Source organism: Streptomyces sp. NPDC037242, from assembly GCF_055604165.1.
In genome coordinates this window covers 120,704-176,437 of sequence record NZ_JBVJUY010000007.1, presented here as the reverse complement: position 1 = coordinate 176,437, position 55,734 = coordinate 120,704, and the positions used below count along the sequence as shown (strand labels likewise).

Genomic DNA, 55,734 nt, shown 5'->3' with positions numbered 1-55,734 from the left:
ACTCGAAGCATTCGTCCCGCTGATCCCCCGCATCGACCTGACCGACCAGGCCGCCTCTCGCAAGTACTACACCGACCTGGCCGGCGCCCGGACGGCGCCGGACGTCGCCGGGCTGGAGATCGAGGACCACACCGTGCCCGCCGAACCGGACGTGCCCGTACGGGTCTACCGCCCGCGCCAGGCACAGGGCGCCGTCATCTGGCTGCACGGCGGCGGGTTCGTCATGGGCGACCTGGACACCGAGCACGTCTGGGCCGCCGGGCTCGCCGAAGGCGCCGGCGCGGTGGTGATCTCGGTGGGCTACCGCCTGGCGCCCGAGCACCGGTTCCCGGCCGCGCTGGACGACGTCTACGCCGTACTGGACTGGGCGGCCGGGCACGCGGCCGAACTCGGCATCGACCCCGAGCGGATAGCGGTCGGGGGCCACAGCGCCGGCGCGGGGCTCGCGGCCGCGGTGGCGCTCCGCGCCCGTGACCAGCAGGGGCCGGCGATCCGCTTCCAGCTGCTCAACGAGCCCGAGCTCGACGACCGCCAAGAGACCTGGTCCGCCCGGAACTTCACCGACACCCCGTGGTCGAACCGCGACCTGGTCACCGCGTCGTGGCAGCACTACCTGGGTTCCGGACCCGCCACGCCGTACGCCGCCCCGGCGCGGGCCACCGACCTGTCGGGCCTGCCCCCGGCCTACATCGCGACCGCGGAGTTCGACCCGAACCGCGACGAGGACATCACCTACGCGCTGCGGCTGCTGCAGGCGGGGGTGTCGGTCGAACTCCACCAGTGGCCAGGCACCTTCCACGGGTCGCAGGCGATCCAGTCCGCCGAGATCTCCCAGCGGCAGGTCACCGAACTCGGCGCCGCTCTGCGCCGCGCCCTGCGCGACTGAGGAACGACAGGACCGACGAGGACGGGGAGAGCGATGACCACCACCGAGGTTGCCCACGCGAGGGAGCGGCCCGCACGGGCTGCCGGGCTGCTGCGACCGTACTACTGGAGTTTCGCCGCCGTTGTGATCTTGCAGGTGATCGGTGCCGTGGCGGGTCTGGCGCCGCTCGTGGCGGTCGTCGAACTGGGGCGCACCCTGCTGTCGCCCGGCCCGGTCGATCGGGACCACGTCTGGACGGTCGTGATCGCGGGTGCGGCCGGGCTGTTCGTCCGGCTGCTGTTCACGGCCGCGTCGTCCGGCATCGGGCACGTCCTCGACGGCCGGGTGCAGCTGGCGCTGCGCCGCCAACTGGCCGCGCGGCTGGGGCTCGTACCGATCGGCTGGTTCTCCCGGCGCCGGACCGGCGAGCTGGCCAAGGTGGTCGGGGAGGACGTGGGTGCGGTGCACCCGTTCATCGCGCACACCCCCGGTGAGCTCGTCTCCGCCTTCGTGGTCCCGCTGGTGTCGCTGGTCTACCTGTTCGGCATCGACTGGCGGCTGACGCTGATCACGCTCGTACCGGTGGTGCTGGCGGTCGCGCTGGTTCCGCTGATGATGACTCCGACCCGGCTGCGCGAACAGGAGGAGTTCGACACGGCCATGGGGCGGATCTCGAACTCCGTGGTCGAGTTCGTGCAGGGAATCGCGGTGGTCAAGGCCTTCGGCGGATCCGGGCGCGCCCACGGCAGGTTCCTGACGGCGGCGGACGATTTCGTCGCGACCTTCCACCGGTGGGTGCACGGCATCTCCAGGATCGCCGCGGGGATGCAACTGGTGCTCTCACCACCGTTCGTCCTGCTGGTCGTACTGATCGGCGGCGCGGCTCTGATCACGAACGGCGACCTGCCCCCGGCCGACCTGCTGCCCTTCCTGCTGCTCGGGCTGGGTCTGACCGCTCCGGTGGCGGCCCTCGGCCACGGCTTCGACGAGATGCAGGCCGCGGGGCGCGCGGTCGGTCGGATCCATGACGTGCTCGACGTACCGCCCCTGCCGGAGCCCGCGCACCCCGCCGCACCCCGGGGCCACCGGGTGGAACTGCGTGACGTCCGGTTCGGGTACGAAGCCGGGCACGAGGTGCTGCGGGGGATCGACCTGGCGCTCGAACCGGGGACGGTCACCGCGGTCGTCGGGCCGTCGGGCAGCGGAAAGTCCACGCTGGTCCGGCTGTTGCCGCGGTTCTTCGATCCGGACCACGGATCTGTCGTCCTCGGCGGGGTCGATCTGCGCGAGCTCGCCGGCGCCGAGCTCCACCGGATGGTCTCCTTCGTCTTCCAGGACGTCCGTCTGCTGCGCGCGTCGGTCGCGGACAACATCGCGCTGGCCGTGCCGCACGCCGACCTCGACGACGTCGTCCGCGCCGCCCGGCTGGCGAACGTCCACGACCGGATCCTCGAACTTCCCCGTGGATACGACTCGGTGATCGGTGAGGACGCCGGTCTGTCGGGTGGCGAGGCACAGCGGATCTCCATCGCGCGCGCCCTGCTCGCCGACGCACCCGTCCTGGTGCTCGACGAGGCGACCGCCTTCGCCGACCCGCACACCGAACAGGCGGTGCGCCGGACCCTGGCGTCGCTGGCCGGCGACCGGACCGTGCTGGTCATCGCCCACCGCCTGGAAACGATCGCCGACGCCGACACCGTCGTGGTGCTGGAGGACGGGGCGATCGTCGAGCGCGGCACTCCCGCCGAACTGCTGGCGCACGACGGCCGGTTCGCCGCGTTCTGGCATTCCCACCGATCGGTGACCGCCGATGGGGCCGAGGCGGCCGAGGCCTACGGCGGCACACCGCGAGGAGACGAGCCCCGATGATCCGAATGCTCCTGCGCGTACTGGGACGCGAGTACGCCCGGCCGCTGCGCCGCGCCGTGGCCCTGATGACGGCGACCGCGGTCGCCGAGGGACTGTCCTACGCACTGCTGGTTCCCGTGCTGCACGCGCTGTTCGGCAGCACGCCCGAGGACGCCTGGCCCTGGCTGATCGCGTTCGGGGTCGTGATCGCGCTCTACGCGGCGCTGCGCTACAGCAGCGATCTGTCCGGGTTCCGCGTCGGGACCGCGCTGTTGCGCGGCATGTACCACCGGCTCGGCGACCATCTGGCCCGACTGCCCATCGGCTGGTACGGAGCGGGCCGCCTCGGGGAGGTGTCCGTGCTGGCCAGCCGCGGCGTGCTGCAGGCGATGGGCGTGATCGCGCATCTGCTGGCGCCGTTCATCTCCGCCACCGTGACGCCCCTGGTGATCGTCGCCGTGATGCTCGCCTTCAACTGGCAGCTCGGACTGGCCGCGTTGATCGCCGTACCGGTCGTGGTGGCGATCCAGGTCCGGACGGGACGCTCGACGGCCGCCGCCGACGCGGAGCGCGCCGAGCGCGACGAGGAGGCCACCGGGCGGGTCGTCGAGTACGTCCAGGCCCAGCCGGTGCTGCGGGCCGGCGGCCGGACCGCCGAGCGCTTCGGGCTGCTCGACGACTCGCTGCGGGACATCGAGCGGGCCTCCCGCCGCTCCACCCTGTCGGCGCTGCCCGGCGCGGTGGGCCTGACGCTCGCGGTGCAGGCGGCGTTCACGGCGCTGCTGGTCCTGGGCGCCCGCCTGGCGCTCGACGGGGACATCGGGGTGGCCGAGGTCCTGACGGTCCTGGTGCTGGCCGCCCGCTGTGCGGATCCGCTGCTGTCCCTGTCCGACATCGGCGGCAGGCTGCGCGGCGCGCGGTCCGTGCTGGCGAAGCTCGACACGGTCCTGCGCACCGAGCCGCTGCCGGAACCCGCCGAGCCGGTGCGGCCGGTGGGCCACGGCCTGGAGTTCGAGTCCGTCAGCTTCCGGCACGGGGACCGCACGGTGTTCGCCGGCGCCTCGTTCTCCGTACCGCAGGGGCAGCGGCTCGCCGTGGTCGGACCGTCGGGTGCGGGCAAGAGCACACTGCTGCAACTGCTCGCACGCTTCTACGACGTGGACGCGGGCGCGGTGCGCGTGGGTGGCGTGGACGTGCGGGCGATCGACACGGAGGTGCTGATGTCGCAGATCGCCATCGTCTTCCAGGAGGTCCATCTCTTCGACGGCACCATCGAGGAGAACGTGCGTCTCGGCCGTCCCGACGCCGACGAGGCCGAGGTACGGGCGGCAGCGACGGCGGCGGGGCTGGACGAGGTGATCGGACGGCTGCCCGGCGGCTGGGCGACGGATGTCGGCGAGGGCGGCGCACTGCTGTCGGGCGGTGAGCGCCAGCGCGTCTCGATCGCGCGAGCGCTGCTGAAGGACGCGCCCGTCGTATTGCTCGACGAGGTGACCTCCGCGCTGGACCCGGTGAACGAGGCGGCGGTCCACGAGGGCATCGAGCGCCTGATGGCGGGCCGGACCGTGGTGATGGTGGCGCATCGGCTGCGGACCGTCCGGCGGGCCGATCGCATCGTCTTCCTGGACGGCGGCCGGATCGTGGAGGAAGGCGACCACGACGAACTGCTGCGCCGCGGTGGCCGCTACGCCGACTTCTGGCAGGCCTCCATGACGCCGGCCGCGCGTGAATGAACCGGTAGGCCCTCGCCGGCCGCCGCCCCACGCAGCGGCCGACGAGGCTTCCGGTCCCGCGGTCCCGGTCCCGGTCCGCTAGGGAGTGGTGTTGTCGGTGACCGTGCCGTCCGTACCGGACACGGTCACCGAGTGCCGGACGCCGTCCGGTCCCAGGACGACGGCCCGCCAGGCGCTGCCGCCGCCCTCCTGGGCGACCACGCGCATGCTCTCGACCTTGCCGCCCGGCACCGCCGCGGCGGCCTTGTCGGCCGCGGCGCCGATCGCCAGCGACGGGAGCGGTGCAGGGGCCTTCTTCGGGGACCCCGGCCGGCCATCGCCGTCGTCGAGCCCCTTGAGGCCGTCGAGACCGTCGCGCACCTTCGGACCGTCGTGCCGGCCCTGGCCGCCGCCCGGCCGGCCGCCGTGGCGCTCGCCCTCACCGACGGGACCCCACTTGCCGCCGCCCTCGTGGTCGGCCTCGAACCACGCGAGGCGCGGGCCCCGGTCCACCCGCCCGTGGTGGTGCTCGGCGACGGCGACGGCCGCCGCCCCGCCGCCCACGATCACCACGGCCGCGCCCAGCACCGCCCACCGGGCTCCCCTGCTCCGGGGCACCAGGCGGTCCAGGGCGGCGCGCCCCCGGCCCCCGCCCTTCGGGGCGTCCTCCGGCTGAGGGGACTGCGGGGGCCGCTCGGGCCGCTCGGGCTGCTCAAGCGGCGGGAAAGCATCAGACATACCGGCACTCCTCAGGACACCGGGCACTCACTGCACCCGGCTGGTTCCCGAGCATGCTGAGCCGATCCTGAAGCCCACCTGAAGCTTCCTGAAGACCCCTTCAGCCGCCTGTCGTCCGCGCCTGAGACCCTGTCGGCATGCGCGTACTGGTGGTGGAGGACGAACGGCGGCTGGCGGTGGCCCTCCAGCGGGGGCTCCAGTCGGAGGGTTTCTCCGTGGACGTGGCCCATGACGGGCCGCAGGGCCTGTGGATGGCCACGGAGCACGACTACGACCTGATCGTGCTCGACATCATGCTGCCCGGCCTGAACGGCTACCGGGTGTGCGCGAAACTGCGCGCGGCCGGCAACGAGTCGGGAATCCTCATGCTCACCGCCAAGGACGGCGAGTACGACGAGGCGGAGGCCCTGGACACCGGCGCCGACGACTTCCTGTCCAAGCCGTTCTCCTACCTCGTCCTGGTCGCCCGGCTCCGCGCGCTGGGCCGCCGTACGGGCCGCCGGCGCCCCCAGGTGATGCAGTTCGGCGACCTGCTGATCGACCCCGCCCGGCACTCCTGTTCCCGCGGCGGTACGGAGATCCGGCTCACCGCCCGGGAGTTCGCGGTCCTGGAGTACCTGGCCCGGCGCGCGGGCGAGGTGGTGTCCAAACGGGACATCCTGGCGCAGGTCTGGGACAGCGCCTTCGACGGCGACCCCAATGTCGTGGAGGTCCACGTCAGCGCCGTACGCCGCAAGATCGACGCGCCGTACGGGCGATCCGCGCTGGAGACCGTACGCGGCGCGGGGTACCGGCTGGCGGCCGACGGTGGCTGAGCGACGACCCCTGTTCCGACCGGGCCCGCACCGGCCGGGCCCGCTGAGCCCGCTGAGCCGGCTGCGGCCACCGTGGCAGCTCCGGCAGCTCCGCCGGCTGTGGCCCACCACGGTCCGGGCTCAGGCCACCGCGGGCGCCTGCGCGGTGGTGGCCGTGGCCCTGGCGTTCGCCTCGTTCGCGCTGCTCGGGATGCTCTCGGCCGATCTGCGGCGCAACGCGGAGAACGACGCCCGCCGCCAGGCCGAGACGGTGGCCCAGCTCGCCGCGGCCGGGCGGCTCGACCGCGCACGGCCCGCGGCCCGCGGGGTCGACTTCGTCCAGGTCGTGGACGCCGACGGCAGGGTCCTCTTCGCCAGCCCGAACCTGGCGGGCCTTCCCCCGTTCCCCAGGGCCCGCGCCGCGGGACCGGGCACCAGCGTCCACACCTGGAAGGTCCGCCCGCTCGGGAACGAGCAGCGCCAGCGGGTCGTACGGGTCGTCACGGACACCCCGGAGGGCATGGCCACCGTCTACGCGGGGGCCTCCCTGCGCGACGCGGACGCCGCCGCCGACAGCACGACCGCCGCGCTCGCGATCGGCGTACCCCTGCTGCTGGCCACCGTCGCGCTCGTCACCTGGCGGGTCACCGGCCGCGCGTTGAGGCCGGTCGAGGAGATCCGCGCCGAGGTCGCCGGGATCTCCGACCGCGACCTGCACCGCCGGGTGCCGGTACCGGCCACCCGCGACGAGGTCGCCCGCCTGGCGGAGACCATGAACGCCACGCTGGACCGGCTGGAGGCCTCCGGTGTCCGCCAGCGGCAGTTCATCGCGGACGCCTCCCACGAGCTGCGCAGCCCCATCACGGTCCTGCGCACGCAGTTGGAGGTGGCCCTGGCCGTCCGGGATCCGCAGCTGTGGCCCGAGCTGATCAGCGGTGCGCTGGAGGACATCGAGCGGCTCCAGCAGCTCTCCTCCGACCTGCTGCTGCTCGCGCGCATCGACGCCGCCCAGCCCGTGGCGGCCGTCCGCCTGGTCCTGACCGACCTCGTGCGGGACACGGTGGGCGCCCGGCTCGGCGACCGCGTGCCCGTACGCACCGACCTGGCGGCCGGCGTAGCGGTGTCCGGGAGCGAGCTGTGGCTCGGCCGGGTCGTCACGAACCTGCTCGACAACGCCCAGCGGTTCGCGGACCGGGAGATCCGCGTCGTGCTGCGCACCGGCGGTGGGGCGCACGCGCGGAGCGCCGTACTGGAGGTCACCGACGACGGGCCCGGTGTCCCGCCGGATGACCGGGAGCGGATCTTCGCGCGGTTCACGCGCCTCGACGACGCCCGCAGCCGCGACCACGGTGGGGCCGGACTGGGGCTCGCCATCGCCCGTGACCTGACCGCCCACCACGGCGGCACCCTGACCGCCGAGGACTCCCCGCGCGGGGCCCGCTTCGTCGTCCGGCTGCCGCTGTCAGCCCCGACGGGCGATCACGGGAGCGGTCACGGGAGCGGTCACGGGAGCGATGACCGGAGCGATCACCGGAAGTCGAGCATGTAGAAGACCTTGTCGTAGCGGCGTTCGCCGACGGCGACGAAGTCGGGCAGCCGCCCGTACTCGGTGAAGCCCAGCGACCGGTAGAGGTGCAGGGCTCCGCTGTTGTCGCCGCGGGCGTCCAGGGTCAGCACCTCGACACCGGCCCGGCGGGCGTCGGCGATCAGAGCGGCGGTCAGCGCGCGTCCGACACCGTGACCGTGCACCGCGGCGTCCACCGCGAGCTTCTCCAGATCGGCGTGCGGCCGATGGGTCGGCCGTGCGTAGCGCAGCCAGTACCCGAACCCGACGAGCCGATCGCCGAGGTACGCGGCACGCAGCGCCCCGTCCCCCGCGCGCACGGCGGCGACGACGCGGCCGAGGAGTTCCTCCACCGCATCGCGCGAAGGCGGTTCGACCCAGCCCAGCGCGGCCCCGTCCCGGACCAGGTCCCCCAGGATCCGGTGGGCCGTCTCCACGAACCGGCCTCCCGGTTCGGGATCGGAGGCCGGCTCCCTCACGTGGAGGACGACAGGTTCACCGGTCCCGCTGCTGATCATGGCCGTGTTCATGACCAGCAGCCTAAGGCGCATCCGGGGCGGCAAGTGGGCGATCGCGGGGGCGGGCGCGGGCGGCGCGGCGGCGTGTCGGGGGAGGTCGGGGGCCGGCTGCGCCACGGTGGGAGTTGTCGCCCCGACCCGAGCGAGAGGTCCGCCATGACCGCCGAAGGCCCTTTGCACACCAACCGACGCACGCTGCTGCTGGCCGTCGGAAGCACCGCGATCACCGCGTTGGCATCCGCCTGCGCCGCACGGCAGCCCGGAACGGAGGCGGCGGGCCGGGCTCCCGCCGTGCAGGCCGCCGCCACGGGCAAGCCGTCCGGTCCGGCGCCCGCGTGCGTACTCACGCCCGAGACCGGGGACGGCCCCTACTACACCCCCAAGAGCCAGATCCGGTCCGACGTCGTGGAGGACCGCGAGGGAGTTCCGCTGCGGCTGGACCTGAGCGTCGTCCGGGTCTCGCAGGGCTGCAAGCCGATGGCGAAGGTCGCCGTGGACGTCTGGCAGGCCGACGCCTCCGGCATCTACTCGCAGAACGGCGCCTCGTACCTGCGCGGCACCCAGACCACCGACGAGGACGGCCGCGTGGTGTTCCACACCATCGTGCCCGGCTGGTACGCGCACATCGCCCCGCACGTGCACTTCAAGGTGCGCCCCGACGGGCGCGGCGAGGTCGCCTCCCAGCTGTTCCTACCCGAGGAACTGCTCAACAAGGTCTACGCGGGCGAGCCGTACTCCCGGCGCAAGGCGCCCGCCCACCCCAACACCCGCGACGACCGGTACGCGGCCACGGGGCCCCGGATGACGCTGAGCCCCGTCGCGGAGGGGACCGGCTACCGGGCCTCGTTCGTGATCGGCATCTCCTGAGCGGACGCGGGCCGGTGGGGACTCTCCGTGGGCGAACGCCCCTTCAGCGGCGGCGGGTCAGGGCGGCCGGGGCGCCGGCCGACTGGGCCCCTTCCGATTCGAGCGTCAGCCGGTCCGGTTCCGCCATGGTCAGGACGTAGAGGTTGCCCTTGGGGCAGTCGATCGCGGCCGCGCGGTCGGTCGGGTGGCTGGTCGCTGCCGCGAGGACCACCGTGTCCTGCCGGATCTGCCTCAGCTCCAGGGCCTCCGTGCACCCCAGGTTCCGCCCGGTGGCGACCTCCTTGAGGTCGCTGACCTGCCGACCCACGAGCTCGCCCACGGCCCCGGAGTGCAGGGTGACGGTGACGGAGAACTCGCCAGTTTTGGCCCGGGTGATGCCGTCCGCGTCCGGTGTCCCGGGCCCGACGGCGGTCCACGTACCGGCCCACGACTCCGGCAGCGAGACCTCGCCGCGGCCACCGCCGTCGCCGTCCCAGGGAAGCCTGATCGGGAGCGCGGCGGCCGCCGCGAGCACGGCGGCGCCGGCCGCCGCGCCCAGCAACCGGGGCCGGCGCAACGCCCATACGCCCCGCCACCCGGAGTTCACGGTGGACGGCGGCGCGGTGCCGCCAGCCGTGTACGGGTGCACCGCCGCCGCGGAGGCGGGCGGCGTGGGCGGGGGAACCGGCAACGGGCCGAACTCCCCGGGCGCGGCGACGGGCGGCCGTGGTTCGGTGAGCAGCCGCCGCAGTTCCGCCTCCCGGCGGGTGACCTCGGCCGCCAGGGCGGGCCCCGCCGCCCCGCTCCAGTCCTCCCCCTCGGCGGCCCCGAGCCGCGCGCGCACTTCCTCGGCGGTCGGACGCCGCTGCGGGTCCTTCGCCAGGCACTCCCGCACCAGCGGGAGAAGCGACTGCGGCACGCCGTCGAGCAGAGGCTCGTCGTGGACGATCCGGTACAGGAGGGCCGGGAGTTCCTGCTCCTCGCCGTGCGCCAGGAACGGGCTTCGGCCGGTCGCCGCGTACACGAGGGCCGCGGCCAGCGAGAACACGTCCGCCGGCGCCGCGGCGACGGCGCCGGTCGCCTGCTCCGGCGCGAGGTAGCCGGGCGTGCCGATGACCGCGCCGGTCTGGGTGTGGCGCGGGTCGTGCACGGCGCGGGCGATGCCGAAGTCGATGAGGAAGGGCCGCTCGGCGCCCAGCAGTACGTTCGCCGGTTTGATGTCGCGGTGCACGACTCCCGCCGCCCGTACGGTGACGAGCGCGGCCGACAGCTCGCGGGCCAGGCACCGTACGGCGGGCTCCGCGAGCGGCCCGTTGCGGCGCACCCAGTCGCCCAGGGACGGTGCGGCGATGTACTCCGTGGCCAGCCACTGCGCGGGCTCCCCCGGCGGGCTGAAGTCCACCACCGAGACCGTCCACGCGCAGCGCACGCGGTCGTTGGCGCGTATCTCCCGGGTGAACCGTTCGGCGAAGCCCGGCTGCCGGCTCAGGTCCCGGTGCACGGTCTTGAGGGCCAACGGCCTGCCGGACGCCGTCCGGGCCAGGAACACCTCGCCCATTCCGCCCTCGCCGAGCCGCGCCAGGAGTCGGTACCCCCCGATCTCCGGCGGGTCACCAGGCCGCAAAGACTCCACCAACTCACCCCGCCCTCGACGCCGTTGCCGAGCAGCAGTGTACGGACCGCCCGGCGGGCCGCCTGCGACACCGTCCCGGTCCTCACCGGCCGGGTGGTCGGCCGCCTCGGGTCAGCGCGGCGTCGGCCGCGTCGAGGATGTTGCGGAAGGTGCGGGTGATGACCGGCTTCGCCAGGCGCCGGGTCAGGAAGGCGCCGATCAGGGGGACGGGGATCTCGGCGCGGGTCGTCCAGTCGACCCGGGTGCCGCCGTCGACCTCGGTGAACGTCATGCGGCCGAACTCGTGCCTGGCCGGCGGCAGACTGCGCTCGACGACGTACTCGGTGGCGTACGGCGGCTCGTACCGGGTGATGGTCTCCCGGAACCAGCCGATCAGCCACAGGTGGCTGCGCACGGCGCCGACTCCGTAGGGCGCCGATTTGCCGTGCCGGGTCAGGCGGCAGCGCAGGACCAGCGGCGAGCCCGTGTAGTTGGTGGTCGTGGTGAGCCAGGCGAACACGTCCTGGACCGGTGCGTCGATGACGCGTCCGACGGTCATGGTTTCCACGGTCAGTTGCCTCCTCTGTCGAGCGGGAGCACCGTCTCGGCGCGGTGCAGCTTGTCCGGGTTGCGCACGCCGTAGAGGCCGGTGATCCGGCCGTCGTGGATCTCGAACGCGACCAACCAGTCGAGTTCATCGCCGGTGACGAACCGGGCCGCCGGCATGCCGTTGTACGTGGCGTCCTCGATGCGGGTCGCGGGGGTGGTGGTGCGGAGCACGCCGAGGACGAACCGGGCGACCTCGGCGGGGCCGGTGATCGGGCGGCGGGCTGCGACGACCTTGCCGCCGCCGTCGGAGATCTGCACGACATCGGGCGCCAGCAGGTCCATCAGCGTCTGGACTTCGCCGGAGGCCGCGGCGTGCAGGAACCGCTGGACGATCTGCCGGGAGGCGTGGGTGTCGGGCTCGAAGCGGCGGCGCCGCGCATGGACGTGCCTGCGTGCGCGGTGGGCGATCTGGCGGACGGTGGCCTCGGGCCTCCCGACCGAGGCGGCGATCTCGCCGTGGGTGTAGCCGAACACGTCGTGCAGCACGAACACCGCGCGCTCGGTCGGGTTCAGGGTCTCCAGGACGAGCATCATGGCCATCGACACCGACTCGGCCAGGATCACGTCCTCGCTCACCTCGGGAGCGGTGCGGATGGGCTCGGGCAGCCACGTGCCGACGTACTCCTCGCGCCGGGCCCTGAGCGTGCGCAGGTGGTTGAGGGCCTGCCGGGTCACCACGCGGACCAGGTAGGCGCGCGGATGCCCGACGGTGGCCGGATCGACCGCGCTCCACCGCAGGAAGCTCTCCTGCAGTACGTCCTCGGCGTCGGCGGCGCTGCCCAGCATCTCGTAGGCGAGGGTGAACAACAGCGGTCGGTGTTCGGTGAAGACGTCCTCGGCCGTCATGTGCGGCTCCCCTCTTCGGCTGCCCATGGAGACACCGCGCACCGGCGAACCGTGACAGCCCTGCGGTGTGATCCGCTTCACAGGTTCGTCCGGCGCGGATAATGGCACCGGACGAACCCATGCACCGACCCGAGAGACGAAGAACCAGATGACCCTGAAGGAAGGCCAGCGGGTGAAGCTGGCTGCGGACACGAGGCTGACCGAGTTGCTTTCGGTGACGGGGGCGGTCGCCGGAGTCCTGTCTCTGGCGGCGGGCACCGAGGGCACCGTCGAGCGGGTGGTCGAGCACGACGAGCAGAGCCAGGAGGTCCGCGAGTACGTGCGGCTCAAGTCGCTCCTGGACGCCTTCGGCCATGAGATGCCGACCGCGAGCAAGCGGCAGTTGGAGGAAGAGGTCGGATCCCTCGAACCCGCGTGGATCGCCTACCAGGAGCAGCGGCTGCGCGTGACGGTCCGCGTCCGCTTCGACAACGGGTTCCTCCTCGACGACACGCACGAGGACCTCTTCGCTCCCGCGTGACCGGCTCCCCCTGGCGAGGCCGCGGCTACCGGCCGAGCAGGGGCAGCACCTCGATGGAATGGTCCTGCCAGATCAGGCGGGAGGCCTCCTCCGGGTACGCGGTGACGTCCGGCCGGGCGTCGAAGAGCTGTACGAGGCGTTGTCCGGGGTCGTACGCGGGCCAGCCCGGGTCGCCGTGGGTGGCGAAGGCCGTCCACGCGGCGCGCATCCGGGCGGACAGCGCCTCCGCCTCCGGGGAGGGGCCTTCGCCGATCAGCACGGCGGGCTGGCCGCGGTCCAGGTTGCCGAAGACGAGCGGCACGTCGAGGCCGTGGCAGGCGCCGAACGCACCGCCCATGCCGGGGGCGGGCCAGGTCAGCTCGTAGACGTGGGCACGGCCGCCGGCGGCGGTCCGGGCCTGGGCGAGGTGGAAGCTCGGCATGCGGAACAGCCAGTCGGAGTGGACCAGTTCGTACAGCTCCTCCGGGCCCGCGGCCGGAAAGCCGTCGCGGTAGCGGCGCGCGCCGTCCCGGCCGGGGGCGAAGGCGTTCAGGGCGGCCGCGGCCTGCTCCTCTGTGACCTGGCCGAGCAGGCCGTCGAGCGCGGTGAACAGCCGCTGTTCGTCGCGGGTGTGGCCGACGAGGAGCTCCACGTCCCGGGCGGCGCCGTCGGCCAGGGCCTGCCACGGGGTGACGGGCAGCGCGTCACCGTCGACGACCGGCGAGAAGGGGATCGACCGGTGCGCGGCCAGGCCCCAGCGCTCCGCCCACCGGTCCATCTTGGCGCCGACCGCATCACCGGCGGCCGACAGCTTGGCCGGTGCCACCGTGGCCAGGTCGGCCGCCGTGGGCCTCAGCCCCAGCTCGGCGGCGCAGGAACCGGCGATGTCGGCGGCGAGTTCCGGGGCGAAGAACGTACCCTGCGCGCTCTGCGCGACGGCCCGGCCGAAGAGCCCGGCCGCGCGCGGCATCGCCAGCAGTGCGGCGACGGATCCGGCGCCCGCCGACTGGCCGAAGACCGTGACGCGGTCCGGGTCGCCGCCGAAGCCCCGGATGTTGTCGCGCACCCACTCCAGGGCGGCGATCTGGTCCAGCAGGCCCCGGTTGGCGGGAGCTCCCTCGATCTGCCCGAACCCTTCGAGGCCGACACGGTAGTTGAACGTGACCACGACGACGCCGCCCTCCCGGGCGAGGCGGCTGCCGTCGTATTCGGGGAGGCCGGACATGCCGATCGTGTACGCGCCGCCGTGGATCCACACCATCACCGCGAGCCCCGCGCCGGGGCCCGGCTCGGGCGACCAGACGTTGACGGTCAGCCAGTCGTCGCCCGCCGAGTCCTGCGCCAGCGCGTCCATGCCGAAGGCGCCGCCCTGAGGGGGCGGCGGTCCGTACGACACGGCTGACCGCACCCCGTCCCAGGCCCGTACCGGCCGCGGCGCGGCGAACCGCAGCGGGCCGACGGGCGGGTCGGCGAAGGGGATGCCGCGGAAGACCGCCACACCCGCCTCCCGGGTGCCGTGGAGCGCCCCCGCCGCGGTGCGGACCTCGGGACGGGACCCGGACGTGTCGGACGCGGCTTCGGTCGTCACAGCTCCTCCTCAGGGCGGGCAGAGCGCGATCACAGGGTTTCGCGGCCGCCCGGACGCATCGGATCATCGCGCTGCGCCGCGGTGCGCGCCAGCCATTTACGGGCGGCCCGGCCGGAGTTCACGCGGCGCTCTGCTCCGGGCCGGTCCCCGCGAAGCCGTGCCGCAGGTCGGCGGCCTCGACCGCGGCCAGTGCCTGCTCCCACTCGCCGGTGTGCTGTTCCCGGGCCCGGTCCACGAGCCGGTCGAGGGCGCGGGCGGCGCGTTCGGCCCGGTCGAGCTTGGCCGACACCGCATCCTCGATCCACGCGGACACCGAGCCGGCCGGGCTCTCCTTCACCATGGCCTCGATCGCTTCGACCTTGTCGGCGTCGATCGTGATGGTCACCTGCTTCTTCGCCATACCGGCACCATACCGATGCCGTACCCGGGGCACCGGGCCTTTCAGCCGACGAGCGCCAGGGCCGCCGCCACCGTCTCGTGCAGGGTGGCGAGGACCGGTACGCCGTGCCGTCGGGCGACGTGGATGAGGTAGCGGTTGCGCTCCGGGTTCGGGCAGTCCGGCGGGCAGCCGAGCACCGCCTTGCCGGTGCCGACGTCCAGGCCGAACTCGACGTTCGTGGTGAAGCCCGGCATGTGGGCCAGGTCCCGGGGGATCCAGAAGAGGATCGCGTCGGCGCCCGCCCTGGCGTCGGTCTCCCAGTCGACCTGGTCGTCGTAGTCGGCGGCGCGGAAGCCGTCGGGGGACTCCGGGATCAGGACCGTCAGCGGCTGCTTCCCGGTCCACTGCCGGGCCAGGGCGTCGACGGCGGCGGGGCGCCAGGACGGGACCCCGTCGCTACGGGGAGTGGGCCCGGCCAGGAAGACCGACGGGCCGGAGCTCGGGGCGGGCAGGGGCTCGCGCGCCCACACCAGGTTGAGGTTCGGGCTCGTCATCGGCCCCCCTACGGCGCGATCGGGAGCTGGCGCTTGTGCTCCGTGAGGCGGTAGCGGCGGACGATCGTGTCGAAGGCCTGCTCGGCCACCGGCTTGCCCTCCAGGAAGTCGTCGATGTCGTCGTAGGTGACGCCGAGCGCGTCCTCGTCGGCCTTGCCCGGGTCCAGGGTCTCAAGGTCCGCCGTCGGGGTCTTCCAGACCAGCTCGGCGGGGGCGCCCAGGGTGTCGGCGACGGCCCGCACCCGGCGCTTGGTCAGGCCGGTCAGCGGGACCAGGTCGGCCGCGCCGTCGCCGAACTTGGTGAAGAAGCCGGAGACCGCCTCGGCCGCGTGGTCGGTGCCGACGACCAGGCCGTCCTGCGCGCCGGCCACCGCGTACTGGGCGATCATGCGCTGGCGGGCCTTGATGTTGCCCTGCACGAAGTCCTGGTGGTGGGCGTCCCGGAAGACGGTGCCGCCGGCCAGCGCGGCGTCCAGCGCGGCGTCGCTCGCGGGCCTGACGTCGACGGTCAGCACGCGGTCGGCGTTGATGAAGCCGAGGGCGAGCTGGGCGTCCTTCTCGTCGGCCTGGACGCCGTAGGGCAGCCGCATGGCGTAGAAGGTCGCGTCGTGGCCGGCCGCGCGGGCGCGCTCCACGGCGAGCTGGCAGAGCCGGCCGGCGGTGGTCGAGTCCACGCCGCCGCTGATCCCGAGCACCAGGGAGCGCAGGCCGGTGGAGGTGAGCCGCTCGGTGAGGAAGGCCACCCGGCGCTCGATCTCCCGCTGCGCGTCGAAGGTCTCCGACACCTGGAGTTCCCGGGCGATCTCCTGCTGCAGGGCGGTGGACGCCGGCTGGCTCACTGCTGCTCCTCGTGCTCGTTCGCGGCTCGTCGTTGGCGATCCGTCGTTCGCGGTTCATGGTCCGTGGGGCACTGCCCCGCCGACGACCCTAGTCGAAACGACCGGCGCCGAGTCCGTCAGCTCGGAAGCTCGACGGTCACCTGCGGGGCGAGCGCCCGGAGGAAGTCCGCCGCGTCGAACATCGCGCCGGCCGAGGCCAGGCCCGTCGTGCGGGTCCGCCCGGCCAGGATCCGCTGGACGGCCTCCACCACCAGGGGTGCGGTGACCGCGTAGATGTCCTGGCCGCGGGCGGTGGCGCGGCGCTCGACGCCTCCCGCGCGGACCAGGACGTCGACGACGAAGATCTGGTCGGAGCGTCCCGTGGCGTCGACCGGCTCCGGCGCCGGCGTCGCCTCCTCGGCCAGGTCGTGCGCGGCTTCGACGGTCATGTAGGTGCGGACCTCGGGGACGGCCAAGTGGCTGGGCACGGTGACGACATCGGCCATGGTGAACTCCGCGATCACCTGGCGCCGGCCCAGCGGCTCCGGGAAGAGCCAGTCCGTGTGCGAGAGCTCGTCGTCGTGGTACCGCAGCTCACCGTCCGCGAACCGGACCCGGCGGCCCGCGCGGCGCCGGTGGGACACCTCGCCCGCGGCCCGGGTGCCCGCCGTGGGGTGCCAGCTGTTCAGCCCGTACGCGACGTGCACCTCGTCGGCGGCGGTCAGGTCCCCCATCGCCGCGGTCACCAGCAGGTCGCCCAGTCCGCCGTAGAACGCCATCGCCGGCACCACGGGAGTCTGCGTCTTCCTGGCCGCCTCCGCGTAGTCGGCGAACATCGACGCGTTCGCCTCGATCTCCGCCGCCACGTCGAGGTACGGGATCCCCGCGCGCAGGGCTGCCTCGACGACCGGGCCCGCCGTCACCGCGAACGGTCCGGCGCAGTTGATGACGGCCGCCGCCCCCGCGAGGGCCCGGTCCAGTGCCGCCGGGTCGTCCACGGCGGCCGGCCGCACCACCACGTCTGCCCACTCGGCTGTCAGCGCCTCCAACCGCGCCGCGTCGCGGCCGGAGACGATGGTGGCGACACCCCGCCTGCGCAGCTCGGCGACGACGAAGCGACCCGTGTGCCCTGTTGCCCCGTAAACCACTACCGCAGCCGTCGTACTCATTGCTCTCCCCGTTCTCGGTGTTCCGATGTGTCCAGTCTCGCCTCGGACGGGACCCGGCCGTGATGGTCCGGAACGACAACACCCGTACACTTTCGGACATGCCAACTGTCGCCCTGCTGGCCGCCGGTCACCTGCTGCACTTCGAGCTGGCGGTGGCCTACGAGATCTTCGGCAATCCCCCGCGCGAGGCCGCGGAGGGCTGGTACGACGTACGGCTCTGCGGTCCCGGGCCGGTCCGGGTCGGCCCCTTCATGGTCGAGCCCGACCACGGGCTGGAGCACCTGGCCGGCGCCGACACCGTGATCGTGCCCGCGTGCGCCGACATCGACGATCCGCCGCCGCCGGAGGTGATCGACGCCGTACGTGCGGCCCACGAGGCGGGCGCGCGGGTCGCCTCCCTGTGCACCGGGGCCTTCGTGCTCGGCGCCGCGGGCCTGCTGGACGGCCGGCGGGCCACCACCCACTGGGCCCACACCGCGGAACTGAGCGCACGCCATCCGCGGGCCCTGGTCGACCCGGACGTGCTGTACACGGACAACGGCAGCGTGCTCACGGCCGCCGGCAAGGCGGCCGCCGTGGACCTCTGCCTCCACCTGGTGCACCTCGACCACGGCGCGGCCATCGCCAACTCCGTCGCGCGCCGCCTCGTCATGCCGCCGCACCGGGCCGGCGGGCAGGCGCAGTTCGTGGCCACGCCGGTGCAGGTCCGCGGGGAGCACGTACTGTCCCATCTGTTCGCCTGGGTCCAGGAGCGGCTGGACCAGCCGTTGACGGTGACCGACATGGCGCGAAGGGCCAGCACGAGCCCCCGCAATCTGGGTCGGCAGTTCCGGTCGGTGATCGGTCAGACTCCGCTCCAGTGGCTCCTGACCCAGCGCGTACGCCGCGCCCAGGAGTTGCTGGAGACCACCGACGAGAGCATCGAGGCGGTCGCGGTCGCCACGGGCATGGGAACCGCCACGACGCTTCGGCGCCAGTTCAAGCGGACCGTGGGGGTTCCGCCCGACACCTACCGGCGCTCGTTCCGCAGTGCGAATCAATCACAGTTGAGTTAATCCAATCCACGGTTGATTACTGGATGGTTCGCCGCTACCGTCTCCCCCGGAGGGCCGCCCAAGTGGCGGGGCATCCCAGCAGGGGCAGGGGTGTCGATGGGGCGCTGCGCGTTCGCCCGTGACGTGGACCGGGTCCCGTCGCAGCGGCCTTCAACCGTTCATTTCGTGGATCCGAGGGCTGCGCTCCGTGCGGGGCCCTCCTGCACCGGAGGAAGACTCATGGCGATATCCCGTGCCCGCAAGGCACTGTTCACCGGTCTCGTCGGCACCGCGACCGCGCTCACCGCGGTCACCACCCTCGGCGTCGCCTACGCCGGCCCGCAGACCGCCGGCACCGCCACCGCCGGCGAAATGCCCACCGCCATCGAGGACTTCGCCTACCCCGACGCCGCGAAGATCCAGGCCGAGCAGCAGATCATCCTCAAGCGCGGCGACGGCCACATCACCCTCACCACCTGCGAGGGCACCCCCGACATCACCGTCAAGTCCCGCACCGGCCAGAAGCTCTACTGCTTCGACGTCAACGCCCCCAAGGGCTACGTGACCCTGGAGCTCCCCGACGCCTTCGGCATCTGGACCGAAGCCTTCCCCGTCAAGGCCACCATCACCGCCGACGGCACCAACAAGACCGTCATCGACGCCCCCGCCAACGACTACAAGCCCTTCGGCGAAGCAGGCGACACCGGCGAGCGCTCCATCCTCCTCGAACTCCGCGTCGGCTGACCACCTGGCCGACCACCTGGTTGACCACCGGGTTGACCAGGTGGACGACCGCCGGCTCCACGCAGCCCCGTCGCATCGCTGCGCCGTCGCGCACCGAACCTGCTCGTAAGGAAACTCCCCATGTCTGCTCCCCGTCCGCGCACCGCGCGCGCGACCGGTCTGCTGGTCGCGTCCACCGCGGTCGCCGCCGGCCTCATCTCCTCCGGCACCGCCCAGGCCCTGAACGGCCCCGAGGCGCCGGCCGGCCAGCACCCGTACGTCGCGAAGCTGAACCTCGGCGACGAGGCGAACTCCCGCGCCTGCACCGCGACGCTCGTCGACGCGCGCTGGGTGCTGACCGCCGCCTCCTGCCTGGCCGCCAAGCCCGGCGACCCGGTGGCTGCCGGAAAGCCGACCCTGCAGGCCACCGCCACCTTCACCGGCGGGCAGACCCGTGACATCGTCGAGGTCTCGGCCAGTGCCGCCGACCGCGACCTGGTTTTGGCCCGGCTGTCCGCCGCCGTCACCGATGTGACCCCCGTCAAGCGCGCGGCCGGCGCTCCGGCCGCCGGTACGGACGTGGCCTCGGCCGGGTTCGGGCGTACGAAGACCGAGTGGGTTCCCGGCAAGCTGCACACCGGCACCTTCACCACCAACACCACCGACGCCGCGACCCTCGCCATCACCGGCAAGGGCACCGACGTCCTGTGCAAGGGCGACACCGGCGGCCCGCTCCTCAACGCCGCCGGCGAGCTCGTCGGCATCAACAGCCGGTCCTGGCAGGGCGGCTGCCTCGGCACCGACCCGGCCGAGACCCGCACCAGCGGCGTCGCCGCCCGCACCGACAACGTCGGCCAGTGGATCGACCAGGCCGTCGCGCCCCGCAACGGCAGCCAGGTCTCCCTGCTCGCCGGTGGCGGCGGCACCATGTGGTCGCAGTTCGGAGACCTCGGCTACGGCGAGTACGGCACGTCGTGGGGCAAGGTCGACGGCAAGGACGTCTCGCGGGTCAGCACGGTCCGCCACGGTGACATGGTGCGCGCCTACGCCATCGCGGGCGGCCGCGTCTACGCCGAGGACCTCGACCTCGCGAGCGGCAAGTGGTCCGGCTGGGGCGAGGTGCCGGGCGGTGGGGCCGGGGCCAAGGACATCTCCGCCTCGCTCGTCGGCAACGTCGTCCACGTGCTGATCGTCGGCTCCGAAGGCAACCTGTACTCCCAGGTCGCCGACTACAAGGCCGGCCGCTGGAACAACACCTGGACCGCCGTCGGCGCGACCAACCTCACCCACGTCACCAGCGCGGCCGCCGGCACCACCGTGCGCGTCCAGGCCATCGGGGGCGGCGGCAAGGTCTACGGCCGTGACTTCGACACCCGCAACGGCAGTTGGAGCGCCTGGGGCGAGGTCCCCGGCGGCGCCGGCGGCGCGACGGACATCTCCTCCAGCGTCATCGGCAACAACGTCCACGTGCAGATCATCGGCTCCGAGGGTGCCGTCTGGTCGCAGTACGGCAACTACGACGCGGGCCGCTGGAACGAGGCCTGGTCCAAGTCCGGCGGCAGCGCCCTGACCCGCATCACCACCGTCGCCTCCGGCGACAGCGTCGAGCTCTACGCCGTCGGCGCCGGCGGCAAGGTCAGCAACGCCACCATGAACGCCGTCGACGGCACCTGGAGCGCGTTCAATGAGCTCCGTGGCAGCCTCTCCGGCGCCACCGACGTGGCCGCCGCCGTCTCGGTCGCCCCGGCGAAGGTGACGCTGGGCGCAGGCGCGGGCAGCACGATGTTCTCCCAGAGCGGCAGCCTGGCCACCGGTGCCTTCGGCGCCCAGTGGAACAACATCGGCGGCGCCCCCGTGACGGCGCTCGCCAGCGTCGACCACGGCAGCATCATCCGCTACGTCGGCGTCGCCGGCGGCAAGGTCTACGACCGCGAGTACGACCCGCGGACCAACACCTGGGCCAACTGGTACGAGATCCCCGGTGGCGCGGGCGGCGTCAAGGACGTCTCCGCATCGATGGTCAACAACGTCCTGCACGTCCAGATCATCGGCTCGGAGGGCGCCCTCTACACGCAGACCGGCGACTACAACGCCGGCCGCTGGAACACCACCTGGACGCCCGTCGCCGGAGTCACCGGTCTGACCAACATCACGAGCCTCAAGGCGGACCCGTACGTCCGCCTCGTCGGCATCGCCGACGGCAAGGTCTACGGCCGTGACCTCGACACCCGCACGGGCACCTGGTCCGTGTGGGGCGAGATCCCCGGCGCCATCACCGGCGCCAAGGACATCGCCTCCGCCCGCGTCGGCCACACCGTGCAGGTCCAGGTCATCGGCTCCGACGGCGCCCTGTACAACCAGAGCGCCGACTACTTCATCGGGATGTGGAAGCCGTCCTGGACGAAGATCGGCGGCACCGGCCTGACCCGCATCGCCAGCACCCCCGCCGCGAACAACGTCCACGTCTACGGCACCGGCGCCGACGGCAAGGTCCGCAACACCACCTTCGACACCGTCGTGGGCAACTGGACCAACTGGCGCGAGATCCCCGGCACCCTCACGGGCGCCACCGACCTCACCGCAATCGCCAAGTAAGATCCAGCGCATCCGGCCCCGCCCGGCCTCAGGACCAGCGTCCCGAGGCCGGGCGGGGCCCACGCCGCATCAGCGGCACCCGCACCGCCCGTCGCAAAGGAACCCCGCGTGATACCCCGCGCCCGGAACACCCTCATAGCCCTCGCCTCCGTGGTCGGCCTCGCCGGCCTCGGAGCCTCGGCCCTCGCCGTGACCCAGCCCGCCGGTGCCGCCACCGCCGGCACGGATGGGATTCCGTACGCGGTCGAGGACTTCCCGAACACCCTGCAGGTCATGTCCTGGAACATGTGCGGGCCGCAGCGCTCGACCTACAACTGCGGTGGCACGGGCACCCCCGCGGAGAAGACCGACGTGGTCACCTCCCAGGTGGCCGTGAACCGCGTCGAAGCCGTCCTCCTCCAGGAGGTCTGCGAGGACGACCTCACCCTGCTCATGGGCAAGCTCGGACCGGGCTGGAGCAGTACGTTCCAGACGTACCAGTGGCTGTTCAACGACGGCACCAAGAAGAACAGCCGCTGCGGCGAGGACACCGGGCGCGCCGACCGGCTCGGTACCGCCATCGTCGCCAAGGGCCAGATGAACGACGCCCGCCAGTACCCGACCACCCAGCCCACGGCGGGGCAGCAGACGCCCTTCCACTGCGCCACCGCGGCGAAGTGGGACGTACGGTTGTGCACGGTCCACGCGACCCGCGTCGGCGCGAACCCCAACGACCCCACGGCGGACTCCCGCGGGCAGCAGTTCGCCGAGATCAAGGCGATCGTCGACACCTTCCCCCGCACCGTGTTCGGCGGAGACTTCAACTCCCGCTCCCCCGACGACCCCAAGAACACCGCGCCCGCCGTGTGGCCGGCAGGCCTGTACTCCTCCGGACCCGGCACCCCCGGCTACCTGGAGTGCGACCAGAACGGCACCTCGCGCACCGGGCGCCCCACGTACGGCACCGAAGCCAAGATCGACTACATCTTCAGCAACCAGGCCCGGAACTGGTGCACCGTCACCCCCACCGACAAGTCCGACCACCGGATCCTGATCGAAAGCGTGACCGTCGGCGGCTGACCCGCCCGACGGCCCGTACGGGGCCACCGGTGTGAGCAGGGGGGAGGGAGGCGAGGCGCGTGCCCGGCCGCCCTCCCCGCCTACGTCTCCAGGCGGGCCTTGATGAGGTACTCCGCCTCCTCGGAGAGCCGCTGCCTCCGCTCGTCCCCGTCGTGGACGTGCCGGAGCTCCCCGCGCAGCGCGAGCTCGGTGCGCAGCACCGTCCCCCTGGGCACCGGTACGCGCTGGCCGGGCCGCTCGGTGTACGGCCGGAGCTCGGCGGCGAGGGCGTGGGCGTCGTCGGAGGAACCGCGCCTGAGGGAGAGGAACACCCGGGCGAGCCAGTCGGCCGGGATCTGCACCATGAGATCAGTCATGCAGAGGGCAACGACCCACCCCGCCTCCACGTGACGGCGAACAACCCACACGGCCGTGCATCCGCCCCCGACGGCCGCGCACCGGGGCTCAGGCTCTGGGACGCTCGGTGAGCAGCGTCGCGAGGCGGTCCAGGAATGCGGTGAGCCAGTCCAGTCGCGGTCCGCTGCGGGCAACGCGGAATCCGTGGTGGCGACCCCAGAACGCGGCCTGGACCGCGTGGAGCTGGGCCCATCGCCGGGTGCGCTCGCGGTCGATTTCCGCGGCGTCGACGAAGACGTCCAGGATGCGGTCCACGGCCTTGCGCAGGTCCGGCGCTTCGAGGAGCGTCAGGGCGCGTGACTTGAGCAGTGTGCCGCCGTCGTAGGCGGGGTCCCCCGCATACCCCTTGGGGTCGACCGCGAGCCACGGCTCGCGGTCGGCGCGCAGGATGTTCCTCGCGTGGAGGTCGCCGTGGACGAGGGTGTCCGGCTGGACGTGGGCCAGTTCGCGGATGGTGGCCACCGCTGCGTCCACCGCGTAGGGCGACAGAGCGTGCGTCAACTCCACGGCGTCCTTGCGCAGTTGCTCCTCCCAGGCGTCGGCCCGGTCCCGCAGCCGGGGCAGGCCCGGCGGGGCGGGGACGGCCAGTCGGTGACTGATCCGGCCCGCGACCGCCGCGAGTTCGTCGCCGTCCCCGACCTCGGCCAGGGTCGAGGTCCGGACCCGCTCCAGCAGCATCGCGAACCGCTCGTCGTCACGCTCGTGCAGCAGGACGGCTCCGCGCCCGCCCCACGCCGCGAACGCGTCCGGCTCGTGGACGTTGCCGGGGTGCGGGAAGGAGACCTTCAGTACCGCGGCCCCCTCGGCCCGCCACCGCACCGGGACGATGATCCCGACGCCTCCGTGCATGACGTCGCCGTCCGGCACGCAGTCCCAGCGCTCCAGCAACTCATCCACGACCCCGGGCAGTTCGGCGATCCACGCCGCTCCGGGGTCTCCTTCGCGCTCGATGGTGCTCCGCGAGAAGGCTTCTGGTGTCGCGATCATCCCGGCACCCTACGCGCCGAGCGGTGGCGGCTGCTCAGAACCTGCCGAGGGCCACGAAGAGGCAGACGGCCAGGAGGAGCATGTTGGCTCCGAAGACCTGCTTGTACTCCCGCAGGCTCCAGTGCGCGGCGGCCGCGCCGATCATGACCACGACGAGGCCGACCGCGGCCAGCGGGGTGAGGACCGGGGCGATTCCGGTCATTCGGGGAGCGATGAGCCCGATCGCGGCCGCGATCTCCAGTGCCGCGACCGTTCGGATCACCGGCAGGGGGAAGGGCGCGACGCCGGTCTGGCCCGTCGCGATCATCTTCTGCTTCGTCTGGGTCGACTTCAGGATTCCCGAGCCCAGGAAGACGGCCGCCAGCAGACCCTGCGCGAGCCACAGTGCGATGTTCATGGTCCCACTCCGATGCGTACGTGAATCAGTTGATCAGGTGATCGGTTACTGAGGCGTTCAGGTGCTCACGTGCCGGTGGACCGCAGGAGCCCTTCGGCGAGGTCCACGAAGGCGGCCACCAGGCGGTCCTCGCCGAGGCCGCCGGGATGGGTGGCGAACACGTCCCGCAACAGCCAGAAGTGCGAGACGGACCCCACGAGGACCACGGCGAGCGCCTCCCAGTCCCGGTCCCCGACCCCGACGGCCTCGGCCCCGGCCTCGACCTCGGCCTCGGCCTGCATCCGGAGCCACTGCGCCACCGCGGCGTGGATGCGGCGCATCTCACCCTCGCGCACCTCTTCCAGCAGCGCGGGAAAGGCCGCGAGATCCCGTACCACGATCCGGTTGAGGTCCCGCTCCGCATCCAGGCGGCGCAGTCCGGCGCGGGCCAGCGTCGCGAGGCGCTCACGCAGGGGCAGCGCGGCCACGGCCTGCATGTCGCCGAGGAGCTGGAGCAGCCCGCCGTTCTCGGCGATCTTCGAGCGCACGCCCTCGGCCAGCAGTTCCTCCTTGGAGCGGAAGTGCCGGTAGAGGGCTCCGGAGCCCGGAGAGAGCCCGGCCGCGCGTTCGATCTCGGCGATCGTCGTCTTGGGATAGCCCTGCTCGCCGAAGAGTCGCATGGCCTCGGCCACGATGCGCGTACGGCTGTCCATCCCTCGCTCCATTCCGCAAGTAAGTACTTACTTATCACTCTAGCCGAGGCGGCCCCGCACGCAAAGAGCAGGGCGCCGACGGGAAGTCCGTCGACGCCCTGCGCCAGGTTCAGGCAGCCGCGTCAGGCACCGACGTACGCCGCGAGGTGCTCGCCGGTGAGCGTGGAGCGGTCGGCCACGAGCTCGGCGGGCGTGCCCTCGAACACGATCCGGCCGCCGTCGTGGCCGGCGCCGGGGCCGAGGTCGACGATCCAGTCGGCATGCGCCATGACGGCTTGGTGGTGCTCGACGACGATGACCGACTTGCCGGAGTCCACGAGCTGGTCCAGCAGGCCGAGCAACTGCTCTACGTCGGCGAGGTGCAGGCCGTTGGTCGGCTCGTCGAGGACGTAGACGCCGCCCTTCTCGGCCATGTGCGTGGCCAGCTTCAGGCGCTGGCGCTCACCGCCGGACAGGGTGGTGAGCGGCTGGCCGAGCGTGAGGTAGCCGAGGCCGACGTCGGAGAGCCGCCGCAGGACGCGCTGCGCGGCCGGAGTGTGCGCCTCGCCGGCGCCGAAGAACTCCTCGGCCTCGTCCACCGACATCGCGAGCACCTCGCTGATGTCGCGGCCGCCGAGGTGGTGGTCCAGTACCGAAGCGTCGAACCGCTTGCCCTCGCACTCCTCGCAGGTGGTGGCGACCCCGGCCATCATCGCCAGGTCGGTGTAGATGACACCGGCGCCGTTGCAGGTGGGGCAGGCGCCCTCGGAGTTGGAGCTGAACAGGGCCGGCTTGACCCCGTTGGCCTTCGCGAACGCCTTGCGGATCGGGTCGAGCAGACCGGTGTACGTCGCCGGGTTGCTGCGCCTGGAACCGCGGATCGGGGTCTGGTCGACCGACACCACACCCTCGCCGGGCGCCCCCGACCGGTGTGGCAGTGACCCGTGCACGAGCGAGCTCTTGCCCGAGCCCGCGACACCGGTGACGACGACGAGCACCCCGAGCGGGATGTCCACGTCGACGCCCTGGAGGTTGTGCGTCGTCGCGCCGCGGATCTCCAGCGCGCCGGTGGGCTTGCGTACCGTCTCCTTGAGGGAGGCCCGGTCGTCGAAGTGGCGGCCGGTGACGGTGTCGCCGGCCCGCAGCTCCTCGACGGTGCCTTCGAAGCAGACGGTGCCGCCCGCTTGGCCCGCGCCGGGGCCGAGGTCGACGACGTGGTCGGCGATCGCGATCGTCTCCGGCTTGTGCTCCACGACCAGCACCGTGTTGCCCTTGTCCCGCAGCCGCAGCAGCAGGCCGTTCATCCGCTGGATGTCGTGGGGGTGCAGACCCGCGGTGGGCTCGTCGAAGACGTAGGTGGTGTCGGTGAGTGCGGAGCCGAGGTGGCGGATCATCTTGACGCGCTGCGCCTCGCCGCCCGACAGCGTGCCCGACGACCGGTCGAGCGCCAGGTAGCCGAGCCCGATCTCGACGAACGAGTCGAGGGTCTGCTGCAGCGCGGAGAGCAGCGGCGCGACCGACGGCTCGTCGAGCCCGCGGACCCATTTGGCCAGGTCGCTGATCTGCATCGCGCAGGCGTCGGCGATGCTGACCCGCTTGATCTTCGAGGACCGGGCCCCCTCGCTGAGGCGGGTGCCCTCGCACTCGGGGCAGGTGGTGAAGGTGACGGCACGCTCCACGAAGGCGCGGATGTGCGGCTGCATCGCCTCCTTGTCCTTGGACAGGAAGGACTTCTGGATCTTGGGGATCAGCCCTTCGTAGGTGAGGTTCACGCCGTTGACCTTGACCTTCACCGGCTCCCCGTAGAGGAAGTCCTGCAGCTCCCTCTTGGTGTACTTGCGGATCGGCTTGTCCGGGTCGACGAAGCCCGACTGGGCGTAGACCTGCACGGTCCATTGGCTGTCGGACTTCCAGCCGGGGATGGTGAAGGCGCCCTCGGCGAGCGACTTGGTGTCGTCGTAGAGCTGGGTGAGGTCGATGTCGGAGACCGCGCCCCGGCCCTCGCAGCGCGTGCACATGCCGCCGGTGCGGTTGAAGGTCGCCTTCACCGTCTTCCTGGCGCCGCGCTCGACGGTGATCGCGCCACTGGCCCGGACGGAGGGGACGTTGAAGGCGTACGCACCGGGCGGGCCGATGTGCGGTGTGCCGAGCCGGCTGAAGAGGATGCGCAGCATCGCGTTCGCGTCGGTGGCGGTGCCGACCGTGGAGCGGGGGTCGGCGCCCATCCGCTGCTGGTCGACGACGATCGCGGTCGTCAGCCCTTCCAGTACGTCGACCTCGGGACGCGCAAGCGTCGGCATGAAGCCCTGTACGAAGGCGCTGTACGTCTCGTTGATCAGCCGCTGGGACTCCGCGGCGATCGTGTCGAAGACCAGCGAGCTCTTGCCCGAGCCGGAGACGCCGGTGAACACCGTCAGCCGGCGCTTCGGGATCTCGATGCTGACGTCCTTGAGGTTGTTCACGCGCGCCCCGTGCACGCGGATCAGGCCGTGGCTGTCGGCGGTGTGCGGCGCGGGCGGCTGCGTGTCCGTCCTCTTGGCCATGCTTATCGTTTCTCCATCTGTCCGGCTGTCCGGCTTCGAGCGGTGCGTCTGGTTCTACTTCGTGGATGGCGGCCGCGGCAACGGTCCGGCGTACCGCGGCCGCCTCGCGGTCCCTACCGCTTGCGGGGCTGGTTGAAGCGCAGCATGTTGCCGGCCGGGTCGCGGAAGGCGCAGTCCCGGACGCCGTACGGCTGGTCCATCGGCTCCTGCAGCACCTCCCCGCCGGCGGCCCGGATGCGTTCGAAGGTGGCGTCGACGTCGTCGGCGGAGAAGATCACGCCGCGCAGCATGCCCTTGGCCAGGAGTTCCGCCATCGCCTGCTTGTCGGACGGCGAGGCGTTGGGGTCGGCGAGCGGCGGTTCCAGGACGATCTCCACGTCCGGCTGGTCGGGTGAGCAGACGGTCACCCAGCGCATCCCCTCGAACGCGACGTCGTTGCGGACCTCCAGGCCGAGGGTGTCGCGGTAGAAGGCGAGCGCCTTGTCGTGGTCGTCGACGGCGATGAAGCACTGCGAAAGCTTGATGTTCATGCCTCCGACGCTACGAGGCGGCGGCGGGTTCTGCTTCTCAGATCCTGACCGGTCGCGTAAAAATCTTGGCCACGCATGCAGGGATCTCGGCGCCGGTCTCGTGGCGGCGGGCCCGGTAGGCGCTGGGGGTCTCGCCGACGAGCTCGGTGAAGCGCGAGCTGAAGGACCCCAGCGAGGTGCAGCCCACCGCGAAGCAGACCTCGGTCACGCTCATGTCGCCCCGCCGCAGCAGCGCCTTCGCCCGCTCGACACGGCGGGTCATCAGGTAGCTGTACGGCGTCTCCCCGAAGGCGGCGCGGAAGCTGCGGGAGAAGTGCCCCGGCGCCATGAGGGCGACCTTCGCCAGCGCGGGAACGTCCAGCGGATCCGCGTAGTCGCGGTCCATCGCGTCCCGGGCGCGGCGCAGCAGTACCAGGTCCTCCAAGGTCATGTACCCCAGCATCCCACGTGGGCGGAAGCACGGGTTAACGTGTCCCTTCTTTCTAGGGGGAACAGCGATGTCGCACAACACGGGGTGGGGACAGCACCCGGGACAGCCCATGCCGCAGTGGGGAGGCGCCTGGATGCCGCCGCCCGCGCCGAAGCCGGGCGTCATACCCCTGCGGCCGCTCAAGGTCGGAGAGGTGCTCACGGGCGGCCTGTCGACCTTCCGCCAGTACTGGAAGCCCCTGGTCGGCATCACGCTCACGGTCCAGGGCGTCGGGCTCCTGCTCGTGGCGGCCGCGGCCGGCATCGCCGTGGCGACCCAGCGGAGCCGGTTCCCCCTCGTCTTCGATCTCGCACCGGGTGAGCGTGCCGAAGGCGCGGACGTCGCGGCCCTGCTCCTGGCCTTCGTGCCGGCCGGTGTGCTCCTGCTGCTCACGATGACGCTGGGCGCGGCGGTGATCAGCACCCTGTGTCCCGCGGTGGTGCAGGAGGCCGTGGTCGGCCGCCCCACGACTGCCGGTGCGATGTGGCGCCGCTGCCGGACCAGGCTGCCGTCGGTGCTCGCCACCGTGCTGCTCGCCGGGCTGATCGCGGGCGGGCCCATGCTCCTGCTCTACGCGGTCTGCCTCCCGCTGATCATCTCGTCCGTGGGCGACGCTTCCGGTCCGCCGGCCGCCGTGTTCGTGCTGCTCCTGGGCACGTTCGTCTGCGTGCCCCTCTCGGTCTGGCTCGCGACGAGGTTCAGCCTCGCGCCGGCCGCGGCGGTCTGCGAGGGGATCGGCCCGGTCGCGGCGCTGCGGCGCTCCGCGCGGTTGGTGGACGGCGGCTGGTGGCGCGTGTTCGGCATCACGATGCTGTCGCACGGCGTGGCGATGGCCATTGCCTACGCCGTCCAGATGCCGTTCACGTTCGTCGGCATGACCGTGCTCTTCCCCACCCTGATGGAGGCGGGCGAGACCGGCGCGGACCCGGACCCGGGCACGCTGGCCCTCGGGTTCGTCGTGTACGCGATCTGCCTGCTGATCGGCGCCGCCGTCAGCGGGCCGTTCCAGTACGGCTACCCGCAACTGGTCATCGCCCTGCTCTATGTCGACCAGCGCATGCGCAAGGAGAACCTCGCGGAGTCCCTGCTCGCCTCCGTCACCCCGACCCCGGCCCCGGCGCCTGACCGGCGGTAAGACCGACGCACCTGGGACACCACCGGCGCGGTCAACCTGCAGGGCACCAGCGGGACCCTGGGTGCCATCTCCGTCGCGGGCACCATCTAATCTCAACTGCGTTCACCGGCCGCCGCCCTGCCCCCGGACGGGTGTTTCCTTCTCTACTGCTAGGGGTGGGTTTGTGAGGGTGGGGTTTGTGAAGGCGCAGAGAAGGACGTATGCGTCGGTGAGTGCCTGGATGGCAGCCGTACTCGTGCTCGTGGCGGGCCTGTTCGCGGGTGCGGCCGGTCCGGCCGCCGCCGCGGTGGGGGCCGCCGCTGCCGGGAAGCCGGTCAGCCTGATCTCGTACAACGTGTGCGGTGCGTGGACGTGCCAGAGCTCCCTGGCTGACGAGGACGCGTGGGCGGACCAGGCGCTGCAGAAGGTGCCCGACTTGGGTGCCACCGATGTGATCATGCTCCAGGAGCTGTGCGCCGGCCAGTACGACGTGCTGATGCAGAGGCTGGGCGCGGGGTACTCGGGGTATTTCGCGGCTCAGAAGAGCCACCCCGGCTGTGATAAGTGGAGCACCGCGGCCACACCGACCACCGATTCGACCCGGATCGGACAGGCCGTCATCCTGCGGACCGGCGCGGGCGTCGTCGGATCGTCCGTCGAGGTGGCGCCTACGGACCCGAACGGCCAGAAGCGGCTCGCGGTGTGCGCGAAGGGGCCGGTGGCGGGCCGCCACACCCTTGCCTGCAGCGCCCACCTGTCCGTCGATACCGCCAACGGCGACATGCACGAACTGCTGGGTCACATCGAGGCGAACGCGGGCGGCGCTTCCGTGGTCCTCGGCGGCGATTTCAACGTCGTGCCGACCAAGTTGGGGGTGTCCGTCGCCGCGGGTACGCCCGCGAGCGGCCCGCTCGTCGAAGCGGACGCCGGGGTCAACACCCCGACGGCGGCGTGGAGCGCCGGCAGCAGCCAGTACACGGCGAAGCTGGACTACGCCTTCTTCAGCTCGGAGGACTTCGGGTCCACCTCCGCCTCCGTCCAGGACGTACAGCTCGCCGGTGTGAAGGACCACGCCCTGCTGCGCGCGAAGGCGCTCACCCGCGCCCCGGTCGACGGCGACCTCACCGGAGACCTCCGCCCCGACCTGCTCGCCGTACGCAAGGACGGGACGCTGCGCCTCTACCCCGGTCAGGGCAACGGCAGCTTCGACTCCCCCCGCCTGATCGGCAACGGCGGCTGGCTGGGCTCCGTGGTCAGCCACCGCGGCGACTGGACCGGGGACGGACGCGAGGACGTGGTGGCGCGGATCGGCGACAACCTGTGGGTCTACCCCAACGTCGGCGGCGGAGCCCTCGGCGAGCGGGTCGCGATCCCCAACCGGGAGAGCGGCTGGACGGGCACCGCCCCGCGCGCCGCGGGAGACCTCGACGGCGACGGCCAGTCGGACCTGATCGTCAGGAACGCCAGCGGCAGCGCACTGTGGCTGCACCGGGGCGGCACACCGGCGACCGGGCCCTCGCTGCCCCGCGCGGCCCTCTCCGTCGGAGGCAACACCAACTGGGCGGACTACGACCTGCTCACCCCGGGGGACGTCACCGAGGACCCGGCCGAGAGCGGTGACGAGGACATGGCCGACCTGTGGGCGCGCGACCGGACCACGGGCGAGCTCAAGCAGTTCCGCTCCAAGGGGGCGGCCGGCCTCGCCGCGCCCCAGGTGATCGGCGGCGACACCTGGACCGCCGTACAGCGGCCCCTGGTCGTCGCCCTCGGCGACGGCAACGACGACGGCCGCGCCGACCTGTGGGTGACGACGAAGTACGACGCCACGACCGAAACGGGCGCCGACCTGTGGCTACGCCCGGGCACCACGGCGGGGGCCTTCGGGTCCCCCGTCCGGGTCGGCGAAGGCGGCTGGGGCTACATGGAATCCCTCGCCTGAGCGGTCTCGTCCAACGGCCAACCACCGTCCAGGCACTGCGCTCTGACGGTCATGCCGAAGAGCGGCTCCGTCGCGGCACGGCAGTTGCGCTGCCTTAAGGCACGGATCAGGGGCCGTTCGCTACTGCCGGACGGCCCCCGGCCCTCAGGACCAGCTCTGGTACTGGGTGTCGTTGCACGCCCAGGTACGGAAGCCCAGGGAGCTGTCGTCGATGCAGCGCTGGGTGTGCTGGTTCTGGAAGCGGACGGTGCCGTCCCCCCAGACCTTGATCCACCAGCTCTGCTCCGGGCTGGAGTTGCAGACCGCGGTACGGAAGCCGCTGTCGGTGTCCTCGATGCAACGTCCGGTGTTGTTGTTCCGCAGCTGGCGCGTGCCGTCGCCCCAGACGTGCACGGTCCACTGCTGCGGGTTGCTTCCGTTGCAGCTCCAGGTCCGGAACCCGTTGCTGGTGTCGTCCATGCACCGGCCCGTGGCCTGATTCCGGAAGGACTGGACGGCATCGTCCGCCCTGGCCGGCGCCCCGGAGGCGGCGAAGGCGCCGCTCGCCGGTACGAGGGAGGCGAAGACCATGGCTCCGCCGAGCAGAACCGTTCCCATGCCGCGCATACGCTCTGTCCTTGTCCTGGCGAGTGAGGTGACGGCCCGCACACTATGCACGGCCGCCCCGTCCCGGCATCCGGAACGATCCGGAGTGACAGCACCCCGCTGAGTAGGCTTCCGCCCATGTCACAACCCATACAACTCGTCATTCTGATCAGCACTCTTCCGGGCCGCGGCAAGGAGCAGATCGCGGCGTTCGAGCAGCTCGCGCCGATCGTGCGGGCCGAAGCCGGATGTCTGCAGTACGACATGCACCAGGTGAGCGGGGAGCCCGACCGCTTCGTTCTCATCGAGCGGTGGTCGTCGCAGGAGGCGCTCGCCGCGCATGACGTCACCCCGCACATGGTCGAGGCCGACGCGGCCGGCCCGGCCTTCCGCGCGGGGCCCGCGGAGGTCATCCGCCTCGTCGCCGAACCCCTGGCCTGACGGACGTCCGCTCGTCCACCCGTGGCTCAGCGGCACGTGGGGGGGGTGATCGTTCGTCATCCCCTCGGTGCGTCGGCTCGCGCGGGGGCGGGTGATCGCTCAGGGTGATCACCGGATAACCGCCCCCGCCCTGCCCGTCCCGCCCCGGAGGACCCGTATGCCGTTCACCCGTCGGACCGTCGTACGAGCCGGGGTCTGCACCGCGGCCGCGCTCGTCGTCGGTACGCCCGCAGCCGTATCCGCCGCAGCGGCCCCCGAGCCCGCGCCGGAGCCCCGTCGGGCGGGGGCGGAGCTGCCGCTGCGGACCGACACCACCACGCAGGGCGACATCCTCGCGGGCTTCCGCAAGGACCACGCCTGCCTGCTCTTCGTGCACTTCCACGACACGAAGAAGGCGCGCCACTGGCTCGGTCGGCTCGTGCCCACGCTCTCCACGACCGATCAGGTCACCCGCTTCAACGCCGATTTCAGCGCGGCACGCAACCTCCGCAAGGGCGTCGACCCTACGACGATGTCGAGCCTGTGGACCGGCCTCAGCCTCACCCACGCCGGCCTGGGCTTCCTCGCCCAGCGGGACCCCTTCCCCGCCGTCCCGCCCGGCAGCACCGCGGAGGCCTTCCGCGACGGCCCCGCGGCCCGCTCGGAACTCCTCGGCGACACCGGCCCCAGCGCCCCCGACTCCTGGCTGTTCGGAGCGGACCCGGACGGGGTCCACGCCGTCCTCACGCTCGCCGCCGACGACACCGGGCGTCTGACGAAGGCCATCGACCAGCAGCTCGCGTCCCTCGACCGCGCCGGTGGCGAGGTGCTCTTCCGGCAGAACGGCGCGACCCTCCCCGGCGCGCTGCGCGGGCACGAGCACTTCGGCTTCCTCGACGCCATCAGCCAGCCGGGCGTACGCGGCTTCGACCGGCCCGACGCCGAGACCGGTACGACCGTGCACGGCAAGCCCGGGACCCGCCTGGTGCCCGCCGGTGAGTTCCTCGTCGGGCACGAGCGGGTCGGCCGGCGGCCCGCCGGGCTGCCCGTCTGGGCCACCGGCGGCTCCTTCCACGTGGTGCGGCGCCTGGGACAGGACGTCGCCGGATGGTGGAAGCAGGTCGACGAGTGCCTGGCCGAGCTGAAGAAGTCGGGCGCCGCCCCGGCCGACGCGGGCCCCAACTGGCTTGCCGCCCGCATGGTCGGGCGCTGGCCCGGTGGCGCCCCCGTCGCCACCTGCCCGGCCGCCGAGCGGGTTCCCGTACCGGGCGAGGACATCGACGGCACCCTCGATTTCCACGACGACCTCCAGGGGTGGACCACCCCGCTCTTCTCGCACATCCGCAAGAGCAATCCGCGGGCCGGGCTGACGGTGGCGCCCGGGCGGCCGCCGCTGCCCGCCGCCGAGATCGACTCCCGCCGTGTCATCCGGCGCGGCATCCCGTTCGGCCCGGCGTACCGTCCGGGCTCCAAGCCCGCCGAGCGCGGGCTGGTCTTCGTCAGCCATCAGGCCGACCTCGTCGAGCAGTTCGAGTTCATCGCCAACCGGTGGAGCAACAACGCGGACTTCCCGCCGGCCCGCCACCCCCGCCCCGGCACCGACCCGGTCATCGGGCCCGACTCGCCCGCCGCCTTCGAGTCCCCCTCCCCCAGCGGCAGTCGGGCCACCACCCTCGCCCTCCAGCGGTTCGTGCGCACCGAGGGCGCCGTGTACGCCTTCACCCCCTCGATCCCCACCCTGCGCGCGCTGGCCGACGGCAGGCTCGACAACGCCATCGAGGTCCACCAGGGGACCGTGCTGCGCCCCGACGACACCTTGGACGCCGGAGCCGTCCGCCTCCACTTCGGTACCGACGGCGATCTGGTCCTCCAGGACGGCGAGGGCCGCCCGCTGTGGAGCGCGGGCACCTCCGGCGCCGAGGCCCACTTCTCCGGCGACGGCGAACTCACGGTCCGCCTCGCCGACGGCCGTACCTCCTGGTCCTCCAAGACCGCCGGGCACAAGGGCGCCCGACTCCTGGTCCGGCCGTCTGGCGACGCCGTGATCGTCCACGAGGGCCGCACCCTCTGGAGGGTCCCCGGCCGGCGTTCACCCGCCGACCCGGGAGAGTGACGGGCCGCGCGGCTGCTGCGGATCCGGCCTGACGGCTCGCCTCGCGACCGGGGTGGGGCGGGCCTAGGCTGGTGATGTTGCCGTGGTCCTCGTACGACAGGAGGCCATGCCGTGAAGCCGACGTGCGCTCGGCTGCGCCGGGCCTGTGTGGCCGCGGCCGCCGCAGGCCTCCTCGTCGCCCCCGCCGGCGCGGGCTGCGCGTACGGGGCGGCCGCGACAGGGCCACCGGTATCCGCCGCCCCCTCCCCCTCCTCCCCCGGGTCGGACGCCGATACGGACTTCCCGCAGCTCACCCCGGCCGTCGCCGCGAAGCTGGACGACACCGTACGCCAGGCCCTGCGCGAGGCGCAGGTGCCGGGCGTGGTCGTGGGCCTGTGGGCTCCGGGCAAGGGAAGCTACGTGAAGGCCTTCGGCGTGGCGGACAAGGCGACCGGCGCGCCCATGAGGGCCGACCTCAACATGCGCATCGGCAGCGAGACCAAGACGTTCACGGTCACCGCGCTCCTGCGCCTGGTCGACCAGGGGAAGGTCCGCCTGGACGACACCATCGGCAGGTACGTCACCGGAGTTCCGAACGGTGACCGCATCACCCTGCGCGAACTGGCGGGCATGCGCAGCGGGTTGTTCAACTACAGCGAGGACGAAGGCTTCAACAAGGCGCTCGACGAGGAGCCCAAACACCCGTTCACACCGCGGCAGTTGCTCGGCTACTCCTTCAAACACCCCGTGCAGTTCGCGCCGGGCGAGGAGTTCGAGTACTCCAACACCAACCTGATCCTGATCGGTCTGGTGCTGGAGAAGGTCACCGGCCGGCCGCTCCACGAGGTCATCCAGCGGGACGTACTGGAGCCGGCCGGGCTGCACCGCACGCTCTTCCCCACCGGGGCGGAGTTCCCCGAGCCGCACGCGCACGGCTACACCGACCAGTCGGCCTCGGGCCGGACCGTGGACGCGACCGACTGGAACCCGTCCTGGGCGTGGGCCGCGGGGGCGGTCGTCTCCGACCTCCAGGACCTGCGCAGTTGGGCGCGGACCCTGGCCACCGGCACCCTGCTGACGCCCGCGACACAGGCCGAGCGCCTGAAGACCACCCCGACGGGCATTCCCGGCGCCGGCTACGGCCTGGGCATCTTCAACGTCCAGGGCTGGATCGGCCACAACGGCTCGCTTCCGGGGTACGAGAGCCTGACCGTCTACCTGCCGCGGGAACAGGCGACCATGGTCGTCCTCCTCAACACCGACGTCCTGCACGAGGGCCAGGAGCCCAGCGCCCTCTTCGGCAGGGCGCTCACGAGCATCGTGACCCCCGGCAACGTGTACCCCGGCCACAAGCCGTCGGTTCCCAGGGGGAGTTGACGGCCCGTAGGTACGAGACCCGCCTACGCCTTCTGGATCGCCCGGACGAGTCCGGCGACGAGGTGCGCCCGCTCGGCCATGGCGCCGATCTCCAGGTACTCGTGGTCGGCGTGCGCGCCGCCCCCGACGGCTCCGAGCCCGTCGAGCGTGGGCACCCCCAGAGCGGCCGTGAAGTTGCCGTCGCTGCCGCCGCCGACCGCCTTGCCTTCCAGGTGCGGGAGCAGTTGCCTGGCCACCGCGAAGAGTTCGGCCGATGCCGCCTCGGGCATCGGGGGCCGGCCGATGCCGCCCTGGACCGTGATCTCCGCCTCGTCGAGGTGCGGGGCCAGCGCCGCGAACGCGGCTTCGATCCGTTCGGTCTCCGCGGCCGACTCGACCCGGACGTCGACGATGACGGTCGCCTCCGCCGGCACGACGTTGTCCAGGGTTCCCGCGGACGCGACGGTCGGTGTGACCGTCGTACCGATCTCGGGCCGGCCCAGCGCGGCGATGTCCAGTACCTGGTGCGCCGCTTCGATGAGGGCGTTGACCCCGGCCGCGGGCTCCAGGCCCGCGTGCGAGGCCCGGCCCGCGATGGAGACCTGGAAGGTGCCGCAGCCCTTGCGGCCGGTCTTCAGCCCTCCGCCGTCGGCCGCGCCCTCGAACACGAGCACCGCGCCGCAGGCCAGGGCGCGTTCTTCGATGAGGGCCCGGGAGGAACGGGAGCCGACCTCTTCGTCGGCGGTCACCAGGATCTCGACCCCCGACCGGTCGTCGAGCAGTGCCAGCCCGTGGATGGCCTGCACCAGTCCGCCGAGCATGTCGAAGACCCCGGGCCCGGTGGCGCGCCCGTCCTCGACCGCGAACGGCCGTCGCTCCAGGGTGCCGAGCGGGAACACCGTGTCGTGGTGACCGAGGATCAGCACCTTGGGATCGCCGCCGGCCGACCAGTGGACGTGCGGCCCGGCTTCGCTCTCGATCAGGCGGGCCCGCCCGCCGAGTCGGCTCTCGATGACGGCGGCGACGACCTTGCCCGATACCGCCAGGGAGTCGAGGTCGCGCGACGGAGACTCGGTTTCGACGAGTGTCCTGAGGTCCTCGATCATGGCGTCGACGCTCACATCGACGGTCTTGTCCATCGTCACCTCGCAAGGGTACTTGGTACGCCGGGACAGGGGCGCCCGGTGGGGGGCGCCCCGGTCGGCGGCGGTCAGTCGGTGCCGAACTCCATCGCGGCGAGGTCGAGCATCTGGTCCTCGTCGCCCTCGACCTCCCCGCGGGTGCGGGAGGCGATGACCTCGGCGCCGCCTTCCGGCATCGCGCCGATCAGCCCCGTCGAGGCGGCCTGGGCGGCGCCGATGAGCGTCGCGTTCGTGTTGCCGACGATGCCGAGGGCCGCGTACTGCTCCAGCTTGGCGCGGGAGTCGGCGATGTCGAGGTTGCGCATGGTGAGCTGGCCGATGCGGTCCACCGGGCCGAACGCGGAGTTCTCGGTGCGCTCCATGGACAGCTTGTCCGGGTGGTAGCTGAAGGACGGGCCGGCGGTGTCCATGAGCGAGTAGTCCTCGCCGCGCCGCAGTCGCAGCGTCACCTCGCCGGTGACGGCGGCGCCCACCCAGCGCTGGAGCGACTCGCGGATCATCAGCGCCTGCGGGTCGAGCCAGCGGCCCTCGTACATGAGGCGGCCGAGGCGCCGGCCCTCGTTGTGGTACTGCGCCACGGTGTCCTCGTTGTGGATCGCGTTGACCAGGCGCTCGTAGGCGGCGTGCAGCAGGGCCATGCCCGGGGCCTCGTAGATGCCGCGGCTCTTGGCCTCGATGACCCGGTTCTCGATCTGGTCGGACATGCCCAGGCCGTGGCGGCCGCCGATGGCGTTGGCCTCCATCACCAGGTCGACCGGGGTGGCGAACTCCTTGCCGTTGATCGTCACCGGGCGGCCCTGGTCGAAGCCGATGGTCACGTCCTCGGCGGCGATCTCGACGGAGGGGTCCCAGAACCGCACGCCCATGATCGGGGTGACGGTCTCGACGCCGGTGTCGAGGTGCTCCAGGGTCTTGGCCTCGTGGGTGGCGCCCCAGATGTTGGCGTCGGTGGAGTAGGCCTTCTCGGTGCTGTCGCGGTAGGGGAGGTCGTGGGCGAGGAGCCACTCCGACATCTCCTTGCGGCCGCCGAGCTCGGAGACGAAGTCCGCGTCGAGCCACGGCTTGTAGATGCGCAGGTGCGGGTTGGCCAGCAGGCCGTAGCGGTAGAACCGCTCGATGTCGTTGCCCTTGAACGTCGAGCCGTCGCCCCAGATCTGCACGTCGTCCTCGAGCATCGCCCGGACGAGCAGGGTGCCGGTGACGGCGCGGCCGAGCGGCGTCGTGTTGAAGTAGGAGCGTCCGCCCGAGCGGATGTGGAACGCGCCGCACGTGAGCGCGGCCAGGCCCTCCTCGACCAGCGCCGCGCGGCAGTCGACCAGGCGCGCGATCTCGGCGCCGTACGCCGACGCACGGCCGGGCACCGACGCGATGTCGGGCTCGTCGTACTGGCCGATGTCGGCGGTGTAGGTGCACGGGACGGCACCCTTGTCGCGCATCCACGCGACCGCGACGGAGGTGTCGAGGCCGCCGGAGAAGGCGATGCCGACGCGCTCGCCGGTGGGCAGGGAGGTAAGAACCTTAGACATGGGAAGAGTATGCGCTACTACGCATGATCATGCAACGTCGGCGTGTCGCCGGCCTTGCCGGCCTCGCCGGCGATCCGCTCCAGGTCCGTGACGAGCGCGTCCAGCCACGACGCGGCCGTGTAGTACGGCTGCGGCGCACCCGGCGGCTCGGCGGCGAATCCGTCGGAGGCCGGGTCCCGCAGCGCCAGCGGCGCCCGCGGGGTGTCGCCGCGCGGGTCCAGGCGCGCCGACACCAGCAGCATCCGCCCGGCCACCCGGTCCCCCAGCCGGGTCACCGCCTCGGCGGGCTCCCGCTCCAGGGGCGGTACGAAGACCCGCTCGGGCGCCGCCAGCAGCCGGTCCGCGCCCCAGAGCACGTGGTGGCCCGCCATCAGCGTGGCCTGCCAGTCCCGGCTGCCGCCGGACGATGCCCGCAGTCCCTGCGGCTCGCTGTGGTACTGCGCGTACGCCGACTCCGCCAGGACCAGCGAGTGGCTCAGCGACCGGTGCCCCGGAGCGGCGAGTACGGGCTCCCGCACCCCTCCCGCGGCGACCTGGGCGGTCGTGGCCACCACCACCTCCGCAGCGCCGCGCAGCATCACCGCCACCGCGCGGCGCAGCTCGTCCTGCGCGCCGCGGGGCCAGGCGAGCAGCCCGAACACGGCGCCGATCGCGCTGCCGACCAGCACGTCCAGCAGCCGGAACTCGGCGAGCTGCCAGGTCGCCGGTGCCAGCTGCGCGAACACCAGGGCGACCACCAGCGTGAACATCGCCTGCGCCCAGCCCACCCCCTTGACCGGGCCGAGGGTGAACGCGATCAGCATCAGCGGCGGCAGCGCCGCCGCGTACACCGCGATGTCCGTCCCGACCAGCGCCAGCAGCACGGCCACGCCCAGTGCCCCGACCAGGGTCCCGGCCAGCGCCACCCGCACCGTCGACCGGGTCTCCCGCACGGTCGTCCGGGTCAGCGTCAAGGTCGCCAGCAGCACCCAGAACCCGTGCGGCAGGGTGTCCACCCCGGCGATCACCCGGGCCGCCGCCAGCGCCAGGCCGAGCCGTACCGCGTTCTGGAAGAACACCGACCGGCTGCCCGCGTGCCCCCACAGCCGCCACCACCACAGCTGCGGCGCGTGCATGCCCGCGTACCAGAACCGCCCCGGCGCGGCCCGCGCCGCGCCCGCCCGGCCCCGTACCGCGATCCCGGCACCCGTGGACATCGTGAGCGCCGCGTCCGCCGCCTCCAGGAGCACCGCGTCCCGGCGCAGCACCGCTGGGGAGGCGCCGGCGGCCGGGCCCGCCGCGATGGCCGTACGGGCCCGCAGCAGCTCGGTGTGCGCGTCCCCGGCGGGCGTCCGGCCGCGCAGGAGGTCGGCCGTCTCCCGCGCCGCGTCCCGTACCGCCCGCAGCACCTGCGGCCGTGCCCCCGGCGGCTCGGGACCCGCGGGGCCCGGGGGCAGCGCCGCCAGTCTGTCGAGCAGGGTGCGGGCGGCCAGGCCGGTATGGGCCAGGGCCCGGTCCCGTAGGCCCGGCCCGGCCGGGCGTTCGGCCTCCGGCACCTGTGAGGACCTCAGCCCGGTGCCCGCCTCCCGCGCCGCGCGCAGCGCTCCGCCGGACACGGCGTGCGGCGCCCGGGTCAGCTCGTCGGCACACCGCTTCGCGCAGTCGGCGGCCCGCGCGGCCAGCTCCCGGTACGGCACGGTCGGCGGGTCCGGCAGCAGGAACGCCTCGGCGAGGACGAGCAACGCGATGCCCACCGTCGCGCCCGTCAGCCGCTGCCCGAGCGAACCGGGATCGTACGGCGGGAAGGACGGCAGGATGTACATCAGTTGGAGCCCCGGCGCGACCCCCGCCGGGCGCGGCCCTCCCACGGCCGCGAAGGCCAGCGCGAAGCCGACGACCAGCATCCCGAGGGCCGCGCTCCAGGTCCGCACGGACAGGTAGGTGCCGATGGTGATCAGCACCCAGCAGGCGGGCAGCGCCCGGAGCACCACCGCGGCCCGCTGCCGGCCGGTGCCGGGGACGCGCGACAGGCCCGCCAGGGCCACCGCGGCGAAAAGTGCGTAGGTTGCGGCGGTGGCCGAGCCGAAGCCGTACAGCAGCAGGTAGAAGCCGGCGCTGCCGGCCAGCGTGACCCGCACGGACCGTGCGGCCGCCGCCCTGTAGGCCGCCGGCAGCCGCAGCCCGCGAACGCCAGCCATGCCACCAGCATCACCTGGTACCGACCGCCCGGCACCCGGGGGCCGGGGCGGACGGCTGTCGGGGCAGCGGTCAGTCGACCTGCAGCTCGCCCATCCGGCTCCAGCCGGTGGCGCCCTCGATGGTGGTGCTCACGATGTCGGGCGTACGGGTGACCAGCGGGCGCATGGTCTCCAGGGCCGCGCCGAAGTGCTCCGAGCTGACGTGCGCGTGCGCGGCGTCGTCCTGGAACGCCTCGACCAGGACGTAGGTGTCCGGCTCCTCCAGGCTGCGGGACCACTCGAACCACAGGTTGCCGGGCTCGGCACGGGTGGCGCGGGTGAAGTCCGCGACCTTCTCGGGCCACTGCTCCACGTATTCGGGCTTGACGGCGAATTTCACCACAATGAAGATCATTCGATCATTGTAGGCACCGCCGAAGGTCAAGCCGTTCGCGGCGCTACCGCCCGCCCCCGTTTGTCGTTTGAACTCTCGTCACATGGAGGGAGAACCATGACGGTCACGAGGTCCGTTGTACTGTCCGCGACGCTCCTCGCGGGTTTGCTGGGCGGTACGGGCACACCTGCCGACACGCCGGAGCGCAGCTCGGGTCTGCTCTCCAACGGGGTCGCGACCGAGGCCGTCACCCCGTCGCTGTCGATCGACGCGTCCTACGTGCCGGGGGGCAACGTGCTGCGCCTGCCGTCGGGCAAGTGGCGCTACCTGCCCGCGGGCGCGACCAAGTCCGTGGTGGTGGAGGCCGGTGACGCGGGCGCCCTGGAGCAGGTCGCGGCCTCCCGGGCCTGGCTCGCGTCGGGCCGGATTCCCGGCGCGCCCGGGGTCCGCCGTGAGAGCGCGGAGCGCGCGCTGCTGTCGATGCGGGCGCTGCTCCAGCCGAACGGCTCCTTCGCCGCGGCCTGGTACCCGTTCTGGGACTTCTCCTGGCCCCGCGATTCGAGCTTCGCCGCCGCCGCGTTCGCGCACACCGGCCACGACGAGGAGGCGTACAGGATCCTGCGGTACAACTCCCTGACTCAGCGGGCGGACGGAACCTGGGAGGCCCGGACCCGTCTCGACGGCTCGGGGCCCCCGGACGCCCGGCCGTGGCAGCTGGACGCGAACGGCTGGGTGCCCTGGGCCACCTGGCAGTGGTACCGGGCGGCACCGGCGGCGGACCGCGACGGCCGGCTGGAGACCCTCTACCCCACGATCCGCAAGGCGGCCGACTACGCGGCCGGCTCCCTGGACGCCGACGGCCTGCCGCCCGCCTCACCCGACTACTGGGAACTCCCCACCGGCACGGTCAACATCGGCACGGCGGCGCCCCTGCTGGCCGGCCTCAACTCCTCCGCCGACCTCGCCCGCAGCCTGGGCCGCGCAGAGGACGCCGCGCGTTGGAGCGGCGCCGCCCGGCGCCTGTCCGCCGGCATCGCCCGACGGTTCGCCCCGATCGGCTACCAGCGCACCGCGGACGGCCTGCACGGCCGCGACAGCGCCGTCGCCTTCATGGCGCCGCCGTTCAACACCGCACCCGCCGACCTCCCCGCGGCGCTGGACGACACGTACAAGGCGCTGCTGCGCCCCAACGGCGGGCTGGTCCCGGGCAACGACCCCGCCACCCGCTGGGGAGACATCACCTGGACCGCCAGTACCTCGTTCTTCGCGCTCGCCTGGTCCGCGACCGGTGAAGGGGCCAAGGCGGGCGATGTGATCGACTGGGTGCTGTCCAAGCGCAACACCCTCGGCGAACTCCCGGAGACCGTCAGCGCGGACGGCCGCCCCAAGGCCGTCGTCCCCCTCGGCTGGACCGACGCGATCGTCCTCATCGCCCTCCTCGGGGCCGACGGCGCCCCCCTGCCCACCCCTCCCTCCGCCCAGCGGCCGCAGGCCGGGTAGGGCCGCGACCAGGGGAAACTGCGGGAAATTCGGCGGTTCTTGAAGGGGCGTCCCGAAACTTGACTCGGGCGACTAAGATGATCGCAGGCCTCGGGTACCGCATCCCCCGTCGGTATCCGGGGCCTTTCATGTCTGTGCAGAGGGGCCCCGGGTCTTCCCGGGGCCCCTCTGCCGTGCGGGCTCGCCCCGCCCCACCCCCGTGGAGGCAGAACGAGCCCGGTCATTGGGGCCCGGTCACACGGTGAACGCGGGCGGTCGCACGGGCTTGGGGAGCCGTCGTGCCAGGTGCTTGGCCACGTCGACGACCGTGCGGTCGGCCAGGTGGGGGCCGATGATCTGGATCGCCAGCGGCAGCCCGTGGGCGGTCTTCCCCGCGGGCATGACGAGGGCCGGGAGCCCGACGTGCCCGGCCATGTTCAGCCATGCCGTCTGGTCGAAGTACGGACGCTTCACCCCGTCGACCGTGATGAACCGGCCGGGCACCGGGGTGGACGTCTGGTCCTCGACGGCCGCGGTCGGGGCGGCCGGGGTGATGAGGACGTCGTGGTGCGCGAAGTAGTCGGCCCACGTGCCGCGCAGCTTCTCGCGGTCCTCGTTCGCCCGCAGCCAGTCCCTGTGCCGCATGGTGCGTGAGTGCAGGAAGAGGCCGCCGGGGCTGTCGGCGGGGGTCTTGTCGGCGGCCGCGATGTCGTCGGCGAACCCCGCGTCGGTCGCGGTCGCGCCGGCCGTGGCGTACATCAGGCGCTGGAACAGCCTGTCGCTGTCGGCGAGGTTCACGGGCCTGGTGGTGCCGTCGACCGTGGCGCCGGCGGACCGTACGAGTTCGGCGACCCGGTCCAGGAGTTCGCGGGTGCTCTCGTCCACGTGGCAGTAGGCATCGTCCTGCCACACGCCGATCCGGTAGTCCGCCAAGCGGCTGCGCCTCGGCGCCGGGAGGTCGATGCGCCAGGCGGCGGCGTCGGCCGGAGCGGGTGCGGCGAGCACGTCCAGGAGGACGTCGAGGTCCTCGGCGTTCCTCGCGACAGGGCCGATGGTGAGCATGTCGGAGCTGGTGAGCCAGCCGGGCGGCCGGGGGATGTGGCCGCGGGTGGGGACGATGCCGCCGCTTGGGCGCAGGGCGTACACGCCGCAGTAGGCGGCCGGCAGGCGCAGCGAGCCCGCGAGGTCGGAGCCGACTTCGAGGCTGGTCATGCCCGCGGCGACGGCAGCGGCGGGGCCGCCGGACGATCCGCCTGCGGTCCTGGTGTCGTCGTGCGGGTTCTTCGTCCTGCCGAACAGCGGGTTCGAGGTCTGGAGGTCCTGGCACATCACCGGGACGTTCGTCTTGCCGACGATGACGGCGCCGGCCGCCCGCAGGAGCGCGACGGCGTCCGCGTCCCGGTCGGGGACGTGGTCGGTGAGGTCGGGCGAACCGCAGGTGGTGCGCAGGCCCTTGGTTTCGAGGGCGTCCTTGACGGTGACGGGCAGACCGTGGAGCGCGCCGAGCGGCTTGCCCGTCGCGGCGAGGTGGCGGTCGGCCTCGTCGGCGGCCGCACGCGCTCCGTCGGCGTCGAGGGTGGCGACGGCGCCCAGGGCGGGGTTGGTCCTGGCGATGTGCTGGAGGTACTGCTCCAGCAGGGCCCGGCTGGTGACCGTGCGCCGGCGCAGGGCGGTGAGCTGTTCGCGGGCGGATGCCAGGTGCAGGTCCGGCCCGGGAGGCTTGGGTGCGCCGGCGCGGGAGCGCGCCGCGGCGGGCGTGGTGGCCATGGAGGCCGCTGCGGCGATGGCCGTGCAGGCGACGAGCAGGGTTCGGCGGAGGATCACGAACGGGCTCCTGTGGTGGTGCTGCGGCGGTCGGCGGCCCCGTGGTTCTCGGGCGCGGGCGGGCTGAAGTGGGATGCGACGCGCTGGAGGTGGAGCAGTTCGTCCTCCGTGGTGGCGAGGTCCAGCTCCGCGTCGGCGTACTCGGCGGGGGTGGCCGCGGGATCGTCCGCCGCGTGCCGAACGAGGGCGGCGCGGATCTGATCGGCCGTGACGGCCGCGGCGAGTTCGACGCCGGTGAGGCCTTCGGCCCGGCGGCGGGTCTCGGCCTGCTCCCGGGCCGCCGGGTCGAGGTAGCGGCGCATCAGCTTCTGGCCCTGGCGGATCTCGACGCGGCGGCGCAGGAGGGGGAAGTGGGCGCTGCGGCCGCGCAGGACGTCCTGGCTCTGGCTGGCGGGGCGGCGCAGCGTGATGCCGGGGTCGGCCTGGTCGAGCGCGTGCCACAGCGGTGCCAGGCGCCGGTAGCGGACGTGCGCGGTGGTCCAGTCGCGGGCGCTGCCGGCGCGCAGGGCGACGGCGGGGATGAGGTAGCCGATCTGCGTGAGGGTGGCTCCGATGTCCCCGCACGCCCAGGCGAAGTCGTTGAGGTGGGTGACGCTGAAGCCCACCTCGGCGCCGATGATGCCGCTGATGCGGATGCCGCTGTAGCCGAGGGTGATGACGGCGCCGACGGTGACCAGGCGCAGGCTGAAGGCGATCGAGCGGTCCGTGGCGGTGCGCGCGTACTTCCAGCAGGACCGCGCCAGGTAGATCTCGGCGGCGCTGTAGGTGCCGAAGTACAGCAGCACGTAGGCCTGGAAGACCGGGTCGTGCGCGTAGTAGAGGGAGAAGTCGGTGGGCCGGGTGGTGGCCGGGGTCAGCAGGACGAACAGCACGGCCATGGTGGCGATGACCGCGGCGGCCGCGAGGAGCAGGAGGCGGCTGCGCCGGCGGGCTTCCTCCAGGGGCTTCGACCAGTGCGCCAGGACGGTGGCCTGGAGGGCGAGGACGAGGATCACGCAGCCCTGGGCGATCGGCACCACGATGTTGGGGACGCCGAAGACGCCGTCGACGCGGACCCAGACCCAGGTGAGGGAGACGGCGTAGCTGATCGCGGAGAAGCAGTAGGTGAAGGCGAGCGCCACCAGCGCCGGGTCGCGGCGGCTCCTGCCCAGGTCGCGGACCAGGATGAGGAAGCCGGTACCGGCGATGGCCAGGCACAGGGGGTGAAGTATGTCTTTCACGGGTCCCTATTCGGTCAGCGCAGCAACGTGCGGGCTATGGGGTCGGCTTCCCGGGAGCCCTGCGGGCGCGCTGCGCTCAGGTGCTCCTGGAGGAGGGATCCCAGGAGTTCGGCTTCGAACTCCTCGGGCTCGTTGTAGCGGGTCCGGCCGAGGACGAGCTGGACCGTGGCGGGGTCGATGTCGGTGATCAGGCCGCCGAGGTTGCCGGCTCCGAGGGGGGTGTTGCCGCGGTGGCGCCTGAGCATGTGCCCGAACTCGTGGCCGACGATGACCTCGGCATGCGCGCGGCTGATCGCGGTGTCGTAGAACACGTAGTCGGTGTCGCCCGTGGCGAGCCACAGTCCGCACGGGGCGGAGGCGTCGAGGGAGTCGGGGTCGGCCGGGTCCGAAGCGAAGGGCATGAGCCGGATCGAGCGGCCGAAGCGCTCCTCCATGAACGGCACGAGGTCCAGGACGCTGTCGACCGCGGGGAGGCCGAGGCTGTCCACGAACTCGCGGTTGCGGCGCTCGGCCTCGTCGGCCTCGCGGTCGGATCCGCGCTTACGACGGCTGAGCCACATGGCGTTTCCTCTCCTCGTCGGGACGCCGGACTTCGGTCATGGCAGGTCCCTTTCGGGGTCTGCCGGCAGGCCTTCCTCTTTCCGTACGGCTTCCAGTGCGGCCAGGACCTTGCGCTGGCCGGCGGCGGACACGCCCATCGCGCGGAGGGCGATCTGCTCGACCCCGTTCTCCTTCAGCTTGCGCAGGATCTCGAACTGGGTCGCGATCTTCCGGGTGACCTCGTCCTCTACGAAGTAGGCGGCCTCGACGCCGAAGAAGCGGGCGAGGAGCGGGACCATGGTGATGGTCGGCGTGCGCTTGCCCGCACGCAGGTAGCTGATGTGGGAGCGGGTGTAGCTGTCCTCTCCGTACGAGGAGATGGTGCGGGCCACGTGCGCGTTGGAGTACTCCTCCGCCCCAGGGGGGCGCACCCGGTCGAACAGGAAGTTGAGGCGGTCGCTGAAGCATGCCCCGGGTCCGGGCACCGGGACCGGGACCGGTCGGGGTGAGTCCGGTCCATCGGGCCTGTCTTCTGTTTCCGCCACTGCGTGCCGCTCCCTTTCATCGGGCGTAACTATAGTTGACGCCCGTTGCGCGTAACTATAGTTGACGTCCGGGAGCCGTTGCCGGCCGGGTCAGCCGCCGATGCGTTCCAGCGCCCCGGTCAGGGCGCGGCGCAGCCCGGTGCGGATCACGGGGAGCAGTTCGGCCGCGGGAAGCACGGCGATGGCCGCTGCGAACCGGCGCTCGGCGAACCGGTCCGCGTGCGCGCCGACGGCGTGACCGGCCCCGGCCACCGTTCCGCCCGCCGCCCAGCGGATCTCCTCGTCCCGGTCCGTGGCCGCCACCGCGACCACGTCCCAGAGGTCCTGCCCGGGGTTGCGGAACCGTTGCACCATGTGGGCGGCAGCCGGCACCTCTTGTCCCTTGGACCGTCCACGCCGCTATGCCCGTCTCCACCACACGCCTACGCCCCTTCCGCCCACGGCGCGCGTGCCGGGGGCGCGGGACCATCATGGACCAGTCACCCCAGGCCGGCTCCGGCTGCCCACCTGCTGAGTTCCCGCGCTGCGGCCGCGCGCTGCTCCGCCGTCGCCGGGGCGGCGCTGACCAGCGCGAAGTGCACTCCCTCCGCGGCGCCGGACAGGACGATCCGGCGGGCACGCGTGCCGCCGGGCTCGGGGACGAGGGCGATGGCACCCGTCGTACCGGGGCCGGTGACCGTGCCGAGGTCGGAGACGACCGTGGTGCTCGCGGGGTCGAAGCCGGCCGGCAGGTGCAGTTCCGTCGGCGCGCCCGCGCCCGCGCCACCGCGCCACACCAGTACGCCGTACGGCAGTTCCGTGCCGACCAGTCGGGCCGACTCGGGCATGTCCGCGGGCATCCGGCTCCACGTCATCGCGGTGCCCGCGTCACGGGAGCGGTCCTCGTAGAGGAACGCGAGGGTGTGCCCGGCGACCGCGCTCGGATACAGGCGGTCCAGGAGCCGCGCGTCCTGGCGCAGGACCGGGGTGCCGGCGTCGTCGAGGCGTACGGCGGACAGGTCCTCTTCGTTCCAGGCGTCGCCCGCGGTGCGGATCTTGTTCGGGTTGTCGTTCATCGCCTCGTGGTGGCGGCCGCTGTAGATGTCCCACTGCCACTGGGTCGCGGACAGGACGGGTCCGGCGGCGGCCGGGTTCTGCCACCAGGCGCGGCCGCCGAGACCGCTGTCGAGCGCCTGGTACTGGCCCTTGAGCACGGACGGGGCCTTGTCCGACGAAGTGCCGGTCAGCGGATGGCCGAACTCGCTGACGATGGCAGGTGCGTTGAGGGCTGCGGCCCGGTTGCGTACGGCGTTGAAGTCCGCGGCGTACTCGCCGTCCTTCGCCTTGGTCAGGTTGAAGAACCCGGACATCCTGGCCTGGTCGTAGAAGTGCGTGTTGAAGACGTACCGCGGCCCCAGGACCCCCACGCCGCCGAGGCCGCCGGGCTGTTTCATGAAGGAGAGGTTGGAGTTCCAGAACATGTTCGGCTCGACGAGCGCGGGCTTGGACTGCCAGCCCGCCGCGTCCATGCGCGCGCGGAACTTCTCGTAGAAGGGCCAGAGCCGGCCCTGCTCCCAGGCGGCGCCGTCCTCGCCGCTCGCGTACTGCCCGGCGTAGGGCTCGTTGTACGGGTCGAAGCCGGCGACCTGGGCGAACTCCGTATCGTCGAGATGGGCCGCGAGGTACGCCATGGCGGCCTGAGCGGTGTCGAGGAAGGCGTCCTGGATGCCGTTGCGGTTGGCCCAGAAGTCGCGCATGGCCCTCGTGACGGCCTGGTTCTGGGTGATGTTCTGGCCCCAGTGGGCGCAGATTCCGCAGGACTCCCGCGGGTATCCGCCCGCCTGGACCACCCAGCGCGGTGCGCCGTCGCCCGAGTACCAGCTGTCCTTGTCGAAGATGTGGCGGGAGAAGAGGTCCTGGTGGAAATCGGGGTACACGCGCAGCCCCACGGCCAGGAACTCCCGCATCTGCGCGGTCGCCAGGCTCAGGTAGGCCTCGTCCACCTGCCCGCGCGCGGGCTCGGCGGCCGCCCATGACAGCAGGAACCGCACGGAGTTGGCCCCGCCCAGTTCGCGCAGGGCCCGCGCCGACTTGCGGGCGTCCTCGACGCTGGCGAAGGGCAGGCCGCCGTTCTCCGCCAGCTTGGTCTCGCCCGAGACGTTGAAGCCGCGCAGGACGACCTCGCGTCCGTAGCCGTCGGTGAAGTGCGTACCGCTGACGGTCACTTCGGCCGCGCGCGCGTCGTACGGAGCGTCGTACGGGGTGGGCTCGGCAGCGCGGGCGGGAGCTCCCGCGCAGAGGGCGGACGAGGCGAGGGTGACGAGCACCGCGGCCCACGCCCGCCGTCCCGAACCGTGCGCTTCACGCATCGTCTGGGTCGTCATGGCCCGTACTGTCATGCGGATCTGATGAACAGTCAACCAATGCGACTGCACTGCGGCAAAGGGGTGTGCCGGTTGCGGGGTCGGCCGTGGTTGCGGCCGCGGCGGGTACGCATGCGGCTGACCTGCAGCCAGGCCGCGGCCCGGGGGTCCCGGGCGCCCAGTTCGACGAGGGCCGGGTGCGGGCCCGCCCGGCCCAGCCGTTCCGCGAGCGGGTCGCGCCGGTCCGGGTCGCGGCGGTCCGGGTCCCGATCCTTGGCGTCCTCGTCGAACCAGACGACCTGGGCGATCAGCGCGAGGCCGGCGGCCACCGCCGCGACCCACTCCACGGGCCCCCGGGGTACCCGCTCCAGCACCACGACCATGCCGAACGCGAACTCCCCGATGAGCAGCACCATCCCGGTACAGCCCAGGCAGCCGGGCTCGCGCGGGGGATCCACCGGCCAGAACGGCAGGAGGGCGCGGCAGTCGGAGCGGAACCCGTCCCGGACGGCGAGGAAGCCGGCGTCGCGCAGTTCGACGTTGCCCAGGGCCGCGGGCGCGGTCCGGCGGCGCAGCGCGGCCAGCAGGGCGTCCGGCAGCGGGTGCCCGACCAGGTGCGCGGGGTCGGCGCCGGCCTCGGTGAGGCTCAGGTTGCCGCGGCGGTTGACGGTGGCCAGCCCGTCGAGCAGCAGCCGGGCGGCGGCGGCCTGGGTCTCGTCCTCGTGCCACATCCGGCCGACCGCGGGGTGGTACGGGTCGAGCACGAGCTCGGCGCTGCGTGCGACCGCGTCCCGGTACGACCGGGTTTCGCGGGCGCGGCGCAGGCCGAGCATCCCGTACAGCAGGGCTGTGACGGGCAGTACGACGCACGCGACCAGGATCGAAATCACCCGTCGAGCGTAGGGCGCGGGGCGGCGGCCGGTACAACCGGTTTCGGGCTCCGGGCTGTCGCCGCCGTGCGGGAGCCCCGCGGTGGCAGACTCGGCTCCGCTCCGACCCCGTCCCCGCGGGAGGTCCCGTGTTCCACCGCCTCGCCCTCGTACACGGAAGGACCGCCGTCCTGGCCGTTGCCGGCCTGGTCCTCGCCCTCACCGCCGGCACTTCCCCTGCCGCGCCCGCTCCGGTGCCGGCTCCGGCTCCCGGGCCGCGGGTGACCGCGGTCGCCGCGGCGCCGGGCAGCGCGACGGCCCTGACCGCGTACGCGATCCAGTCGACGGCGAAGGTCGCGGACGATGCGGCCGCCGTCTCCAGCCCCGGCTACGCGGCGGCCGGCTGGTATCCGGCCGGCTCCCGGTCCACCGTCCTCGCGGCGCTGCTCGCGGCCGGGGTGTACCCCGATCCCTTCTACTCCACGCAGCAGAAGCGGATCCCCGCCGCGGACTTCACCGTGCCCTGGTGGTTCCGGGCCGACTTCACCGTCGCCGACACGACCGCCCGTACGTACCTGGACTTCAGCGGGGTCATCTCCGCCGCCGACGTCTTCGTCAACGGCCGCCGGACCGCCGCCGCGAGCACGGTCGCCGGCGCGTACACCCGGCACGAGCTCGACGTCACCTCCCTGGTCAGGGCGGGCGCCAACACGGTCGCCTTCCGGATCCAGCCCAACAATCCGCGCAAGCGGCTCACGATGGGCTGGCTCGACTGGCTGCAGCCGCCGCCCGACGAGAACATGGGCATCGTCCGCGACGTGACGGTGCGCCGCGGCGGGCCGGTCGCCCTGCGCGACGCGCACGTGGTGACCGCCCTGGCCCTGCCGTCGATGTCCTCGGCCGATCTGACCGTCAAGGCCCGCGTGCGCAACGACTCGACGGCCACCGTCACCACGACCGTGTCGGGCACGGCGGGTCCGGCCACCGTCAGCCGCAGCGTCACCCTGGCCCCCCACGAGACCAGGACCGTGGTCTTCTCCCCCGCCGACCACCCCGGGCTCCGGCTGGCTTCGCCCCGCGTGTGGTGGCCCGCCTCGATGGGCGCGCAGCCGATGTACGGCCTCGACCTGACCGCGACCGTGAACGGCGCGCCCTCCGACACCGCCCACCAGTCCTTCGGCATCCGCGACGTGCAGGCGCCGCTGAACTCCGACGGCGCCCGGCAGTACCGGATCAACGGCCGCCCGCTGCTGATCAAGGGCGGCGGCTGGTCCCCCGACGAGTTCCTGCGCTGGGACCGCACCTACGTCGAGGACCGGCTGAAGTACGCCCTCGACCTGGGCCTGAACACCCTGCGCCTGGAAGGGCACATCGAGCCCGACGAGTTCTTCGACCTCGCCGACCGGTACGGGATCCTGACGCTTCCCGGCTGGGAGTGCTGCTCCAAGTGGGAGGGGGAGGTCAACGGCACCGAGGCCGGTGAGCGGTGGGAATCCGCCGACTACCCCGTCGCCAGGGCCTCGATGGCCGCGGAGGCGGCCCGGCTGCGCCACCACCCCAGCGTGATCTCCTTCCTGATCGGCAGTGACTTCGCACCGAACGAGGAGATCGAGGAGGGGTACGTCGACGCCCTGAAGGCCGCCGACTGGGGGACGCCGGTGGTCCCCGCGGCCTCCGACTCCTCCGCCCCGATCACCGGACGCTCGGGGATGCGGATGACCGGCCCGTACGACTGGGTCCCGCCCGGCTACTGGTACGCCAAACGGGCGGGCGGCGCCACCGGCTTCAACTCCGAGACCAGTGCGGGCCCGGACATCCCGACCCTCGACACGCTGCGCCGCATGATGTCCCCGGCCGAGCTGGAGACCCTGTGGAAGAGCCCGTCCGCCGCCCAGTACCACCGCTCCCCCTCGGCCACCTTCTCGACGCTCAAGCTGTACGGCGCGGCGCTGGCGGCCCGGTACGGTCCCCCGACGGGGCTGGAGGACTACGTACGCAAGGCGCAGCTCGCCCAGTACGAGAACGTGCGCGCGCAGTTCGAGGCGTACTCGCGCAACGCCAAGGACGCGTCCCGTCCGTCGACCGGCGTCATCTACTGGATGTTCAACAGCGGCTGGACCTCGCTGCACTGGCAGCTGCTGGACCGGTACCTCGACCAGGGCGGGGCGTACTTCGGCGCCAAGAAGGCGAACGAGCCCCTGCACATCCAGTACGGGTACGACAACCGCGCGGTGACCGTCGTCAACAACCGGACCTCCGCGGCCTCCGGGCTGACGGCCCGGGTGACGCTCTTCAACACCGACGGCACGCAGAAGTACGACCGGACGGTGAGCGGCCTGGGCGTCGAGGGCGGTGGCGCGAGCAGCACCGCACTGACGCTGCCCGCGTCGGTCGCCGGCCTGTCGACCACCCATCTGGCCCGGCTGCTGCTCACCGACGGCGCCGGGCGGGAGGTGAGCCGCAACGTCTACTGGCTCTCCACCGAGGCGGACGTGCTCGACTACGCGGACACCGACTGGTACCACACGCCCACCACCTCCTACGCCGATCTCAGGGGGCTGAACTCGATGGGGCGGGCGGCCGTCGCCTCGACGGCTTCGACGAGCACGGACGGCTCGGGGGTGTCGACGACGACGGTGACCGTACGCCACACGGGCGCGGGCGCCGCCCCGGCCCTGCTCACGGACGTCCACCTGGTGGGGGCGCAGGGCGCGCCCGTACTGCCCGTGCGGTGGAGCGACAACCAGGTCAGCCTCTGGCCGGGCGAGTCGGCGACGCTGACGGCGACCTACCGGACGGGCGACCTGCACGGCTCCGAGCCGCGGCTGCGGATCTCCGGGTGGAACACCCCGACGGTGACGGTCCCGGCCGGCTGACCGCGGAGATGGGGGCATGGCCGACAGGCCGGATCTTTAGGCCGGAAAGCCGCTATCCATAAATGATCTTCGAGCCGTACTAATTGGCTCCTCGGCCTGATCGGCCGTCCGAGATCACAAGGAGCCGTAACCCATGACTCGCCTTCGCACCACGTGTATGGCCCTCGCCGGCGCCGCGGCGATGTTCGCCCTGACCGCCGCGCCCGCCCAGGCCGCGCCCGGTGACGTCACCACCTCCTGCGCGAGCGTGGTCACCCCGACCGGGTACGTCGACGTGAGCTGGGGCTACAGCAACAGCTGCGGCACGCAGAGCTTCACGCCGAACATCAAGCAGATAAAGCAGCTCACCGGCCTGCCCGTCGGCACCGTGGTCCAGGCCTGCGGCTCCACGTACCAGCCTGCCGGCTGGGTCCAGACCGCGTCGTACTACAGCGGCAGCTGCGTGTACACCTCGAACCCCGGCTTCAACAACAACGCGTGGACCCTCAAGCGCGTCTCCTGACCCGAGGCATGCGGACCCCCGGTGACCTCACCGGGGGTCCGGTGTGTCCCAGAGGCGGGCCAGGTGTGAGTGGAGCACCCCCTGGGCCTCCTTCGGGGACAGGTGGCCGATGAGGACGTGCGCGGTGAGGCCGTCGGCCAGGGCGAGGAGGGTGCGGGCCTCGTGTCGCGGATCGAGGGGCACGACGTGGTCGGCGCCCTGGCAGGCTTCCGCAATGAGCTCGGCGAACGCCTCCTGCAGGGCCGCGTAGTTCGCCTTCAGAATCTCGGCGAGCACCTCGCTGACCGCCGCCTGCGCGACGAAGGCGAGCCAGACCCTGGCCTCCGCGCGGTGCTCCTCCCTGAGCAGTGCCACCTCGGTGGCCGCGTGGCCCACGGCGGAAGCCGCCGACTGGGCCGGACTCCTGACGAGGCGGGCCCGTACGCGCTCGCCGATCCGCTCGCCGATCTGCCCCAGGGCGAAGACGAGCATCTCCTCCTTGGTGCGGAAGCACCGCTGGACGGCGCCCATCGACACCTCCGCGCGGGCCGCGACGTCGCGCAGGGTCACGCCCTCCAGCCCTCGTTCGTCGGCGAGGTGGCAGACGGCCTCGGCGATGAGCCGGCGCCGGCCCTCGTGGTCCACCTGTCTGGGCATGTCCGTCGCCTTCCGATCGCGGTCCGTCGTGCGCCGATTCTATTCGATGCACCCGCATCGGTTCACGGGGTATGGTTTCGATGCAAGCGCATCGGAACGACGACGAGGACGAGGGAGAGTGCGGACCATGCGGGACGCCTTGTGGCAGAGGACGGCCGGCGCACAGGCCGAAGCGGTACGGACCGCGGAGGTGTCGGCCGTCGAGCTGGTCGAGAGCCACCTTGAGCGCATCTCCGAGGTCAATCCGCAGGTGAACGCGGTCACGCAGCTCCTGGCGGAGCGTGCGCTCCGGGCCGCGGAGCGGACCGACCGCAGGCGGGCCGCCGGTGAGGCCCTGGGGCCGCTCGCGGGCGTGCCGTTCACGGTGAAGGAGACCACCGCCGTCGAGGGCGCGGCGACCACGTTCGGCGTGAAGCGCTTCCGGGACCTGGTGGCACCGGCTGACGCACCCCCGGTGGCGCGGCTGCGCGCCGCCGGGGCCATCCCGATCGGGCACGCGAACATACCCACCCTGATCCTGGCCGGGATGCACACCCGCAGCGAGCTGTTCGGCGACACGGCCAACCCGTGGGACCCGAGCCGGACACCGGGCGGCACCAGCGGGGGCGATGCGGTGGCCGTCGCCACGGGCATGGCGGCGCTCGGCCTCGGCAACGACTCCGGCGGCTCGATCCGCGTCCCGGCCCAGTTCTGCGGTGTGGCGGGGCTGAAGCCCACGACCGGGCGCTTCGCCGCCGACCACCGCTTCCTCGGCCCGCAGGACCCCGGCCCCGCCTCCCAGATGCTGGTGACCGACGGCCCGCTGGCCCGGAGCGTGGGCGATCTGAGACTGGCGTACGAGTTGCTCGCGGGCGCCGATCCGCGCGATCCGCGGGCCGTCCCGGTGCCCGTACGCGGAGTTCCGCTCCCGGGGCCCGTGAAGGTCGCGGTCGTGGCGGACCCCGGCGGGCACGGCGTCCATCCGGCGGTGCGCGCGGCCGTCGGAACCGCGGCCGACGCCCTGCGCGACGCGGGGTACGACGTCCGCGCGGTGGCGGACGTACCGAGGCTGGACGAGGCCCTGGAGGCGTACGACCGGATCACCGTGACCGAGTTCGCCCCCAACTGGCCGGTGGTGCGCACCCTGCTCGGCCCGGGCGGGGACCGCTACATCGGGATGGCGATGGAGCGGACACCGCCCGCGAGCGCGGAGGAGGTCATGCAGCTGATGGGCACCTGGATGAACATCCGCCGCTCGTGGGCCGAGTTCCTCGACGAGTACCCGCTCCTGCTCGGCCCGTCCTTCACCGAGCCGCCCGTCGAGCCGGGCCTGGAGTCGCGCGACAGGGCGGGCCGGGACCGGGTCGCGTCGGGCATGCGCCTGTGCACGGCGACCAGCTTCGCGGGCGTGCCCGCCGTGGCCGTGCCGACGGGGGTGGTCGACGGGCTGCCCTGCGGGGTGCAGATCGTCGGCCGCGCCTTCCGGGAGGACCTGTGCCTGGACGCGGCCCAGGCGGTCGAGGACCGGCTCGGTGTCCTCACGCCGATCGACCCGCGCGCAGCAGGTAGCCGGCCGCGATCGTGACCAGGACGGCCATGCAGGCGATGAACACCAGTCCCGCGCCCTCCAGGCCGAGCGGATCCGCCAGCACCCCGACGCCGATCACCGGCACCGAGATGCCGCCGTAGGCCACCACGAACAGCGTCGAGACCACCGCGGGGGGGGGGGGGGGGGGGGGGGGGGGGGGGAGAGGGGGAGGGGGGGGGGGGGGAAGGGGGGGGGGGGGGGGGGAAGCCACCGCAGAGACAGAGGACCCCCACAGGAAATCGGATCC

General features: G+C 72.7%; 49 protein-coding genes and 2 pseudogenes (1 of these 51 running past the window's edge). 20 read left to right on the top strand and 31 right to left on the bottom strand.

What is annotated here, in order from left to right:
• The 3 genes in view from ACZ7GJ_RS11355 to ACZ7GJ_RS11345 are tightly spaced (at most 33 nt apart) and all read left to right on the top strand, a layout consistent with a single transcriptional unit that may run on beyond the window.
• Positions 1-886, top strand: partial view of an alpha/beta hydrolase gene (locus ACZ7GJ_RS11355; RefSeq protein WP_470751066.1) — the 3' portion only. The gene continues 11 nt to the left of window position 1, outside the view; the window shows 886 of its 897 coding nt (coding positions 12-897); its start codon lies off the left edge, out of view; its stop codon occupies positions 884-886.
• A 33-nt stretch (positions 887-919) separates the two neighbouring features.
• Positions 920-2,734 (top strand): ABC transporter ATP-binding protein, encoded by a 1,815-nt coding sequence (locus tag ACZ7GJ_RS11350; protein WP_470750971.1) that lies wholly within the window; start codon positions 920-922, stop codon positions 2,732-2,734.
• Entirely contained in the window at positions 2,731-4,446 is a 1,716-nt protein-coding gene (locus tag ACZ7GJ_RS11345) for an ABC transporter ATP-binding protein (RefSeq protein WP_470750970.1), read from the top strand. The genes ACZ7GJ_RS11350 and ACZ7GJ_RS11345 overlap by 4 nt, the downstream gene beginning before the upstream one ends.
• A gap of 78 nt (positions 4,447-4,524) precedes the next feature.
• On the opposite strand, the gene ACZ7GJ_RS11340 is transcribed toward ACZ7GJ_RS11345, so the two are convergent.
• Positions 4,525-5,163 (bottom strand): hypothetical protein, encoded by a 639-nt coding sequence (locus tag ACZ7GJ_RS11340; RefSeq protein ID WP_470750969.1) that lies wholly within the window; start codon positions 5,161-5,163, stop codon positions 4,525-4,527.
• A 137-nt stretch (positions 5,164-5,300) separates the two neighbouring features.
• Between ACZ7GJ_RS11340 and ACZ7GJ_RS11335 the strand changes: the two genes are divergently transcribed.
• Together ACZ7GJ_RS11335 and ACZ7GJ_RS11330 are read left to right on the top strand one after the other, a co-directional pair.
• Positions 5,301-5,978 (top strand): response regulator transcription factor, encoded by a 678-nt coding sequence (locus ACZ7GJ_RS11335; protein ID WP_470750968.1) that lies wholly within the window; start codon positions 5,301-5,303, stop codon positions 5,976-5,978.
• A 97-nt stretch (positions 5,979-6,075) separates the two neighbouring features.
• Entirely contained in the window at positions 6,076-7,506 is a 1,431-nt protein-coding gene (locus tag ACZ7GJ_RS11330) for a sensor histidine kinase (protein WP_470751064.1), read from the top strand.
• Here the strand turns inward: ACZ7GJ_RS11330 and ACZ7GJ_RS11325 are convergent.
• Entirely contained in the window at positions 7,485-8,051 is a 567-nt protein-coding gene (locus tag ACZ7GJ_RS11325) for a GNAT family N-acetyltransferase (RefSeq protein WP_470750966.1), read from the bottom strand. The two genes, ACZ7GJ_RS11330 and ACZ7GJ_RS11325, sit on opposite strands and share 22 nt — an antisense overlap.
• A gap of 144 nt (positions 8,052-8,195) precedes the next feature.
• On the opposite strand from ACZ7GJ_RS11325, the gene ACZ7GJ_RS11320 reads away from it, so the two are divergent.
• Positions 8,196-8,906 (top strand): dioxygenase family protein, encoded by a 711-nt coding sequence (locus ACZ7GJ_RS11320; RefSeq protein WP_470750965.1) that lies wholly within the window; start codon positions 8,196-8,198, stop codon positions 8,904-8,906.
• A gap of 43 nt (positions 8,907-8,949) precedes the next feature.
• Here the strand turns inward: ACZ7GJ_RS11320 and ACZ7GJ_RS11315 are convergent, their stop codons facing one another.
• The 3 genes from ACZ7GJ_RS11315 to ACZ7GJ_RS11305 form a co-directional block, all read right to left on the bottom strand.
• The gene (locus ACZ7GJ_RS11315; protein ID WP_470750964.1) at positions 8,950-10,518 is read right to left on the bottom strand and encodes a serine/threonine-protein kinase; all 1,569 of its coding nucleotides are present in this window, start codon (positions 10,516-10,518) and stop codon (positions 8,950-8,952) included.
• 82 nt (positions 10,519-10,600) lie between these two features.
• The gene (locus ACZ7GJ_RS11310; protein ID WP_470750962.1) at positions 10,601-11,065 is read right to left on the bottom strand and encodes an SRPBCC family protein; all 465 of its coding nucleotides are present in this window, start codon (positions 11,063-11,065) and stop codon (positions 10,601-10,603) included.
• A 2-nt stretch (positions 11,066-11,067) separates the two neighbouring features.
• Positions 11,068-11,952 carry an RNA polymerase sigma-70 factor gene (locus tag ACZ7GJ_RS11305; protein WP_470750961.1) on the bottom strand — a complete coding sequence of 295 codons (885 nt, stop codon included), beginning with the start codon at positions 11,950-11,952 and terminating at the stop codon, positions 11,068-11,070.
• A gap of 148 nt (positions 11,953-12,100) precedes the next feature.
• Here ACZ7GJ_RS11305 and ACZ7GJ_RS11300 point away from each other — a divergent pair, with 148 nt between their 5' ends.
• Positions 12,101-12,472: a hypothetical protein gene (locus ACZ7GJ_RS11300; protein ID WP_470750959.1), complete on the top strand. Its 372-nt coding sequence runs from the start codon at positions 12,101-12,103 to the stop codon at positions 12,470-12,472.
• Between the two features lie 25 nt (positions 12,473-12,497).
• On the opposite strand, the gene ACZ7GJ_RS11295 is transcribed toward ACZ7GJ_RS11300, so the two are convergent.
• The 5 genes from ACZ7GJ_RS11295 to ACZ7GJ_RS11275 form a co-directional block, all read right to left on the bottom strand.
• Positions 12,498-14,039, bottom strand: coding sequence for a carboxylesterase/lipase family protein (locus ACZ7GJ_RS11295; protein WP_470750958.1), 1,542 nt, complete (start codon positions 14,037-14,039; stop codon positions 12,498-12,500).
• A gap of 118 nt (positions 14,040-14,157) precedes the next feature.
• The gene (locus tag ACZ7GJ_RS11290) at positions 14,158-14,439 is read right to left on the bottom strand and encodes a hypothetical protein (protein WP_470750957.1); all 282 of its coding nucleotides are present in this window, start codon (positions 14,437-14,439) and stop codon (positions 14,158-14,160) included.
• A 41-nt stretch (positions 14,440-14,480) separates the two neighbouring features.
• Positions 14,481-14,972, bottom strand: coding sequence for a nucleoside 2-deoxyribosyltransferase domain-containing protein (locus tag ACZ7GJ_RS11285; protein ID WP_470750956.1), 492 nt, complete (start codon positions 14,970-14,972; stop codon positions 14,481-14,483).
• 8 nt (positions 14,973-14,980) lie between these two features.
• The gene (gene nadE, locus ACZ7GJ_RS11280; protein ID WP_470750955.1) at positions 14,981-15,811 is read right to left on the bottom strand and encodes an ammonia-dependent NAD(+) synthetase; all 831 of its coding nucleotides are present in this window, start codon (positions 15,809-15,811) and stop codon (positions 14,981-14,983) included.
• 116 nt (positions 15,812-15,927) lie between these two features.
• Positions 15,928-16,959, bottom strand: coding sequence for a saccharopine dehydrogenase family protein (locus ACZ7GJ_RS11275; RefSeq protein ID WP_470750954.1), 1,032 nt, complete (start codon positions 16,957-16,959; stop codon positions 15,928-15,930).
• 98 nt (positions 16,960-17,057) lie between these two features.
• On the opposite strand from ACZ7GJ_RS11275, the gene ACZ7GJ_RS11270 reads away from it, so the two are divergent.
• From ACZ7GJ_RS11270 to ACZ7GJ_RS11255, 4 genes are all read left to right on the top strand, one after another.
• Positions 17,058-18,014, top strand: a complete 957-nt coding sequence (locus ACZ7GJ_RS11270; RefSeq protein ID WP_470750953.1) for a helix-turn-helix domain-containing protein — start codon at positions 17,058-17,060, stop codon at positions 18,012-18,014.
• A 219-nt stretch (positions 18,015-18,233) separates the two neighbouring features.
• Positions 18,234-18,737: a hypothetical protein gene (locus ACZ7GJ_RS11265; RefSeq protein ID WP_470750952.1), complete on the top strand. Its 504-nt coding sequence runs from the start codon at positions 18,234-18,236 to the stop codon at positions 18,735-18,737.
• Between the two features lie 120 nt (positions 18,738-18,857).
• Complete coding sequence (locus ACZ7GJ_RS11260) at positions 18,858-21,311, top strand: trypsin-like serine protease (RefSeq protein WP_470750951.1); 2,454 nt, start codon at positions 18,858-18,860, stop codon at positions 21,309-21,311.
• Positions 21,312-21,419: 108 nt separating this feature from the next.
• The gene (locus ACZ7GJ_RS11255; RefSeq protein ID WP_470750949.1) at positions 21,420-22,370 is read left to right on the top strand and encodes an endonuclease/exonuclease/phosphatase family protein; all 951 of its coding nucleotides are present in this window, start codon (positions 21,420-21,422) and stop codon (positions 22,368-22,370) included.
• 80 nt (positions 22,371-22,450) lie between these two features.
• Here ACZ7GJ_RS11255 and ACZ7GJ_RS11250 read toward each other — a convergent pair whose 3' ends face one another.
• The 7 genes and pseudogenes from ACZ7GJ_RS11250 to ACZ7GJ_RS11220 form a co-directional block, all read right to left on the bottom strand.
• Positions 22,451-22,726 (bottom strand): hypothetical protein, encoded by a 276-nt coding sequence (locus ACZ7GJ_RS11250; protein WP_470750948.1) that lies wholly within the window; start codon positions 22,724-22,726, stop codon positions 22,451-22,453.
• Between the two features lie 88 nt (positions 22,727-22,814).
• Positions 22,815-23,753: an aminoglycoside phosphotransferase family protein gene (locus tag ACZ7GJ_RS11245; RefSeq protein ID WP_470750947.1), complete on the bottom strand. Its 939-nt coding sequence runs from the start codon at positions 23,751-23,753 to the stop codon at positions 22,815-22,817.
• A 34-nt stretch (positions 23,754-23,787) separates the two neighbouring features.
• Positions 23,788-24,150 (bottom strand): DoxX family protein, encoded by a 363-nt coding sequence (locus tag ACZ7GJ_RS11240; RefSeq protein ID WP_470750946.1) that lies wholly within the window; start codon positions 24,148-24,150, stop codon positions 23,788-23,790.
• Positions 24,151-24,215: 65 nt separating this feature from the next.
• A complete protein-coding gene (locus ACZ7GJ_RS11235) occupies positions 24,216-24,842 on the bottom strand; it encodes a TetR/AcrR family transcriptional regulator (protein ID WP_470750945.1) in 627 nt (208 codons plus the stop codon).
• Positions 24,843-24,964: 122 nt separating this feature from the next.
• A complete protein-coding gene (locus ACZ7GJ_RS11230) occupies positions 24,965-27,370 on the bottom strand; it encodes an ATP-binding cassette domain-containing protein (RefSeq protein ID WP_470751062.1) in 2,406 nt (801 codons plus the stop codon).
• A gap of 107 nt (positions 27,371-27,477) precedes the next feature.
• Positions 27,478-27,894, bottom strand: coding sequence for a VOC family protein (locus tag ACZ7GJ_RS11225; protein WP_365924770.1), 417 nt, complete (start codon positions 27,892-27,894; stop codon positions 27,478-27,480).
• A 43-nt stretch (positions 27,895-27,937) separates the two neighbouring features.
• Positions 27,938-28,324, bottom strand: a pseudogene (locus ACZ7GJ_RS11220) (helix-turn-helix domain-containing protein); the annotation flags it as partial.
• Positions 28,325-28,433: 109 nt separating this feature from the next.
• On the opposite strand from ACZ7GJ_RS11220, the gene ACZ7GJ_RS11215 reads away from it, so the two are divergent.
• Together ACZ7GJ_RS11215 and ACZ7GJ_RS11210 are read left to right on the top strand one after the other, a co-directional pair.
• On the top strand, positions 28,434-29,498 hold the full coding sequence (locus ACZ7GJ_RS11215; RefSeq protein WP_470750944.1) for a DUF7847 domain-containing protein: 1,065 nt from the start codon (positions 28,434-28,436) through the stop codon (positions 29,496-29,498).
• Between the two features lie 220 nt (positions 29,499-29,718).
• Positions 29,719-31,416, top strand: a complete 1,698-nt coding sequence (locus tag ACZ7GJ_RS11210) for an FG-GAP-like repeat-containing protein (RefSeq protein WP_470750943.1) — start codon at positions 29,719-29,721, stop codon at positions 31,414-31,416.
• Between the two features lie 144 nt (positions 31,417-31,560).
• Here ACZ7GJ_RS11210 and ACZ7GJ_RS11205 read toward each other — a convergent pair whose 3' ends face one another.
• Positions 31,561-32,022 (bottom strand): RICIN domain-containing protein, encoded by a 462-nt coding sequence (locus tag ACZ7GJ_RS11205; RefSeq protein ID WP_470750942.1) that lies wholly within the window; start codon positions 32,020-32,022, stop codon positions 31,561-31,563.
• Between the two features lie 117 nt (positions 32,023-32,139).
• On the opposite strand from ACZ7GJ_RS11205, the gene ACZ7GJ_RS11200 reads away from it, so the two are divergent.
• The 3 genes from ACZ7GJ_RS11200 to ACZ7GJ_RS11190 all read left to right on the top strand — a co-directional run bounded on the left by ACZ7GJ_RS11200 (position 32,140) and on the right by ACZ7GJ_RS11190 (position 35,890).
• Positions 32,140-32,442 (top strand): putative quinol monooxygenase, encoded by a 303-nt coding sequence (locus tag ACZ7GJ_RS11200; protein WP_470750941.1) that lies wholly within the window; start codon positions 32,140-32,142, stop codon positions 32,440-32,442.
• 157 nt (positions 32,443-32,599) lie between these two features.
• Complete coding sequence (locus ACZ7GJ_RS11195) at positions 32,600-34,534, top strand: Dyp-type peroxidase (protein WP_470750940.1); 1,935 nt, start codon at positions 32,600-32,602, stop codon at positions 34,532-34,534.
• A gap of 111 nt (positions 34,535-34,645) precedes the next feature.
• Positions 34,646-35,890 carry a serine hydrolase domain-containing protein gene (locus tag ACZ7GJ_RS11190; RefSeq protein ID WP_470750938.1) on the top strand — a complete coding sequence of 415 codons (1,245 nt, stop codon included), beginning with the start codon at positions 34,646-34,648 and terminating at the stop codon, positions 35,888-35,890.
• 23 nt (positions 35,891-35,913) lie between these two features.
• Here the strand turns inward: ACZ7GJ_RS11190 and ACZ7GJ_RS11185 are convergent, their stop codons facing one another.
• From ACZ7GJ_RS11185 to ACZ7GJ_RS11170, 4 genes are all read right to left on the bottom strand, one after another.
• Positions 35,914-37,008, bottom strand: coding sequence for a M20 family metallopeptidase (locus ACZ7GJ_RS11185; RefSeq protein ID WP_470751061.1), 1,095 nt, complete (start codon positions 37,006-37,008; stop codon positions 35,914-35,916).
• A 71-nt stretch (positions 37,009-37,079) separates the two neighbouring features.
• The gene (gene argG / locus ACZ7GJ_RS11180) at positions 37,080-38,537 is read right to left on the bottom strand and encodes an argininosuccinate synthase (protein ID WP_470750936.1); all 1,458 of its coding nucleotides are present in this window, start codon (positions 38,535-38,537) and stop codon (positions 37,080-37,082) included.
• Between the two features lie 17 nt (positions 38,538-38,554).
• Positions 38,555-40,714, bottom strand: coding sequence for an FUSC family protein (locus tag ACZ7GJ_RS11175; RefSeq protein WP_470750935.1), 2,160 nt, complete (start codon positions 40,712-40,714; stop codon positions 38,555-38,557).
• Positions 40,715-40,784: 70 nt separating this feature from the next.
• On the bottom strand, positions 40,785-41,108 hold the full coding sequence (locus ACZ7GJ_RS11170; RefSeq protein ID WP_470750934.1) for a putative quinol monooxygenase: 324 nt from the start codon (positions 41,106-41,108) through the stop codon (positions 40,785-40,787).
• 96 nt (positions 41,109-41,204) lie between these two features.
• On the opposite strand from ACZ7GJ_RS11170, the gene ACZ7GJ_RS11165 reads away from it, so the two are divergent.
• Complete coding sequence (locus tag ACZ7GJ_RS11165) at positions 41,205-42,587, top strand: glycoside hydrolase family 15 protein (RefSeq protein WP_470750933.1); 1,383 nt, start codon at positions 41,205-41,207, stop codon at positions 42,585-42,587.
• Between the two features lie 234 nt (positions 42,588-42,821).
• Here the strand turns inward: ACZ7GJ_RS11165 and ACZ7GJ_RS11160 are convergent, their stop codons facing one another.
• The 7 genes from ACZ7GJ_RS11160 to ACZ7GJ_RS11130 all read right to left on the bottom strand — a co-directional run bounded on the left by ACZ7GJ_RS11160 (position 42,822) and on the right by ACZ7GJ_RS11130 (position 49,927).
• The gene (locus ACZ7GJ_RS11160; RefSeq protein ID WP_470750932.1) at positions 42,822-44,390 is read right to left on the bottom strand and encodes an amidase; all 1,569 of its coding nucleotides are present in this window, start codon (positions 44,388-44,390) and stop codon (positions 42,822-42,824) included.
• Complete coding sequence (locus ACZ7GJ_RS11155; protein ID WP_470750931.1) at positions 44,387-45,610, bottom strand: MAB_1171c family putative transporter; 1,224 nt, start codon at positions 45,608-45,610, stop codon at positions 44,387-44,389. The genes ACZ7GJ_RS11160 and ACZ7GJ_RS11155 overlap by 4 nt, the downstream gene beginning before the upstream one ends.
• Before the next feature lie 14 nt (positions 45,611-45,624).
• A complete protein-coding gene (locus ACZ7GJ_RS11150) occupies positions 45,625-46,170 on the bottom strand; it encodes a hypothetical protein (protein ID WP_365924738.1) in 546 nt (181 codons plus the stop codon).
• Between the two features lie 36 nt (positions 46,171-46,206).
• Positions 46,207-46,581 (bottom strand): helix-turn-helix transcriptional regulator, encoded by a 375-nt coding sequence (locus ACZ7GJ_RS11145; protein ID WP_365924736.1) that lies wholly within the window; start codon positions 46,579-46,581, stop codon positions 46,207-46,209.
• Positions 46,582-46,785: 204 nt separating this feature from the next.
• Complete coding sequence (locus ACZ7GJ_RS11140) at positions 46,786-47,067, bottom strand: hypothetical protein (protein ID WP_470750929.1); 282 nt, start codon at positions 47,065-47,067, stop codon at positions 46,786-46,788.
• Between the two features lie 107 nt (positions 47,068-47,174).
• On the bottom strand, positions 47,175-49,058 hold the full coding sequence (locus ACZ7GJ_RS11135; protein WP_470750928.1) for a cellulase family glycosylhydrolase: 1,884 nt from the start codon (positions 49,056-49,058) through the stop codon (positions 47,175-47,177).
• A 32-nt stretch (positions 49,059-49,090) separates the two neighbouring features.
• Positions 49,091-49,927, bottom strand: coding sequence for a hypothetical protein (locus ACZ7GJ_RS11130; protein WP_470750926.1), 837 nt, complete (start codon positions 49,925-49,927; stop codon positions 49,091-49,093).
• 128 nt (positions 49,928-50,055) lie between these two features.
• On the opposite strand from ACZ7GJ_RS11130, the gene ACZ7GJ_RS11125 reads away from it, so the two are divergent.
• Complete coding sequence (locus ACZ7GJ_RS11125) at positions 50,056-52,782, top strand: glycoside hydrolase family 2 protein (RefSeq protein WP_470750925.1); 2,727 nt, start codon at positions 50,056-50,058, stop codon at positions 52,780-52,782.
• Positions 52,783-52,915: 133 nt separating this feature from the next.
• Positions 52,916-53,284 (top strand): hypothetical protein, encoded by a 369-nt coding sequence (locus ACZ7GJ_RS11120; RefSeq protein ID WP_470750924.1) that lies wholly within the window; start codon positions 52,916-52,918, stop codon positions 53,282-53,284.
• Between the two features lie 27 nt (positions 53,285-53,311).
• Here ACZ7GJ_RS11120 and ACZ7GJ_RS11115 read toward each other — a convergent pair whose 3' ends face one another.
• On the bottom strand, positions 53,312-53,920 hold the full coding sequence (locus ACZ7GJ_RS11115; protein WP_470750922.1) for a TetR/AcrR family transcriptional regulator: 609 nt from the start codon (positions 53,918-53,920) through the stop codon (positions 53,312-53,314).
• Between the two features lie 127 nt (positions 53,921-54,047).
• Between ACZ7GJ_RS11115 and ACZ7GJ_RS11110 the strand changes: the two genes are divergently transcribed.
• Entirely contained in the window at positions 54,048-55,484 is a 1,437-nt protein-coding gene (locus ACZ7GJ_RS11110) for an amidase (RefSeq protein WP_470750920.1), read from the top strand.
• On the opposite strand, the pseudogene ACZ7GJ_RS11105 reads toward ACZ7GJ_RS11110, so the two are convergent.
• Positions 55,438-55,617 (bottom strand): annotated as a pseudogene (locus tag ACZ7GJ_RS11105) (MFS transporter); the annotation flags it as partial. The gene ACZ7GJ_RS11110 and the pseudogene ACZ7GJ_RS11105 sit on opposite strands and share 47 nt — an antisense overlap.
• Positions 55,618-55,734 lie beyond the last annotated feature (117 nt).

What these genes read in the sequence shown, in the direction of transcription:
- ACZ7GJ_RS11350 (WP_470750971.1), top strand. Translation starts at nt 920, where the DNA reads ATGACCACCACCGAGGTTGCCCACGCGAGGGAGCGGCCCGCACGGGCT.
- ACZ7GJ_RS11345 (WP_470750970.1), top strand. Translation starts at nt 2,731, where the DNA reads ATGATCCGAATGCTCCTGCGCGTACTGGGACGCGAGTACGCCCGGCCG.
- ACZ7GJ_RS11340 (WP_470750969.1), bottom strand. Translation starts at nt 5,163, where the DNA reads ATGTCTGATGCTTTCCCGCCGCTTGAGCAGCCCGAGCGGCCCGAGCGG.
- ACZ7GJ_RS11335 (WP_470750968.1), top strand. Translation starts at nt 5,301, where the DNA reads ATGCGCGTACTGGTGGTGGAGGACGAACGGCGGCTGGCGGTGGCCCTC.
- ACZ7GJ_RS11325 (WP_470750966.1), bottom strand. Translation starts at nt 8,051, where the DNA reads ATGAACACGGCCATGATCAGCAGCGGGACCGGTGAACCTGTCGTCCTC.
- ACZ7GJ_RS11320 (WP_470750965.1), top strand. Translation starts at nt 8,196, where the DNA reads ATGACCGCCGAAGGCCCTTTGCACACCAACCGACGCACGCTGCTGCTG.
- ACZ7GJ_RS11305 (WP_470750961.1), bottom strand. Translation starts at nt 11,952, where the DNA reads ATGACGGCCGAGGACGTCTTCACCGAACACCGACCGCTGTTGTTCACC.
- ACZ7GJ_RS11300 (WP_470750959.1), top strand. Translation starts at nt 12,101, where the DNA reads ATGACCCTGAAGGAAGGCCAGCGGGTGAAGCTGGCTGCGGACACGAGG.
- ACZ7GJ_RS11290 (WP_470750957.1), bottom strand. Translation starts at nt 14,439, where the DNA reads ATGGCGAAGAAGCAGGTGACCATCACGATCGACGCCGACAAGGTCGAA.
- ACZ7GJ_RS11285 (WP_470750956.1), bottom strand. Translation starts at nt 14,972, where the DNA reads ATGACGAGCCCGAACCTCAACCTGGTGTGGGCGCGCGAGCCCCTGCCC.
- ACZ7GJ_RS11275 (WP_470750954.1), bottom strand. Translation starts at nt 16,959, where the DNA reads ATGAGTACGACGGCTGCGGTAGTGGTTTACGGGGCAACAGGGCACACG.
- ACZ7GJ_RS11270 (WP_470750953.1), top strand. Translation starts at nt 17,058, where the DNA reads ATGCCAACTGTCGCCCTGCTGGCCGCCGGTCACCTGCTGCACTTCGAG.
- ACZ7GJ_RS11265 (WP_470750952.1), top strand. Translation starts at nt 18,234, where the DNA reads ATGGCGATATCCCGTGCCCGCAAGGCACTGTTCACCGGTCTCGTCGGC.
- ACZ7GJ_RS11260 (WP_470750951.1), top strand. Translation starts at nt 18,858, where the DNA reads ATGTCTGCTCCCCGTCCGCGCACCGCGCGCGCGACCGGTCTGCTGGTC.
- ACZ7GJ_RS11250 (WP_470750948.1), bottom strand. Translation starts at nt 22,726, where the DNA reads ATGACTGATCTCATGGTGCAGATCCCGGCCGACTGGCTCGCCCGGGTG.
- ACZ7GJ_RS11245 (WP_470750947.1), bottom strand. Translation starts at nt 23,753, where the DNA reads ATGATCGCGACACCAGAAGCCTTCTCGCGGAGCACCATCGAGCGCGAA.
- ACZ7GJ_RS11240 (WP_470750946.1), bottom strand. Translation starts at nt 24,150, where the DNA reads ATGAACATCGCACTGTGGCTCGCGCAGGGTCTGCTGGCGGCCGTCTTC.
- ACZ7GJ_RS11235 (WP_470750945.1), bottom strand. Translation starts at nt 24,842, where the DNA reads ATGGACAGCCGTACGCGCATCGTGGCCGAGGCCATGCGACTCTTCGGC.
- ACZ7GJ_RS11225 (WP_365924770.1), bottom strand. Translation starts at nt 27,894, where the DNA reads ATGAACATCAAGCTTTCGCAGTGCTTCATCGCCGTCGACGACCACGAC.
- ACZ7GJ_RS11215 (WP_470750944.1), top strand. Translation starts at nt 28,434, where the DNA reads ATGCCGCAGTGGGGAGGCGCCTGGATGCCGCCGCCCGCGCCGAAGCCG.
- ACZ7GJ_RS11210 (WP_470750943.1), top strand. Translation starts at nt 29,719, where the DNA reads ATGGCAGCCGTACTCGTGCTCGTGGCGGGCCTGTTCGCGGGTGCGGCC.
- ACZ7GJ_RS11205 (WP_470750942.1), bottom strand. Translation starts at nt 32,022, where the DNA reads ATGCGCGGCATGGGAACGGTTCTGCTCGGCGGAGCCATGGTCTTCGCC.
- ACZ7GJ_RS11200 (WP_470750941.1), top strand. Translation starts at nt 32,140, where the DNA reads ATGTCACAACCCATACAACTCGTCATTCTGATCAGCACTCTTCCGGGC.
- ACZ7GJ_RS11195 (WP_470750940.1), top strand. Translation starts at nt 32,600, where the DNA reads ATGCCGTTCACCCGTCGGACCGTCGTACGAGCCGGGGTCTGCACCGCG.
- ACZ7GJ_RS11185 (WP_470751061.1), bottom strand. Translation starts at nt 37,008, where the DNA reads ATGGACAAGACCGTCGATGTGAGCGTCGACGCCATGATCGAGGACCTC.
- argG (WP_470750936.1), bottom strand. Translation starts at nt 38,537, where the DNA reads ATGTCTAAGGTTCTTACCTCCCTGCCCACCGGCGAGCGCGTCGGCATC.
- ACZ7GJ_RS11175 (WP_470750935.1), bottom strand. Translation starts at nt 40,714, where the DNA reads ATGGCTGGCGTTCGCGGGCTGCGGCTGCCGGCGGCCTACAGGGCGGCG.
- ACZ7GJ_RS11170 (WP_470750934.1), bottom strand. Translation starts at nt 41,108, where the DNA reads ATGATCTTCATTGTGGTGAAATTCGCCGTCAAGCCCGAATACGTGGAG.
- ACZ7GJ_RS11165 (WP_470750933.1), top strand. Translation starts at nt 41,205, where the DNA reads ATGACGGTCACGAGGTCCGTTGTACTGTCCGCGACGCTCCTCGCGGGT.
- ACZ7GJ_RS11150 (WP_365924738.1), bottom strand. Translation starts at nt 46,170, where the DNA reads ATGTGGCTCAGCCGTCGTAAGCGCGGATCCGACCGCGAGGCCGACGAG.
- ACZ7GJ_RS11135 (WP_470750928.1), bottom strand. Translation starts at nt 49,058, where the DNA reads ATGACGACCCAGACGATGCGTGAAGCGCACGGTTCGGGACGGCGGGCG.
- ACZ7GJ_RS11120 (WP_470750924.1), top strand. Translation starts at nt 52,916, where the DNA reads ATGACTCGCCTTCGCACCACGTGTATGGCCCTCGCCGGCGCCGCGGCG.
- ACZ7GJ_RS11115 (WP_470750922.1), bottom strand. Translation starts at nt 53,920, where the DNA reads ATGCCCAGACAGGTGGACCACGAGGGCCGGCGCCGGCTCATCGCCGAG.
- ACZ7GJ_RS11110 (WP_470750920.1), top strand. Translation starts at nt 54,048, where the DNA reads ATGCGGGACGCCTTGTGGCAGAGGACGGCCGGCGCACAGGCCGAAGCG.